The sequence below is a fragment of the uncultured Rothia sp. genome (genome assembly GCF_963555405.1).
Taxonomy (GTDB): Bacteria; Actinomycetota; Actinomycetes; order Actinomycetales; family Micrococcaceae; genus Rothia.
Genome location: NZ_CAUVVO010000011.1, coordinates 1 through 57,671 on the forward strand (window position 1 = coordinate 1; position 57,671 = coordinate 57,671).

The 57,671-nt window shown below is 60.1% G+C and carries 46 protein-coding genes and 1 pseudogene (1 of these 47 running past the window's edge); 26 read left to right on the forward strand and 21 right to left on the reverse strand.

Annotated features, from left to right (window positions below; genetic code table 11):
- A pseudogene (locus tag RWL87_RS07465) lies at nt 1-602 on the reverse strand (bifunctional 3'-5' exonuclease/DNA polymerase); the annotation flags it as partial.
- 398 nt (nt 603-1,000) lie between these two features.
- On the opposite strand from RWL87_RS07465, the gene RWL87_RS07470 reads away from it, so the two are divergent.
- The 5 genes from RWL87_RS07470 to RWL87_RS07490 all read left to right on the forward strand — a co-directional run bounded on the left by RWL87_RS07470 (nt 1,001) and on the right by RWL87_RS07490 (nt 5,705).
- Nucleotides 1,001-2,548, forward strand: a complete 1,548-nt coding sequence (locus RWL87_RS07470) for an ATPase, T2SS/T4P/T4SS family (protein WP_313969431.1) — start codon at nt 1,001-1,003, stop codon at nt 2,546-2,548.
- A gap of 43 nt (nt 2,549-2,591) precedes the next feature.
- Nucleotides 2,592-3,815 carry a type II secretion system F family protein gene (locus RWL87_RS07475; protein WP_313969432.1) on the forward strand — a complete coding sequence of 408 codons (1,224 nt, stop codon included), beginning with the start codon at nt 2,592-2,594 and terminating at the stop codon, nt 3,813-3,815.
- A 128-nt stretch (nt 3,816-3,943) separates the two neighbouring features.
- A complete protein-coding gene (locus RWL87_RS07480) occupies nt 3,944-4,573 on the forward strand; it encodes a DUF4244 domain-containing protein (RefSeq protein ID WP_070691115.1) in 630 nt (209 codons plus the stop codon).
- Between the two features lie 81 nt (nt 4,574-4,654).
- Nucleotides 4,655-5,146 (forward strand): TadE family type IV pilus minor pilin, encoded by a 492-nt coding sequence (locus RWL87_RS07485; RefSeq protein WP_313969433.1) that lies wholly within the window; start codon nt 4,655-4,657, stop codon nt 5,144-5,146.
- On the forward strand, nt 5,115-5,705 hold the full coding sequence (locus RWL87_RS07490; protein ID WP_313969434.1) for an Rv3654c family TadE-like protein: 591 nt from the start codon (nt 5,115-5,117) through the stop codon (nt 5,703-5,705). The genes RWL87_RS07485 and RWL87_RS07490 overlap by 32 nt, the downstream gene beginning before the upstream one ends.
- Nucleotides 5,706-5,745: 40 nt before the next feature.
- Here the strand turns inward: RWL87_RS07490 and RWL87_RS07495 are convergent, their stop codons facing one another.
- On the reverse strand, nt 5,746-8,523 hold the full coding sequence (locus tag RWL87_RS07495; protein WP_313969435.1) for a DEAD/DEAH box helicase: 2,778 nt from the start codon (nt 8,521-8,523) through the stop codon (nt 5,746-5,748).
- Nucleotides 8,524-8,711: 188 nt separating this feature from the next.
- On the opposite strand from RWL87_RS07495, the gene RWL87_RS07500 reads away from it, so the two are divergent.
- From RWL87_RS07500 to RWL87_RS07510, 3 genes are all read left to right on the forward strand, one after another.
- Complete coding sequence (locus RWL87_RS07500; protein ID WP_313969436.1) at nt 8,712-9,623, forward strand: rhodanese-related sulfurtransferase; 912 nt, start codon at nt 8,712-8,714, stop codon at nt 9,621-9,623.
- Nucleotides 9,623-10,120: a GyrI-like domain-containing protein gene (locus RWL87_RS07505; protein ID WP_049338580.1), complete on the forward strand. Its 498-nt coding sequence runs from the start codon at nt 9,623-9,625 to the stop codon at nt 10,118-10,120. The genes RWL87_RS07500 and RWL87_RS07505 overlap by 1 nt, the downstream gene beginning before the upstream one ends.
- A 334-nt stretch (nt 10,121-10,454) precedes the next feature.
- Nucleotides 10,455-11,543, forward strand: coding sequence for an LLM class flavin-dependent oxidoreductase (locus RWL87_RS07510; RefSeq protein ID WP_313969437.1), 1,089 nt, complete (start codon nt 10,455-10,457; stop codon nt 11,541-11,543).
- A gap of 178 nt (nt 11,544-11,721) precedes the next feature.
- Here the strand turns inward: RWL87_RS07510 and RWL87_RS07515 are convergent, their stop codons facing one another.
- Nucleotides 11,722-12,240, reverse strand: coding sequence for a pyrimidine dimer DNA glycosylase/endonuclease V (locus RWL87_RS07515; protein WP_313969438.1), 519 nt, complete (start codon nt 12,238-12,240; stop codon nt 11,722-11,724).
- A gap of 2 nt (nt 12,241-12,242) precedes the next feature.
- Nucleotides 12,243-13,988: a methyltransferase gene (locus RWL87_RS07520; protein ID WP_313969439.1), complete on the reverse strand. Its 1,746-nt coding sequence runs from the start codon at nt 13,986-13,988 to the stop codon at nt 12,243-12,245.
- Nucleotides 13,989-14,134: 146 nt separating this feature from the next.
- Here RWL87_RS07520 and RWL87_RS07525 point away from each other — a divergent pair, with 146 nt between their 5' ends.
- The 6 genes from RWL87_RS07525 to RWL87_RS07550 all read left to right on the forward strand — a co-directional run bounded on the left by RWL87_RS07525 (nt 14,135) and on the right by RWL87_RS07550 (nt 22,933).
- A complete protein-coding gene (locus RWL87_RS07525; protein ID WP_313969440.1) occupies nt 14,135-14,593 on the forward strand; it encodes a pyridoxamine 5'-phosphate oxidase family protein in 459 nt (152 codons plus the stop codon).
- Between the two features lie 233 nt (nt 14,594-14,826).
- Nucleotides 14,827-17,661, forward strand: a complete 2,835-nt coding sequence (gene topA, locus RWL87_RS07530) for a type I DNA topoisomerase (RefSeq protein WP_313969441.1) — start codon at nt 14,827-14,829, stop codon at nt 17,659-17,661.
- 260 nt (nt 17,662-17,921) lie between these two features.
- On the forward strand, nt 17,922-18,893 hold the full coding sequence (locus RWL87_RS07535) for a Ppx/GppA family phosphatase (protein WP_313969442.1): 972 nt from the start codon (nt 17,922-17,924) through the stop codon (nt 18,891-18,893).
- A 114-nt stretch (nt 18,894-19,007) separates the two neighbouring features.
- Nucleotides 19,008-20,549 (forward strand): hypothetical protein, encoded by a 1,542-nt coding sequence (locus tag RWL87_RS07540; protein WP_313969443.1) that lies wholly within the window; start codon nt 19,008-19,010, stop codon nt 20,547-20,549.
- Nucleotides 20,550-21,190: 641 nt separating this feature from the next.
- Entirely contained in the window at nt 21,191-21,739 is a 549-nt protein-coding gene (locus RWL87_RS07545) for a DUF6609 family protein (RefSeq protein ID WP_313969444.1), read from the forward strand.
- Between the two features lie 81 nt (nt 21,740-21,820).
- A complete protein-coding gene (locus RWL87_RS07550; RefSeq protein WP_313969445.1) occupies nt 21,821-22,933 on the forward strand; it encodes a hypothetical protein in 1,113 nt (370 codons plus the stop codon).
- 274 nt (nt 22,934-23,207) lie between these two features.
- Here the strand turns inward: RWL87_RS07550 and RWL87_RS07555 are convergent, their stop codons facing one another.
- The 3 genes from RWL87_RS07555 to RWL87_RS07565 form a co-directional block, all read right to left on the reverse strand.
- Nucleotides 23,208-23,870 carry a hypothetical protein gene (locus tag RWL87_RS07555; protein WP_313969446.1) on the reverse strand — a complete coding sequence of 221 codons (663 nt, stop codon included), beginning with the start codon at nt 23,868-23,870 and terminating at the stop codon, nt 23,208-23,210.
- A gap of 544 nt (nt 23,871-24,414) precedes the next feature.
- Nucleotides 24,415-25,125 (reverse strand): DUF6318 family protein, encoded by a 711-nt coding sequence (locus RWL87_RS07560; RefSeq protein ID WP_313969447.1) that lies wholly within the window; start codon nt 25,123-25,125, stop codon nt 24,415-24,417.
- Nucleotides 25,126-25,594: 469 nt separating this feature from the next.
- Entirely contained in the window at nt 25,595-27,004 is a 1,410-nt protein-coding gene (locus RWL87_RS07565; RefSeq protein WP_313969448.1) for a chloride channel protein, read from the reverse strand.
- 334 nt (nt 27,005-27,338) lie between these two features.
- Between RWL87_RS07565 and proC the strand changes: the two genes are divergently transcribed.
- A complete protein-coding gene (proC, locus tag RWL87_RS07570) occupies nt 27,339-28,184 on the forward strand; it encodes a pyrroline-5-carboxylate reductase (RefSeq protein WP_313969449.1) in 846 nt (281 codons plus the stop codon).
- A 156-nt stretch (nt 28,185-28,340) separates the two neighbouring features.
- Here the strand turns inward: proC and RWL87_RS07575 are convergent, their stop codons facing one another.
- Nucleotides 28,341-29,003: a TrkA family potassium uptake protein gene (locus RWL87_RS07575; protein ID WP_005504725.1), complete on the reverse strand. Its 663-nt coding sequence runs from the start codon at nt 29,001-29,003 to the stop codon at nt 28,341-28,343.
- Complete coding sequence (locus tag RWL87_RS07580; RefSeq protein WP_313969450.1) at nt 28,996-30,621, reverse strand: potassium transporter TrkG; 1,626 nt, start codon at nt 30,619-30,621, stop codon at nt 28,996-28,998. The genes RWL87_RS07575 and RWL87_RS07580 overlap by 8 nt, the downstream gene beginning before the upstream one ends.
- A gap of 434 nt (nt 30,622-31,055) precedes the next feature.
- On the opposite strand from RWL87_RS07580, the gene RWL87_RS07585 reads away from it, so the two are divergent.
- The 4 genes from RWL87_RS07585 (at nt 31,056) to RWL87_RS07600 (ending at nt 35,577) form a co-directional block, all read left to right on the forward strand.
- Nucleotides 31,056-32,234: a metalloregulator ArsR/SmtB family transcription factor gene (locus RWL87_RS07585; protein ID WP_313969451.1), complete on the forward strand. Its 1,179-nt coding sequence runs from the start codon at nt 31,056-31,058 to the stop codon at nt 32,232-32,234.
- A 90-nt stretch (nt 32,235-32,324) separates the two neighbouring features.
- On the forward strand, nt 32,325-34,397 hold the full coding sequence (locus RWL87_RS07590; RefSeq protein WP_313969452.1) for an FCD domain-containing protein: 2,073 nt from the start codon (nt 32,325-32,327) through the stop codon (nt 34,395-34,397).
- A 262-nt stretch (nt 34,398-34,659) separates the two neighbouring features.
- Entirely contained in the window at nt 34,660-34,758 is a 99-nt protein-coding gene (locus tag RWL87_RS07595) for a 30S ribosomal protein bS22 (protein ID WP_005504750.1), read from the forward strand.
- Between the two features lie 129 nt (nt 34,759-34,887).
- A complete protein-coding gene (locus tag RWL87_RS07600) occupies nt 34,888-35,577 on the forward strand; it encodes a histidine phosphatase family protein (RefSeq protein ID WP_303987776.1) in 690 nt (229 codons plus the stop codon).
- Nucleotides 35,578-35,701: 124 nt separating this feature from the next.
- Here RWL87_RS07600 and RWL87_RS07605 read toward each other — a convergent pair whose 3' ends face one another.
- The 6 genes from RWL87_RS07605 to gluQRS all read right to left on the reverse strand — a co-directional run bounded on the left by RWL87_RS07605 (nt 35,702) and on the right by gluQRS (nt 42,765).
- On the reverse strand, nt 35,702-36,112 hold the full coding sequence (locus RWL87_RS07605) for a PLD nuclease N-terminal domain-containing protein (protein ID WP_313969453.1): 411 nt from the start codon (nt 36,110-36,112) through the stop codon (nt 35,702-35,704).
- A 128-nt stretch (nt 36,113-36,240) separates the two neighbouring features.
- A complete protein-coding gene (locus RWL87_RS07610) occupies nt 36,241-37,155 on the reverse strand; it encodes a 1,4-dihydroxy-2-naphthoate polyprenyltransferase (protein WP_313969454.1) in 915 nt (304 codons plus the stop codon).
- A 90-nt stretch (nt 37,156-37,245) separates the two neighbouring features.
- Complete coding sequence (locus tag RWL87_RS07615; protein WP_313969455.1) at nt 37,246-38,571, reverse strand: AMP-binding protein; 1,326 nt, start codon at nt 38,569-38,571, stop codon at nt 37,246-37,248.
- 165 nt (nt 38,572-38,736) lie between these two features.
- A complete protein-coding gene (locus tag RWL87_RS07620; RefSeq protein WP_313969456.1) occupies nt 38,737-39,690 on the reverse strand; it encodes a 1,4-dihydroxy-2-naphthoyl-CoA synthase in 954 nt (317 codons plus the stop codon).
- A 165-nt stretch (nt 39,691-39,855) separates the two neighbouring features.
- Nucleotides 39,856-41,343, reverse strand: a complete 1,488-nt coding sequence (gene putP, locus RWL87_RS07625) for a sodium/proline symporter PutP (protein WP_313969457.1) — start codon at nt 41,341-41,343, stop codon at nt 39,856-39,858.
- Between the two features lie 381 nt (nt 41,344-41,724).
- The gene (gene gluQRS / locus RWL87_RS07630) at nt 41,725-42,765 is read right to left on the reverse strand and encodes a tRNA glutamyl-Q(34) synthetase GluQRS (RefSeq protein WP_313969458.1); all 1,041 of its coding nucleotides are present in this window, start codon (nt 42,763-42,765) and stop codon (nt 41,725-41,727) included.
- A gap of 288 nt (nt 42,766-43,053) precedes the next feature.
- On the opposite strand from gluQRS, the gene RWL87_RS07635 reads away from it, so the two are divergent.
- On the forward strand, nt 43,054-43,962 hold the full coding sequence (locus tag RWL87_RS07635) for an MBL fold metallo-hydrolase (RefSeq protein ID WP_049341038.1): 909 nt from the start codon (nt 43,054-43,056) through the stop codon (nt 43,960-43,962).
- Nucleotides 43,963-44,081: 119 nt separating this feature from the next.
- Here the strand turns inward: RWL87_RS07635 and RWL87_RS07640 are convergent, their stop codons facing one another.
- The 3 genes from RWL87_RS07640 to RWL87_RS07650 form a co-directional block, all read right to left on the reverse strand.
- Nucleotides 44,082-45,101: a glycosyltransferase gene (locus RWL87_RS07640; protein ID WP_313969459.1), complete on the reverse strand. Its 1,020-nt coding sequence runs from the start codon at nt 45,099-45,101 to the stop codon at nt 44,082-44,084.
- 279 nt (nt 45,102-45,380) lie between these two features.
- Nucleotides 45,381-47,207, reverse strand: coding sequence for a 2-succinyl-5-enolpyruvyl-6-hydroxy-3-cyclohexene-1-carboxylic-acid synthase (menD, locus tag RWL87_RS07645; RefSeq protein WP_313969460.1), 1,827 nt, complete (start codon nt 47,205-47,207; stop codon nt 45,381-45,383).
- A gap of 77 nt (nt 47,208-47,284) precedes the next feature.
- A complete protein-coding gene (locus tag RWL87_RS07650; protein WP_313969461.1) occupies nt 47,285-48,328 on the reverse strand; it encodes an o-succinylbenzoate synthase in 1,044 nt (347 codons plus the stop codon).
- 292 nt (nt 48,329-48,620) lie between these two features.
- On the opposite strand from RWL87_RS07650, the gene RWL87_RS07655 reads away from it, so the two are divergent.
- The 3 genes from RWL87_RS07655 to RWL87_RS07665 all read left to right on the forward strand — a co-directional run bounded on the left by RWL87_RS07655 (nt 48,621) and on the right by RWL87_RS07665 (nt 51,780).
- Entirely contained in the window at nt 48,621-50,162 is a 1,542-nt protein-coding gene (locus RWL87_RS07655; RefSeq protein WP_313969462.1) for a phosphatase PAP2 family protein, read from the forward strand.
- Nucleotides 50,163-50,330: 168 nt separating this feature from the next.
- On the forward strand, nt 50,331-50,708 hold the full coding sequence (locus tag RWL87_RS07660) for a cupin domain-containing protein (protein WP_313969463.1): 378 nt from the start codon (nt 50,331-50,333) through the stop codon (nt 50,706-50,708).
- Between the two features lie 238 nt (nt 50,709-50,946).
- Nucleotides 50,947-51,780 (forward strand): oxidoreductase, encoded by an 834-nt coding sequence (locus RWL87_RS07665; RefSeq protein ID WP_313969464.1) that lies wholly within the window; start codon nt 50,947-50,949, stop codon nt 51,778-51,780.
- Nucleotides 51,781-51,881: 101 nt separating this feature from the next.
- On the opposite strand, the gene RWL87_RS07670 is transcribed toward RWL87_RS07665, so the two are convergent.
- The 3 genes from RWL87_RS07670 to RWL87_RS07680 all read right to left on the reverse strand — a co-directional run bounded on the left by RWL87_RS07670 (nt 51,882) and on the right by RWL87_RS07680 (nt 54,463).
- Complete coding sequence (locus RWL87_RS07670; RefSeq protein WP_012902969.1) at nt 51,882-52,661, reverse strand: amino acid ABC transporter ATP-binding protein; 780 nt, start codon at nt 52,659-52,661, stop codon at nt 51,882-51,884.
- A gap of 33 nt (nt 52,662-52,694) precedes the next feature.
- Nucleotides 52,695-53,498, reverse strand: coding sequence for an amino acid ABC transporter permease (locus RWL87_RS07675; RefSeq protein WP_070680093.1), 804 nt, complete (start codon nt 53,496-53,498; stop codon nt 52,695-52,697).
- Nucleotides 53,499-53,629: 131 nt separating this feature from the next.
- The gene (locus RWL87_RS07680) at nt 53,630-54,463 is read right to left on the reverse strand and encodes an ABC transporter substrate-binding protein (RefSeq protein WP_313969465.1); all 834 of its coding nucleotides are present in this window, start codon (nt 54,461-54,463) and stop codon (nt 53,630-53,632) included.
- Nucleotides 54,464-54,716: 253 nt separating this feature from the next.
- On the opposite strand from RWL87_RS07680, the gene RWL87_RS07685 reads away from it, so the two are divergent.
- From RWL87_RS07685 to RWL87_RS07695, 3 genes are all read left to right on the forward strand, one after another.
- Nucleotides 54,717-55,448, forward strand: coding sequence for a demethylmenaquinone methyltransferase (locus RWL87_RS07685; protein WP_313969466.1), 732 nt, complete (start codon nt 54,717-54,719; stop codon nt 55,446-55,448).
- 54 nt (nt 55,449-55,502) lie between these two features.
- Entirely contained in the window at nt 55,503-56,564 is a 1,062-nt protein-coding gene (locus RWL87_RS07690) for a polyprenyl synthetase family protein (protein WP_313969467.1), read from the forward strand.
- Between the two features lie 380 nt (nt 56,565-56,944).
- Nucleotides 56,945-57,671 carry the beginning of a sodium-dependent transporter gene (locus tag RWL87_RS07695; RefSeq protein ID WP_313969468.1) on the forward strand. It continues 857 nt past the right edge of the window, so 727 of the gene's 1,584 nt are visible here — the first part of the coding sequence; the start codon lies at nt 56,945-56,947; its stop codon lies beyond the right edge, outside the window.

Consider the following 57,671-nt stretch of genomic DNA (forward strand, 5'->3'; position numbering starts at 1 on the left):
GTGGGGGACTGCGAGGTGCTTGCGGGGGTAGCGGTCGCGGAGGAAGAGGTCGCGGGCGCGCTCAAAAAATCGGCACCGAACAGCTCCTCCTGCCCCTGAATCTGCCGCGCCACCGGCAGATACCCCTGAGGCTCCACCGCCTCACGCACATCAGAAAGATCCAGCACCGGGCTGTACTCCACAAAACCGCTCGGATGCGTAGCGGCAGTTACCAAAATCCGTTGCACCAGACGCAAATCATGACACAGATGCACCCGCACCCCGCGGCGCAGAAGCAGCGGGTCAACGTGGCGGGTATCAGCCCAAATCCAGCGGGGAAAACGCACCTCCGCCGACTCGGCAGCCTGACGCTCCACCTCACGCACATACGCCGGAAGATTCGCCGCACTCACCCGATCCGCACGCGTAATTCGCGGAATAAAGGTCGGGTCCTGCAACTGCTCAGCAGTCGGCGCCGAAAAATGAAAAGCACCCCACGACGTCACCGGCTGGGCGCCGCGCGGCGACGCACCCGCGGCAATAGCCGAGGTGACCGGGTGCGCGGGGGTACCGGTCTGGGCGGTAATACTCGCACCGGTGGCAGGACTGAGCAGAACGTACATTCTTCCATTATCGGTGACCGGGTGCGAAGGCGCGCGGTTTGTGGTCGCGGGCGGGTGTTTGCGGGTGGGGACGGGCGGTTTGCGAAAGGGACGGGCTCGGAATACGTGCGAAAAGCACGGCGGGAGCGAGAGAGCGGAAAACGCCGCGGTTTGTCATAAAAGCGCCGGATGCGTGCGTTTTGTTCGTTTGAGGTGCGTGCATCGTGGATATTTCGGGGTGAGGACGGGGTTATCCACAGAACGCTCATTCTCTTAAAAATTTAGGGCGGGCGCAATGCTCTCCTAGAGCCATGAACCCCACCAGCAATTCCGCCAGCAACACTGGTAGCCCCAGCAGCTACCCGACCCGCACCGCGCAGAGTCTAAACACGCAGAGCCCAAGCACGCAGGCGCAGGGAGTGAACCAGCCGAGTATGAGCCAGCCGGGCACACAGAATGCGTGCGCCCAGAACACCGGCGCGCACTCGCTGCCCGCCCTGCTCATTCCCGAGGATTATCGCGCCCGCGCCGTAGCCCTGCACGCCCGCGAGCTGATTCTGCGCTCGCCGCACATGAGCGCTATCGCTCTGGGTGGTTTTAGCGGCGGATTCAGTGTTGGAATCAGCGGCGGGTTCAGTGCCGGGGTGGAGGCGGTAGAGGAGCGCGCGCCTGCAGAGAGCGTAGTTGTTGCTGACAGTGCGGCCCCCGCGGGCAGCGTAAACGCAACGAGTGGTGCGAGCGGTGGGCTGCTCCAGGACTCCCAGCCCCTCCGCGAGATTCTCGAAAATGCCGTGGACGAGGCAATCTGCGCCATTGACGGCGGATACATGGAGGGTGCTCGGGGGAACGCGAGCGCTGAAGGGGTGAGCACAGTCGGAACCAATGTAGCGAAGCCCCGAAAATTCCGTGCTAAAACGGCGCCGCCCACCCCCGCCTCCTGGAGCTACCCCAGCGTGGAATACGTGCCCGTCAACCGGCAGACCGCGCTGCGCTACCTCGCCGCGGAACTCTACGGCCTCGGCGCCCTCGACCTGCTCCTTGACGAGGGGCAACGCGCCGGAACCATCACCGATATTTACGTGAATTCGCCCTGCGATATCTGGGTGGGCATCAACGGAACCACTCGCCCCGTAGCGCTGAGCCTCGGCAATGAGCGGCGCGTGCGCGACCTTGCCGAGCGGCTCATCCGCAGGCACGGCGGGCAGCTGGACGCCGCGCATCCTGCGGCTGACATTAGCGACGAGCACGGTCGGCGAATCCACGCGATTATCCCGCCGCTGAGTGAACGCACCCGGCTCTCCGTTCGCCTGCCCGCCCGCGAGTGCCCCACCCTGACGCAGTTGCAGGCGACTGGGCTGTGCGATGAGGCGACCGCCGCCTACCTGCGCCGCATGATTGCCGAACGCCGCGGGTTCCTCATTAGCGGCGGCACCGGCACTGGCAAAACCACCCTGCTCAACGCCCTGCTGGGGCTGTGTGCACCGCAGGAGCGTCTCATTCTGCTCGAAGACACCCCGGAACTCGCGCCGCAGCATGAGCAGATAATCGCCCTCAAAACCCGCGCCGCCAACTCCGAAGGCGCCGGCGAAATCGGGCTGGGCGAGCTCATCGTGCAGGCGCTGCGTATGGGCCCGGATCGGCTTGTGGTCGGTGAGTGTCGCGGCGCGGAGGTGGTGCACCTGCTGACCGCCATGAATACTGGCCACCGCGGCGCCGGAACGACCCTGCACGCCAATAGCGCGCAGGCGGTTCCCCTGCGTTTGTGCGCCCTGGGAGCGCTCGCCGGACTGGATAGTAGAACGGTCGCTCTACATACGGCGACGGCTTTTGAACGCATTATCCACCTGGAACACCGGGATGGTCGCCGCCGCATCGAGGGCATCTACAGCCTGCACCCCGCCACGCAGGGTAGCGAAGAGTATCTGCAGGTCAGGCGTATTTCTGTCGAATCCAATGTTGGGTACTAGACCTCCGAAATGGGGGAAACGGAAAACGTGAAAGGAGGAAGCAATGAAGCAGAAAGGGAAGAGCAGCGGAAGCCTTCGCGAACGCTGGGCTGAGCGCCTAGCCGGGCCCGCCAGCGCCGAGGAAATGCGCATGTGGCCGCTCATGCTGCGCACCCTCGCGCTGAACCTGCGCGCCGGTATTCCCCTGCAGGAGGCAGTGCACGCCAACCCGGGCTCCGGGCAGCTCGGGGAGAACGAACCGGTGCCGGACACTGGGAAAATGCTCGCGAAGAAAAGTGCCCGGAAAGGCACCCGACCTCGACGAGCGCGAGGCTCCTCGCCGCTCTCCGAAGACTACGGGCAGAAGCGATGCGCCGAAGATATTCGCCGCTTCACGCAGGCGCTCGCCACGGTCACCTCCTGGGGTGCCCCCGCGCACCTCGCCTGCGCACAGCTCCTCGAAAGCAACACCCGGATGCGCCCGCATAGCCGCGAGCGCCTGCACGACCTGCAGCTGAGCCTGCGCATGAGCGAGAGCGCCGGTGCGCCGCTCGCCACGAGCCTGGAACGCGCCGCCGAACACGCCGAAGAACGCATCGACGCGCTCCTGGGCAGGCAGAGCGCCCTCGCCGCACCGCGCGCCACCGGCAGGATTCTCTCCTGGCTACCGCTGCTCGGCCTGGGGTTGGGAGTGCTCATGGGAAGCGACCCCGTAGGCGTGCTGACCGGTTCCATCCTCGGGGTGCTCACCGGCTTGCTCGGGCTGGGGCTTGCCTTCGCCGGGCGCCGCTGGACCGCCTCGCTCGTGCATCGGGCGGAGGTCGAAAGCGCGGCAGGTAGCGGGGGCGACCAAACCTCGAACGTGCCGCCCGTTGATACCGCCCTCGTGCTGGAACTGCTCGCCGCGCAACTACGCGCCGGGCTCGCACCCCTCGCCGCCCTGGGCACCCTCGCCGAGGCGCTCAACAGCCGACCGCTACGCACGGTCTGCCAACGCCTGCAGATGGGTAGCGGCTGGGGGAGCGCCTGGTCGGGATCCGCGGCGGGAACCTTCGGTGAGCTGCGGGATGCGCTCGCCCCCGCCTACACGGGCGGCGCACCCAGCACTGCGCTACTGCTCTCCCTCGCCGATGCGCACCGCCTCAGCGAGCGCCGCGCGGCAGAACGTGCCGCAGGAAGGCTCTCCGTGGCGCTCGTGGTGCCCCTCGGGCTGTGTTCGCTACCCGCCTTTATCTGCCTGGGTATTGTGCCCATCCTCATTTCGCTGCTACCCACGCTGACTGGCTAAAGAACCAAGCCCATAAGCGCTGTTGACTAGCTGAAATGCCGAAAAGTTTAGACCCTCGCTCTGCGCCTCGAAGGCAGAAGAGCACCCACCCCGCCCCGAATGACCGGGGCGCAACGAAAGGAAAACCAATGACGAACACCCTCTGCGAAGCAATCCGCCACGACCTGCACCCGGGCGATGCCCCGATTACTGCCCCGGTCGGCGCACCGCGTGAAATTCAGGCTCACGCACCCGGTGCTGAAGCGCAGACCATTCTGGGTCCCGTACCGCTGTCCGTTGCCATTGCAACCACCATGAAGCAGCTGCGCGAAGAATGCCCCGAGCTTTTTACCGATGTTGAACTTTTCACCGGCGCTGAGCAGAAGCATGCCGGCCCTAGGATTGACCCCGCCGAAATGGAGATGGATATGAACACTGACCGCCTGAGCCCCGAGCAGGCGCTGACCATTGCCCGAGCGCTCGCCGAGGGCTGCACCCTGGACGAATGCGGCGCCACCTGCCGCAGCCTGGGTGAGCACGCGCCCGGCTGTGCCGAATACGTGCCTGCTGAAGGCGATGAAAAGACGCCCGCTGAGTATGCCCCGGCGGGTGATCCGGAGGAGGGCGCCTCCACCGCGGAGTACGGCATTGTGATGCTTGCGGCGGTCGGCTTTGCTGGTCTGCTGGTGCTGATTCTCAAGTCCGATGAGGTGCGTTCCATGCTCCTGGATATTGTGCGTAATGCGCTGTCTATTGCGGGCAATACGGGACTGCTCTAGCGCTTTTGAAAATTCCATCGTGGAGTTTTGCTCTAGGTGCTATGCACCCCGAAAAATGAGGCAAGAAAGGAGGAATAAAGAATGAACGCTCATATGAATTTGGGTGCTTGTCGGTGTGCTCGACCCGCAGGGAAAACCGGGACGGAACCGGCACCCTCGACCCCGTACAAGAGCCCCGCAGAAGAGGGCGTGATTACCGCCGAATTTGCGGTCGCCCTACCCGCCGTGACGGTGGTACTCGCCCTCTGCCTGGGCGCTGCCTCCACGGGCGTTGCGCAGCTCAAGGTAGAGGAGTCCGCGCGAACGGCTGCCCGCGCCGCCGCCCGCGGAGACTCCGAGGCGCAGATTCGCTCCGCCGTCAGCCGCATCGACCCGGCACAGAGCGTGCAGATTTCCGTTTCTCCTGATAGCGCAGTTGATGCAGGGGAGGGGCGCGCCCGGCAGGTGCACGTGCGGGTGAGCCGCCCCGCCCCCGGGGTGATTGGCTCGGCGACCGGCTGGGTTTTGCGGGCGGACGCCCACGCCCGCATTGAAGGCGGCAGTGAAGAAAGCATCGGCAATGTTGGTGAATAAAAGCTCGGTTCTCGCCCGGTCCGCGGAGGAAAAGCCGGAAGAGGGTAGCGGCACCGTCCTTGCCCTCGCCATTATTGCCGCGCTGCTGGTGCTGACCGTGGTAATTGCCGGGCTCATCGGGGTGGTGTCTGCGAATCGCAGGGCGTCCGCCGCCGCCGATTTGAGTGCGCTCGCGGCGGCGGATGCCTACCGCGGGCTCACAGAGGGCGACCCGTGCGCGGTCGCGGCGGACCTTGCCGAACGCCACGGCGCGCACCTGGAATCCTGCACTTTTCCGGATCGCCCGGAAACGGTGGAGGTGACGGTCGCCGTCCCGGTCGCAGGGCCCATGGGTGTGCTGGGCCCGGCGAGGGTGCGTGCCCGCGCCGGGGCCGAACACCCCGAAGAAGAGCAGGCATTTGCGGGGAGCGCGGAGGAGCTGAGCCCCGATGAGGTCGCCGAGCTGGAAGAAGAGTTGGGAGCCGCGCGGGACTCGGAACCCGAACCTGAAAACCCCGCCGACCCAGAAAGCCCAGCTGAGCCAGAAAGTCCAGCAGAACCGGAAAACCCCGTCGACTAGGCTATTTGCGCTCACCGGGAGCTGTCATCCCAGCCCCGCCCTACGCCTCCGCCATGCTCCTCAGCATCGCCTTCAACAGTGCCCGCGCGCCGTGCTTGCTGAGCGGCTCGTTGCGGTTGCCGCACTTGGGCGAGTGCACGCAGGAGGGGCAGCCGTTGTCGCATCCGCAGCTTTCGATGGCTTCTAGGGTGGCGCTTAGCCACTGCTGAACCGCGTTGAAGCCGCGCTCGCTGATGCCCGCGCCACCGGGGGCTGCGTCGTAGACGAAAATGGTGGGCCTGCCGGTGTCCACGTGAAGCAGTGTGGAGAGTCCGCCCAAGTCCCAGCGGTCGCTGGTGGCGATGAGCGGCAGCAGCCCGATGGCGGCGTGCTCGGCGGCGTGCAGGGTGCCGGGACCGTCCTCTTCGGTCACGCCCGCGCCGAACAGGTAGCTGGGCTCGAAGGTGAACCAGACCGCCTCGGTCATGAGCACTTCCGGCGGCATGGATTGCGCCTCTTCGCCCAGGTATTCGCCGCCGTAGACGGAAAAACGCCGGTAGCCGGTGACCTGGTCGGTGACCTGAACTTGCCCGCGGTGCATGGTGAGCGGGGCGAGCTGCTGCGCGTCGGTTTCGGGTGCAGGCTCAGGAACAGTATTCGCAACGTCCTGTCCGCCAAAACCAGCCGGCACACCGTAGCTGACCCGCGCACGCTCCGCCAGAATACGCACCTCCGTGCTCTCAACGGCGCGCGTGTAGTAGTCCGGGTAGACGCGGCTGAGCAGAATCACGCGCTCGCCCTCGCTGAGAGATTCGACCACGTACTGCGCGCTCTGGTGAATGTAGATTGCGCCGGGGTGCCCCTGGCTCATGGCGTGCGCGGCGTCCATGGTGCCAACCAGGGTGCCGTCTTCGGCGTCGATGAGCTGGTAGGGTCCGCCGCCGGTGCCGCGAATATCGACCAGGTCGGCGGCTGATTCGGCGTGCGTCCAGTACCAGCCGTCCGGGCGGCGACGCAGGTATCCCTGCTGTACAAGGCGGTCCAGCAGCGCGGCGGTGTGCGGCCCGAACAGGCTCAGCTCTTCGGCGCGGATGGGCGCCTCCTGGGCGGCGGCGCACAGCTGTGGGGAGAGCACGTACGGGTTGGTCGGGTCGAATACGGTCGCCTCAACCTCCTGCCCGAAAATCGCCTCCGGGTGGTGCACCAGGTAGGTGTCGAGCGGGTTGTCATCGGCAATGAGCACGGCGAGCGCATCCTGACCGCTACGGCCTGCGCGGCCCACTCGCTGCATGAAGGAGGCACGGGTACCCGGCCAGCCCGCCACGATGACCGCGTCCAGTCCGGAGATGTCGATGCCCAGTTCCAGTGCGGAGGTGCTCGCCAGGCCGAGCAGTTCGCCGTTGCGGAGTTTGCGTTCGAGTTCGCGGCGCTCTTCGGGGGTGTATCCGGCGCGGTATGCGGCGACGCGGTGGGAGAGCCCCGCCTCTACTTCGTCGAGGTAGCGTTGGGTTTTCTGGGAGAGGATTTCGACGCTGCGGCGTGACCCGGCGAAAACCAGGGAGCGGGTGCGGGAAAGCACCAGGTCGGTGAGCATTTGCGCGCCCTGCTCCACGGGTGAGACGCGGCGCGGCGCCTCCTGCTCAGCCTTCGACTGAACCGCCTGCTGCTGGGTGCTGCGGGCACCCTTGGCGAGCTGATCCTGCGCCTTGGGCGGCATGAACTCGGGCTCCCAGAGCGCGACGGTGGTTTCACCGCGCGCGGAGGTGGACTCGGTAACGGCGGTGACCGCCTGCTGCGGCACACCAATGAGCCTGGAGAAGGACTCGACCGGGTTGGAGCTGGTCGCGGAGGCGCCGTAGAACACGGGCACGGTGCGGTAGAGCGCGCAGATGCGGCGCAGGCGGCGCAGCAGGTTGGCGATGTGCGCGCCGAAGACCCCTCGATAGCTGTGGGCCTCGTCGAGTACCACGTAGCGCAGCCCGCGCAGGAAGGAGGCCCACTGCCGGTGGTTGCTCAGAATCGAGTAGTTGAGCATGTCCGGGGTGGTGAGGATGAAGTTGGCGTGCTCGCGAATCCAGCGGCGTTCGCCGGTTGGGGTGTCACCGTCGTAGCTTGCCGCGTGGAGTCCGGGCAGGTTGTAGGAGGTGAGGGCGGTGAGCTGGTCGGCGGAGAGTGCCTTTGCAGGGGAAATGTAGAGAACGTTCGCTCTATTATTGAGGTTTTCCGAACCAGAATACGCGGAAGTTGAGCTCACAGGTTCACCACAGGATGCGCGGTATATAGCGTCCAGGGTAGGCATGAGGTAGCTCAGGGTCTTGCCCGAGGCGGTACCCGTCGCCACAATCACGTGCCCGCCGGTGCTCTTCGTATCTTCGGCGTGTGCGGGAGCCCCCGCCTTAGTATGCTCAGCCTCGATGCGCCCCGCCTGCCAGCCGTAGCGCGCCGCGCTCGCCGCCAGCGCCGCATCAAGACCCGCGTGGGCGGCGTTCGCTGCCTGCACCTGGTGGGCGTAGGGTTCGGCAATGCCGAGTGATTCAAAGGCCTCCACCACACGCGGATGCAACCACTGCGGCCACGGCGCGTAGTTCGCCTCCCTAGCGGCAATGGTGTGAATATGGGTCACATGCTCGGGCAGGGTTCCGGTACGTTCCGCCTCCGGCAACAGTGACGCCAGCACCTGCTGTGCGCTCGCGGGCAGCTCGCGGTAGCGTAGCGTTTTGAGGTGCGCCGCAGACTGCCCCTGTGCCTGGTCAGGTTGGTGTACAGACTGGTGCACGGGCTGCTGTTCGGGGCGCTGGCTGGGATTCTGTGGAGGGGTGCTGTGCGGCATGGGTTCCATTGTAGAGTGGCGGGCTAAAACCCGACCTGCCGCCGGTCATATGCCGCGCTCAATCCGCGCCCCGAGCCTTCACAAGCGCACGCTCCGAACCCGCCCCAATGCCGTCCCAGCCCCGCCGCCTCCGTAGTCAGCGCGCACATATCAAAAAATCTGCATGCTTTAGGCGTATATGACGATAAAATAGTTTCGTGGCTCAAAATAAGATTATTCTGTATTACCAGTTCGCCCCCATCGCCGACCCGCAGGCGGTCATGCTCTGGCAGCGTGCCCTCTGTGAGAAGCTCGGCCTGCGCGGGCGCATCCTCATTTCCAAGCACGGCATTAACGGCACCCTCGGCGGCGAGATTAACGCGGTCAAGGCGTACACCAAGGAAACCCGCAAGTACCCCGGCTTCAAGAACATGGAGTTCAAGTGGTCCGAGGGTGGCGCGGAGGACTTCCCCCGCCTGTCCGTGAAGGCTCGCGACGAGATTGTGGCTTTCGGTGCTCCCGACGAGCTGCAGGTGGACGAGAATGGCGTCGTTGGCGGCGGCGTACACCTGAAGCCCGAAGAGGTAAATAAGCTCGTCGAAGAACGCGGTGACGAGGTGGTCTTCTTTGATGGCCGTAACGCTTTCGAAGCTAAGATTGGCAAGTTCAAGAACGCTATCGTTCCCGACGTGCGCACCACCCATGACTTCATCCGCGAGATTGAATCCGGCAAGTACGATCACATTAAGGACAAGCCGGTCGTCACCTACTGCACCGGCGGTATCCGCTGCGAGATTCTCTCCGCGCTGATGAAGAACCGCGGCTTCAAGGAAATCTACCAGATCGACGGCGGCATCGTGCGTTACGGCGAGAAGTACGGCGACAAGGAACTCTGGGAAGGCTCGCTCTACGTCTTCGACAAGCGCATGCACATGGAGTTTACGCCGGACACCGTCACCATTGGCAAGTGCGAACAGTGCGGCGCGCCCTCGAACAAGTTCGAGAACTGCTCCAACGATTCTTGCCGCGAGCTGGTTCTGCTCTGCCCCGAGTGCGCAGCTGATGATGCGAAGCGCCACTGCGTGCCCGAGTGCTTGGTGGACCGCGAAGCAGCTAAGGCGAACGCCTAATGGCAGCCGCTAAGGGCGGTGCGGTTCAGATTTCTGAACCCCGCATCGAGGAGCACCCGGCGATGGTTGTCGCCGGCGTTTCGCAGGTGTTCCCCCTGGACGGCGACTTTTCTTCGCTGTGGGATGAGCTGAATCAGAAGGCGTCCCCGGCGATGCTGGATGTTCTGAACGTGACCCAGTACCTGGGCGTGTGTACTCAGCCGAACCCGAAGGGTCAGGTCCGCTACACCGCGGGCTTCCTGGTGTCGGAGCCGGCGAGCGCGGCAAAGCTCGGTCTGGGCGTGCTGGAACTGCCTGCGAGCACCTACGCGGTGGTTGAGGTGACCGGCCCGATTTCGGAGTCCATTCCGGCTGGTTTTGCGAGCTTTGAGGAGGCGTTCTTCGCGAAGAATCCGCAGTACCGCCCGGTCGGTGGCCTTGAGGTGTATGGTCGCGGCGATATGCAGGCGGCTGATTACCGCATGGAGCTGTGGGTTCCGTTGGCGAAGCGTTCCTAATGTAGTTCGTCTCGGCAGTTTGTTTCTGTCGTTATGGCTTGCAGTTTTAGCTGTTGATTAGAAGAGCCCGGTGGCGCGATGTGTTCGTGCCGCCGGGCTTTTGCGTGCGCTTGTGCTTGGTAGTAATTCGGGGGCCGTGTTGGGTATTAGTGTGGATTCTAGCCGGGGGAAGAAGACAGTATTTTGTTATATAAAACCCTCTGACATGCTTTGATCTTAGTGTGGAACGTCTCCACTTCAAATTACTTGACATGTAAAGTATTTGAGGTCTAGGATTATATCAACAGCTCGGGGATAAACGAGAACCGAGCACAATCCGCAAAGGAAAAAAACAATGAACACCCCCACCAACAACACCGTACAGTTCGACGAGTCCATCGACATCAGCCACCTCGAACCCAAGGCTGGCACCGAAAAGAAGCTCGGCTTCCTCTCCTTCGGTCACTGGGCTGAGGTTCCCGGTTCCCGCGTACCCAGCGCGGCAGAATCCCTGCACCAGGCAATTGACCTTGCCGTAGGTGCCGAGGATATCGGCCTGGACGGCGCGTTCTTCCGCGTGCACCACTTCGACCAGCAGCAGGCAACCCCCTACCCGCTGCTCTCCGCCATCGCCGCAAAGACCGAGCGTATTGAGCTGGGCACCGGCGTGATTGATCTGCGCTACGAAAACCCGCTCTACATGGCTGAACTTGCCGCCATGGCTGACCTCATCGCGGCGGGTCGACTGCAGCTCGGCGTCTCCCGCGGCTCGCCCGAATCTGTCATCCGCGGCTTTGAGAGCTTCGGCTACTACCCGGCAGAAGGCGAAAATGAGGGCGATATGGCGCGCCGTCACCTCGACATTTTCCTCAAGGCAATTGAGGGTGAGGGTATGGCTCCCAGTGCTCGCGTGGCGGGCAAGTACGCCCCCATCCAGCCGCAGTCGCCGGGTCTGCGCGACCGCATTTGGTGGGGCGCGGGCACCGATAGCACCGCCGTGTGGACCGCGCAGAAGGGCCTGAACCTCATGTCCTCGACCCTGATGCTGGAAGATAAGGGCATTCCCTTCGATCAGCAGCAGGCTCAGCAGATTCGCCTCTTCCGTTCCGAGTGGGTGAAGGCGGGCAACTCGGGTGTTCCGCGTGTTTCGGTCTCCCGTTCGGTGCTGCCCATTATCGATGAAACCTCGGCACGCTATTTTGGTCGCCGCGCCGTGGAGGATTCGCAGGATTACACCGGCATTATCGACAATGCCTTCTCGCGCTTTGGTCGTAGCTACATTGGCGACCCGGCGGATATTGCGGAAGAGCTCGCACGTGACGAGGCAGTTCAGGCGGCAGATACCGTGTTGCTGACCATTCCGAACCAGCTGGGCGTGGACTTCAATCTGAAGATGCTGGATGCCATCGTCAAGGAAATCAAGCCCGCACTGACCACCAAGTAAAGGCCCTGTGGTAAAGACCCTGAAGTAAAAGACCCGGTGCCAAGCTGTTCCCGGCGCTCTGTAACGCGCTGAGATGCTTGTTCCTATACAGCTTGAGCCTACAGTAATGCCCCGGCAGGCACCCGCAAGGGTTACCGCCGGGGCATTACTATGCTCAAACTCTTGGAAATCCTTCTGCTTAGAAGTCCTTCGTCTTTTCCCAGGGCTCAATAGCGCCCGGAACCACCTCAAACAACGGATGCGCACACGCCGCCAACTCGCCGCGCGCCGCCAGGCGCTCTCGTAGCTGGTGCTCCCACTCGGGGTCACGCCCCGCCACCTTGTGTTGCAGGAAAGCGAGCTCGTACTCCAGCTGACCGAGAGGAACGGGAATACGCGCGACCGAAGCGTACGGGTATTCCGCCTTGCCGGCGCCGTTTTCACCTGTGCTGTTATTGCTCGTGCTCTCTTCGCCCGAACCAATCAGCGCACGGTTGAAAGAGTAGCCGCGGGCATCCGCCTCATCCGCCAGCCCGGACAGGTAAGCGGCAACCGCCTCCAGCGGCTGCGGATGCGCGCGAAAACGAATCAGCTGCGGATGGTTCGTGTACCCACGGGTCAGACCCCGCAGAACCTTCTGCGCCAGCAGGGTTTCACGCCAGCAGGCGACCAGGGCGCGGCGATCGAGCAGGGAAGGGTGCAGGGACCAAATGCGCACGCTTAGCCCTGCTCTTCTGCCGTGTTTGCGGCAGTCGATTCTGTGCCCGCGTGCTCGTCGCTAAAGTGCAGGAAGCTCTTAAGTACCAGCTCGCGCACCGCGTGCAGCAGGGTATCTCGCGGATGCTGCTCCTGCGTACCGCGTGCCGCGGCTGCCGCCTCGTCGTATTCGGGCCAGGACAGCAGCATGGCAAGAGCCGCCACAATCTGACCCACGGCAAGCTCACCATCGCTCGCCGACGCAAAGCCAGCCGTCTCGGTGGAAAGTAGCTGGGTACGGCACAGACCCGAACCGGCACGCAGCAAAATGACGCTGGGGTGCTCGGCACCGGGGCGGCCGTGGCGTTCCTCGGTGACGTCCTCGGCGACCTCCAGGTGTGCGGCGAGCAGCGCCTCATCGTCCATGGCGGCGAGGCGGTCGTAGCGGCGCACGGACTCGGTGAGGGCACGGGCGATGGGCTGCTGAATCGGGTAGGTGATTTCCTCGAAACGCTGCAGGGGCTCGGTTACGCCTGCCGCGGTGGATTCGCTCGGGCGGCGCAGCCAAATCATGCCGAAACCAATAGAATGAACGTTCCGGGAAGCGAAGTCGTTCAGGTACGCCACGTAGGTCTGCTCGTAGTGGCTGCGGTCGCGGTTCTCGCTCGCATCCTTCAGCCAGGTCTCCGCGTAGGAGGCGGGGGTCAGCGCCTCACGCTGAATGAACCACGCCTCCGCGCCACCGTCGGCAACCCAGGCACGCGGGCGCTCATCCCACGGGCGGGGTGCTTCCGGGTCCTCGGAGTCGCGAATAATCTCCCAGTTGCCCAGCATCTGCGCGCGGCCACCGGGCACCAGCACCGACGGCAGCTGACGCACCATCGTGCTCACAATCTCATCACCGGGCAGGCCGCCGTCACGGTAGGTGAACTGCTCCTCGGCGCTCTCACCGGCAACACGCGGGGTAATCACGAACGGCGGGTTCGACACCACCAGGTCAAAAAGCTCACCGGCGACCGGCTCCAGCAGGGAACCCATGCGCAAGCTCACGCGCGCCTGCGGGTTCTGCGGGTCAATATTGAGCGCCTGCGCGTTCAGCAGCAGGTTAAAACGGGTGAACGCCAGGGCACGCTCCGAAATATCGGTAGCGGTCACGTGCTCAGCGTGGGCGAGCAGGTGGAAGGTCTGAATACCGCAGCCGGTGCCCACATCCAGAGCACGCTTGACGGGGGTGCGCTCGGTAATCTGCGCCAGAGTCAGGGAGGCGTGACCAATGCCGAGCACGTGATCCTTGCGGAGCACGCCGGGACGCTGATGCGCACCCAGGTCAGCGGCAACAAAGATTTCGGTGCCGTCATCGGCGGCGTGGGGGCGCAGGTCAACGCTGGCGGTCCAGCGATTCGCCGCGTCGCGCTCAATCAGCGCGGCGTCCTCAAAATCAACCAGGGTATCTGCGAAAACCTCAGCTGCCTCAGCCTCAGTGAGCGGGCGAGCCAGCAAGAAAAACGCCAGCAGGCGCGCCAGGTTCTTCTCCTCTGCGCTGTAATCGCCGTGCAGAATGTGCTCCACACGCCACAGGCCCGGAACCACCTGGTCGCGAGCCATCGCCTCAGCCGCCTCAACACCCAGCAGCTCCTGCACAGCGTCATAGCTGTAATTCAACGCCAGCAGGCGTTCACGGATGCGGGTCAGGCGGGCGTAATCATCGCTGCGGGGAGCATCCGCAACAGCGGCGTACTCGGGGGCGAAAGTGGCGGCAGAAATAGTCATGCACACCATTCTACGCACCCGCTGCACCCTGCCGCCCTGCCTAACCGCGCGGCTACGCTGAACCGACTGATGCTTCTCCGACCCACCCACTGACCAAAACCGTCACATACAGCAAGAGTGCCCACCCCATCGCATACACTGAAACCATGAGTAACCTGTACCCCGATGAAAGCATCAGCGTCGACAAGTGCTGGGAGCGCCTGCACGCTAACACTCTCGGCCGCCTCATCCTCACTGACGGACAGCACGTTGATGTGCTACCCGTGCTCTACGCCGTCGCCCACCAGGGTGACACCCAGGAAATCTACATCCGCACCACCCGCGGCAATAAGTTCTCCTCCGTGGTGGTCAGCCGCCGCGTCGCCTTCGAAATCGATGAGACCCTCGAAGACGGTATCCGCTCCGTCATCGTGGTCGGTATTGCGCACTGGCTGCCGCCGGAAATGACCCCGCAGATCGTGCGCACCTTCGACCTGCCCGACTCCGAAACCCACGAAATGCAGTGGGTGCGCATCGTGCCGCAGACCGTGTACGGCCGCGAATATCCGCTGCTGCCCACCTACCTGGACGGCACCCACCCCGACTCGGACACCCTCACCAGCTAGAAGCATCGGTTCGCGGGTACCGCACACACGCCCCGCACACACCTCGTGCACACACCACCTCCTCGGTACCGTATGATGTACCGAGTACCCTGCGCACTCGTGCAGACTCAACAAAAATACTCACCCCCACCGACCGTCGCACCCGCGTACACCACAACCAGTCGGCGCCCACAAGCGCCAGCGTAGGTTATGGTTGAATACGTAGCTTTTCAACACACAGATAGAGGAGTGCCGTGCCCGCTCAGGCAAAGAACGGAAAAGCCCTGCTGATTGTGGAGTCTCCCTCCAAGGTCAAAACCATCAGCAGCTACCTCGGCGAGGACTACCTTGTCGACTCGTCCATGGGCCATATCCGCGACCTTCCGCAGCCCTCCGAACTGCCCGAAAACCTCAAGAAGAGCCCCGTCGGCAAGTTCGCTGTCAACGTTGAAGAGAACTTCGAACCCTACTACGTGGTCAACCCCGACAAGAAGAAAAAGGTCGCCGAACTCAAGCGCAAGCTCAAAGAAGTAGACGCGCTCTACCTGGCAACCGATGGTGACCGCGAAGGTGAAGCCATCGCATGGCACCTGAAGGAAGTCCTCAAGCCCAAGGTACCCGTCTACCGCATGACCTTCCCCGAAATCACCCGGGAAGCCATTCAACGTGCCTTCGGCGAACTGCGCGACATCGACCTGCACCTGGTCGACGCTCAGGAAACCCGCCGCATCCTCGACCGCATCTACGGTTACGAGATTTCCCCCGTGCTCTGGCGCAAGGTCGGCCGCGGCCTCTCCGCAGGTCGCGTGCAGTCCGTCGCAACCCGCCTCGTGGTTGAGCGTGAACGCGAACGCATGGCCTTCGTCGCCGCCAACTACTGGGACCTGTCCGGACGCTTCCTGAACGCGGCCTCCGAGGGCTTCGACGCCAAGCTGGTCGCTGTAGACGGTCAGCGTATCGCCACCGGCAAGGACTTCGCCGACGACGGCACCCTCAACTCCTCCAAGGTCACCCACCTGAACGAGGAAGCCGCCCGCGCGCTCGCCGTAGCCCTGCAGTCCGCCGCGTTCTCGGTGCGCTCCGTTGAGACCAAGCCGTACAAGCGCCGCCCGGCAGCGCCGTTCACCACCTCCACCCTGCAGCAGGAAGCCGCACGTAAGCTGCGTTTCTCCTCCCGCGTGACCATGCAGGTGGCGCAGCGCCTCTACGAAAACGGTTACATCACCTACATGCGTACCGACTCGGTGGCGCTGAGCGAGCAGGCTATCTCCGCCGCACGCCGCCAGGCATCCGGGCTGTACGGCGCCGAGTTCGTGCCCTCTGCACCGCGCGTGTACACCTCCAAGAGCAAGAACGCGCAGGAGGCACACGAAGCAATCCGCCCCGCGGGTGACACTTTCCGCACCCCGGACGCCGTGCGCGGCGCACTGTCCAACGACGAGTTCCGCCTCTACGAGCTGATCTGGAAGCGTACCGTCGCCTCCCAGATGGCTGACGCGACCGGCTCCACCGCCTCCGTGCGCCTGGGCGCTGTGGCATCTAACGGTCAGGACGCTGAGTTCGCTGCATCTGGCACCGTCATCACCTTCCGCGGCTTCCTCGCCGCCTACGAGGAGGGCGTTGACGCATCCCGCGTTGCCGAGCGTGAGGCGAAGGACGCTGAGAAGCGCCTGCCGAACCTGACCACCGGCGAGGCACTGACCGCCGAGGCGATTGAGCCCGCCGGCCACGAGACCCTGCCGCCCCCGCGATACACTGAGGCGTCCCTCGTGAAGACCCTGGACGAGCTGGGCATTGGCCGCCCGTCCACCTACGCGGCGGTTATTTCGACCATCATGGACCGCGGATACGTGAACGTTCGTTCTGGTTCGCTGATTCCGTCCTGGACCGCGTTCTCCGTGGTGCGCCTGCTCGAATCCAGCTTCGGCCCCTACGTGAACTACGAGTTCACCGCACAGATGGAAGAAGACCTCGACCGCATCGCACGCGGCGAAGAGTCCCGCGTCGAGTGGCTGGGCGAGTTCTACTACGGCGGCGGCTCCAAGCGCGGCCTGAAGCCCATCGTCGACAACCTCGGCGAGATTGACGCCCGCAGCATCAACTCCATCCCGATTGCGGACGGAATTGTTCTGCGCGTGGGCAAGTTCGGCCCCTACCTGGAGGCCGAAGGTACCCTCGACACCGAGACCGGCGAGCTGACCGAACCGGTCCGCGCGAACGTACCCGCCGACCTGGCACCGGACGAACTGACCGAAGCGAAGGCACGCGAACTGCTCGAACAGGGCAAGTCCGACGGCCGCGTGCTCGGTGTGGACCCCGCCACCGGCCGCCAGATTGTGGCACGCGACGGCCGCTTCGGCCCCTACGTCACCGAGGTTATCGAAGAGATGACCGAGGAGCAGATTCAGGCGTACCTGGACGCGCAGCCGACCGAATACTACAAGAACGGCAAGCCCAAGCCGAAGAAGAAGCCGAAGCCCGCCAAGCCGCGCACCGCGTCCCTGTTCAAGTCCATGGACCTGGCGACCGTGACCCTGGAACAGGCACTGCAGCTGATGAGCCTGCCGCGCGTGCTCGGTACCGACGCTGAGGGCGTGGAGATCACCGTGCAGAACGGCCGCTTTGGCCCGTACCTGAAGAAGGGCACGGACTCCCGCTCGATTGGCAGTGAGGACGAGATCTTCACGATTACGCTGGAGCAGGCGCTGGAGATTTACTCCCAGCCGAAGCAGCGCGGTCGTGCGGCGGCTAAGCCTCCGTTGGCTGAGCTGGGCGTGGACCCTGTCAGCGAGAAGAAGATTGTGGTGAAGGACGGTCGCTTTGGCCCGTACATCACCGACGGTATTACGAACATTACGGTTCCGCGTGCGGAGTCGGTCGAGTCGCTGACCCACGAGCGTGCGGTGCAGCTGCTTGCCGACAAGCGTGCGAAGGGCCCGGTCAAGCGTAAGACCGCCGCGAAGAAGACCACGACCGCCAAGAAAACTAGCACTGCTAAGAAGACTACGACCCGTAAGACTGCGGCGAAGTCTACTACCGCGAAGAAGACGACCACTCGTAAGACCGCGGCGAAGAAGACCGCAGAGTAATCTGCCGCGTAGCGTTTCTGCTTGAAGGCGCAGGATGCGTCCCGAAACCCCCGTGTGGGGGAGGGACGCCTCCTGCGCCTTTTGCGTGCCCGGAGAATGTGCGCCCGGTGCGCTTTTATACTTGCGCTGTGCTGATGCTGGGCATCTGCCCGGATTGTTTGCGGAGTGAGCCGCGCCTCTGACAGACTGGGAGAGGCGCCGCACCTGCGGTACTGCACACAGATAGTATCCCGCCGCGGGGCGGGGGAGGGGAGCGCACCATGCGCCTGGGAGTTCTGGATGTCGGGTCGAATACGGTCCACCTGCTGCTGATTGACGGTAGCCCTGGAGCGCGCCCCGAACCGTACGCATCGCATAAGATTCCGCTGCAGCTCGTGCAGTACCTCGACGCTGAGGGCAATATCTCGCAGGAGGGCGCGGACGCGCTGACCCGCTTCGTGACCAGCGCCCGCGACTTCGCTATTGAGAATGAGGCGGAGGACCTGCTGGCGTTCTCCACGAGCGCTATCCGCGAGGCGGGTAATGGCGCATCAGTGCTACAGCAGGTGCGTGAGCAGACCGGCGTGAGCTTGAACGGTATTTCGGGTGATCAGGAAGCGGCGATTACGTACTTTGCGGTGCGCCGCTGGCAGGGCTGGGGTGCGGGCCGCATCCTTGATTTTGATATTGGTGGCGGCTCTTTCGAGTTTTCGATTGGCACGAACGCCATGCCTGATGCGGCGATGAGCGTGCCGTTGGGTGCGGGTCGTTTGACGCGTGAGTTCTTTGATGAGCAGCCGCCGAAGCCGAAGCAGGTGAAGCGTCTGCGTAAGTATGTGCGTGAGCAGATTGCCCCGGTGGCGGAGAACCTGTTGCGGTACGGCACGCCGGATATGACGGTGGGTACGTCGAAGACGTTCCGTTCGTTGGCGCGTATTTGCGGTGCGGCGCCGTATTCGGCGGGCCCGCATGTGAAGCGTGAGATGCATCTGCAGGATTTGCGTCTGTGGACTCGTCGCATGGAGGCGATGACGGTGTCTGAGCGCGCTGACCTGCCGGGTGTTTCGAACGCGCGTGCGGAGCAGATGCTGGCGGGCGCTATTGCGGCGGAGGCGGCGATGGAGGCGTTCGGTATTGAGACGATGCGCGTGTGCCCGTGGGCGCTGCGTGAGGGCCTGATCCTGAAGCGTATTGAGCACCTGGCGGAGGGTACGGGTACTCCGGTCAACCCGAAGACCCTCCTGGGTGCTTAACCCCATGATGATGAACCCCGCAGGCTGGTGTGTAATGGGCACCGGCCTACGGGGTCACCGCTTTTCTTTTGTATATAACCCGCCGACAAAGATGTAGGAAAGGAACAATCACCGATGAAAATTCAAGAAGTTATTGACGAGGTTAATGAAGCCTGGGGTGAAGAGCACGAAGAAAAGAAGAAACAAATATATTGGGAGAATATTGTTCGAAAGCCCCTTAAATTATTTAGAAATATTTCTTTTTGCTATATAGTTTTAGGTATTGTATTTTTGGTTATGTATAATACTACGCCTAATGAGGTTAGGCAATTTTTTCTAGATTTTATAAGCTCAATGTTTAATATCCCATATTATCTACTTGATGTGCGCAGTTCAATCATTGCTTCGTTGGCCAGTCTGCTTTTAAGCTTATACATTAGTGTTGGAAAATTTGCTGATAATATTGAAGGTGTTATTGGTGAGGCTCGCCGTGCTGTCTATCGACAATTTGCAAAAATTGTCAGTGGTATTGTCTTTATAATATTTATAATTAACTTTTGGTATGGGTTGCTTGCTGGGTATTTTCAAGGCTCATCTAATGCACCTTCGATATTGGGGGCTTGGAGTGTGGGGCCAGGGTGGGGTAGGCTTATCGTCCCAGAGTACATTAACCTTTCCAGGTATGGTGAAATTCCTCAATGGGTATTGTTGTTTTTTGCATGGTTTACATTATCCTCATCTCTAATGCTTACATATAACGAGAAAAGTATATTAATTAAAAATTCACTTTTTCTCAATAGGTTGAAGAGTGTCGATACGACAGGAAAATCGACATATGGGGATGAGTATGAAATAGCAAGATATGAATTTGAATATGGAGACCCGAAAAAGAGTTGTGAAACAACTGATGAATTGAAACCGTCCGATGGCTTGAAATGTGGTAAAGATGAAGTGGTTTATTACTCCAGTATCTTAAAGTTTGGGGAGCGGTATTCCAATTTTTCCGTCAATGTAAGTATTCTATCATACATTTTAAATATACATTTTTTGAAGGTTTTCGTTCCCTGGGCTATAGTATGTATTTTGTCCTTGATATTTTTGGGGCAGGATGGAATTGAGTTTAGTATTACTTTGACTGTGTTCTACTCTCTATATTGGTTTATGGTTGTGGGGAATAGTTATAGCCTTATATCAGAAATATATAAATTAAATGTTCTATACCTGAAGCGAGGGTACCGTAGGGCCTTTGAATATATCTCATTTTATTCGGCAGTATGGGCGAATAGGGTGATTGCATTTATGGCCGCCTTTGCTTCCCTTATGGTATTGGTTGATAGGTATGTTAGGGAAATATCAGATTTAATTAATGGACTCAATTTGTCAGATGAGATTTCTATGGCGGTGTTTATCGTTGGGATTCTAATTGTTACTTTGATTGTGACCTGCGTTTCCGTTATTATTGTGGAAAAATCTGTACGTGGGTCTCTGAGGGATATTATTAAAAGAAAGTCTGGACCAATCCTGGCAAACAACTTTAAGTTTTCTACCTTGGTATGTAGGGAAAGGGAGAAAATTGACTTTATAATGGTTGCCTACATTTATTATTTGATGTGGGTTGCAAGCGATATATATTCCAAATATAAGTCTGAGTTGGGAGAGGAGAAATCCGAGATTTAATCAAAATGTGTTGTATAATTTTAGAAGTTGCAGGCGATTGAGTTTTAATTTTATAAACCTTTGTGTTGAAAGTAAGTCTATTTTTTTTAGATATCCTTCAACGCCTCAAATGTTGAATCTGAGAAGCCACATGTGTTTCGAACAGCCACCATTATCGTAGCTTCTGGAAACACATGTGGCTTCTCGCTATGGGGCAGCTGTAACCCTCGCAGAATTTGTGTCATGGTTTAGTGTCTTCTGCCATGGTTTTTAACTACGACCAAAGACGCTAACCTATGGCAGAAATCCGCAACTCATGACCGAATCCCCTCCGTGCCAGGTAGGTGAGAGCCGGTTACGGGTTATGCCTTAGCCTTTTCATCGATAGGTTAGTATCTTCACTGCGGGGTAAAGACCCACGGTGAAGACACTAACCTATCGAAAACCTCGACCTAAAAAACAGAGCGGCCCCGGATGCACACGCATCCGGGGCTGACCCCTCGTTTCTTAGGGGGATTTTATCGCCATCTTGATACAATTTCAGAGGGTGTAATTAGCGCACAGAAGGGTTGGAGTATATTAATATATGGCAGAATTTTTCATAATAAAACGTAGTGGCGCAACAAGGGAATTAATTTTACGAGAGACTATTGGAGGAATCGATGGCTTTTCTGGGCTACAACAAAGACGAAAAGTTAGAATTTAACTATAAGAGGGCCTGCGGGTTGTGGCTAATTGCGGTGGCGGTAGTTATAGCAATAGCCACCTTGGCTGGAGGAAAGCAAATAATAAACATGCAAGTATTCAGTATTGGGTACGTCGTCAGCTTTTTCTCAATCAACATGAATAAAAAGGTACTGAATAGACTAGCCGATGGCCCTTCGAGTGAATTTCAAAATAAAGTATCCTCGTATGCTGTTATTCTACTATTTGTCTTAATGGTTTTACTGGGTGGACCCTTCTTTGCAACTGAAAATTGGAGATTGATTTGGCTAGGGGCACTGATGGCAACCGCACTGCATTTCTTTCCCTATTATTTTGTGCATGGAAAGTTAATGATATACCTGGGTCTTATCTGTGTCATTAACGTTTTCGTAGGATATGTTTGTGCCGACGTTCCACTAGAGGTAATTGCATATATTGATGCGGCAATTAAGCTCATGTTTGGAATTTATCTACTATTTCTTTCAAAGCCATCAAAGCAAATATAAGGCGCAGTTTGTCGATATGCTAAAAGCGGCCCCGAACACTTCCGTATCCGGGGCCGCCTGCTAGGAAAGGAACAATCACCGATGACGAATCAACTACTGTTAGCGCAGATGCTAGCTGAGGGGGCCGAATCTGCGCAGAGTCTTACCGCTATACCCTGGACAACAATAATATCTTCTGCAATTGCTCTTCTGGGATCAATTATTGTTGCGTGGTGGAGCGGCAGAAAGATTGACAAGCAGATGGAGTTGTCGAAACAGGCTACTCCGCCGGAGCTAACTCGTTATAAGACATGGGTTGAAGTATCTGAAAAGTATAAAGAGCTCATGGAATTTGAGAGAGCTAATAGTTTTGAAGACACTGAAAAGGAATATCAAGAAATTAGAGCATCTCGAAAAGCTGCCCTTGAACGTGCTGTTTGGGAACGGAGAGTACTTTCTTCATGCTCGGATATAGTTGCTCAGAGGAGACTCTTGGAACTTTCGGAAGGGTATATTTTTACTGAAAATGTAAACTCTATCCAAGTAGTTCCCTCCTTTGAGTCTAAAATATCTATCATCTTCCATTTTATCTCGTATATTATTTCGATTATTTTTTCAATCGTGTTCATTGTTTTCCTTGCGAAATATTTTGTAATATTTTCGGGACATGCTTTAAATGCAGAAATCGATTATCTGCAAGGGTTTCTTTTTATTGTTTTTGGCTTTCTACTCCTTTTCGTAAGTATGATGGCTGTCCGTCTTTTGTATGTTGTATTGGATGGTTTTATTGATGCCTTGTGGGGTGTAAAAATCGCAGAACATGAGTATATTAAAATCGTTCAGATATATGCAACAGGGGAAGTTTTTGCAGAAGTAATTAAGATGGTGTCAAAAGCGCATAAAAACGCTTCAAGGGTGAGGTATTCATTCCTCGATGAAGAGTATTCGGATATGATTAATTTGCCTGCTGTGTGGCGCTCTGGCGTTTGGTATTCAGATATCTCAAAGTTTTTAGGATTTATGGCACCTTATTTTGTTCTAGAAAAGTTTAATAAGAGTGGTAAGCCCTACGGTTCTTATTTGGATGGAGCATTTGAAATTGATGCTAAGAATCTTGAATGTAAAGAATTGTCGGCTCAAGGTAAAGGTGTTTCAGATAAGGAAGATAAGGAATCTGCGAGACTAAAGTTGAAAGCAAAAGCTGACCCGCTCTAGACATCTTCAGCTTTCGCAAGGGTAAACGTTGAGAAGCCACATGTGTTTCGAGCAGCCACGTCATAAGTGGCTTCTCGAAACACATATGGCTTCTCGCTATTGGGGTAACCCCTCCAAGATTTGTGCCATGGTTTAGCGTCTTCACTGCGGGTTAAAGACCCACGGTGAAGACACTAATCTATCGAAAACCTTGGTCTAAAAAGCAGGCGGCCTCGAATGTTCAAACATTCGAGGCCGCCTGCTGCGGTGATATACATGTTGGGTTAGAACTGGTTTACATATCGGGCCAGTCGCGATGCAACGAATACTCAGTATCCCCGTCGCCATTGTCATTCAGGTGCCAACGCTGACCGGTACGAATATCAGCCTTACGCAGACGCGGGTTCGGGTTATCCTTCTTACCCATCGTGGGATCATTCTTGCAGCCCCAACGAGTATCATCTTCGGCGCAGGTGCCGCCGACGCGACCCACATCAACCCACCAGACACGAATCAGCAACGGATCGACAGTTTCCTTTGTCAACACGACATCCAGAGCCTGCCAATCGCCACCGTCAACACGGAAACGGCCAGAATAAGAAACGGTCGCGTACGCATGGAAATTACCTGAACGTTTGTAGGTATAACTGGTCGCGGTCTTGCGTGACTCTTCGCCACGTGCCCTGCTGACCGGCTTGCCCATGGTGTAGAAGCTGCCCTCGTCACCGTTGCCATACTGGATGGTCATCTGAGTGGGGTAGGACTCCATCTCCACATGGCCGATCATGAGGTCGCCTTCCCATCGTGCGGCGGGGGCGTCGACGTAGAAGTTGACGGCCTGGTTCTTATAGACGTTGGGGTTGTCTTCGCTCAGACCGGTGCCAAGATTGTAGGACTGCTTCAAAACAGGAGCCTGGATATTGGTGTTAGCGAATTGGTCCTCAATCTCTTGGAGCATTTCTTCAGGAGAAGGACCCTTAGGCTGCGCGGGGTCATTCGAGGTGAAGGTTTTGGTGTCGTCGGGTACGCAGTAGCGGCCTCCAACATGGTTGGGGATTTTATTAGCGTTATCTCCCAGAGGTAGAGGCCCTATGGTGTAATGCCCCGGACGTCGGTCTACTTTCGTGTAACATTCTGCATCTCCGGCTTTTCGGGCTTCGGGTACAGTTCCGTAGACTGTTTGATTAGTGCCATCACGCATTGGGATGTGGTTATCCTCCCAACTCTTGCGTGCTGCTTCTACCGAGGCAGCAGAAGACGGGTCATCTCCCGAAATTTGTGTCGTTTTCGATTGATTGACAGTGTGTGATCTTTTTGCAGAATCATCGTCCTGGGGGATACGCTTATTTCCCGGAATTTTTACACAATGACCGTTAGAATTTTGGTTTGTGCATTCAACGGCGATAGAACTAGGAAAATATGAGATAGGAATTACCATAAGAATAGAAGCACATACGGTGGAGAAGATTTTTCTATTATTATGCATTGATAGCTTCTTAGTGTTAGACATTAAAATCAGATCCAGAAATTTTCCAGTATCCATCAGAATATGTATACAAGAAATAGAAGGAATCATCATTCGTGTCTGTATTAGCATCCATTTTTAAGCGACCATCAGGATTTACATATGTGACAGTTGACCAGATGATTCGGAATTTCATCCGATAACTCTTATTCTGATCATCGTAGATTAGGGGGCCTTCAGATTGATAAGATTCCAATCCTCCAATAATCCATCCTCCACGTTCGTAAAGAGATTCCGTGTAGCTATATGAATTATATTCATCGGTATCTTTCGTGACATATTTGAACGCATATGAGCAGTCGCCAGTCTGGGTGCCATAGTTGTGTGCAACCAGCCAGTCCTGCATCATCTTCATTAGACCCTCTTCGGTCTCGGGGTACTGTGCAGGCTCATTACGAGGCTTGGGGACATTCTGCGCAGGGCCGTAGCCATCGGCTTTGCGGTATTCACCGTCAGGCGCTTTAGACTGCCCTGAGTAGCCGCGGGTAATGACCGGGCTCGGAGTGGCTGATGCAGAAGCCGTGTCAGATGCCGTTGCAGAGACCGAAGCCGTTTCGCTCGGCGCCGCAGTTGCGGTGGCTGCCGCCTCGTTATTTGCCTGCTGGCCGCACGCCGCAAGCAGGGCACCAAGGCCCACAAGCGCGCCGCTACCCAACAGGGTGCGGCGGTTGAAAATGGTCGAATCCATAGAAGATACGCTCCTATCGTCGGTGACAGTGTGATATATGTGCATGTCGGGCCGTTATTCACAGGTCACATTGACCACCGGAAGAAAAACAACCCTATAGTGCATCCAGCAATCGCATCAATGCGCTATGGAACACTACAGTTACCACCCTACCGCATGTTTGCCGTCGTTTGCGTTCTTTTGAGGATAGTGACGGTGGTTGGTCATTATTCGGGCTTCTCAATGTTTTATGCATCAAATAAATCTGCACCCGCAGAGGCGCCATGCCTGCGGAAATTCGGTCATGAGTTACGTACTTCGACCATGGGTTAGTGACTTTAGGCTGGGGTTTTAGCCATCGCCAAAGACGCTAAATCATGACTGAAATTGCTAAGTCATTACCAAATTTCCGCCCCGCACCGAGCAACCCAAACAAAACAGGGCGGCCCCGGACGCACACGCATCCGGGGCCGCCCCCTATTTCTGCAATCTACTTCTTAGCACCGAACACTCGCGTCCACGCCCATCGGGTCAGCACCGCCGTACCCACCGCAACCGCCATCGGCAGCCACGCACTCGCACCCTGACCCGTAAAACCAATCAACAACGTCAACGCAGACAACGGTGCATTCATCGACACACCCAAAAACGCCGCCGTACCCGTTAACGCCGCCGCATACAACACCATCGACGCGCCACCCGGCACCCCGCCCAAACCCGGGAACGCCCACAGCACCAGCGCCGCCACACAAAACGCAGCCGCCGCACCCAACGCCAAACCCGGCGTCAACGTACCGCCATACGAACCCGAACGCAGGCTCAACAGCACCACGGCAGCCTTCGCCACGCACAGAGCCACCACATACCAGGCCGCGGCCGCGGTCAGACCGCCCGCCGCCGCATCCAGAGACACATTAAACGTGTGCTGAGTCAGCAGACGACCATTACCCAGAATCTCCGGAAGCCACAGCGAAACCACCGCGACCAGCACAAACGCCACCGGAATACGCCACAACAGAGAACGGTCCTTCGCCTTAATCTTCTCTGCACGCTGCGACAACGCCCTAAAACCCAACGCCAACGGAGTCAACACCACACCCGTCAACGCCGCCACCGTCAACGTCGTCGCATCCAATGGAAGCTGCGGCACCGGGTAGGTCGGCGCATTCGAAATCACCATATTCGCCGTGACCGTAGCCGTCCACACCGTCACCGCACCCACATACAGTGACCACAAGCTCAGACCCGCAGCCATCGCCTCCACGAGGTACACCAGGCCACCAATCGGCACCTGATACACCGCCGCCAGACCGGACGCCGCACCCGCCGCCACCAGCAGGCGACGCTCACGATCGCCCAGCAGTAGCGAACCATCCGGGCGGGTACCACCAATGCGCTCCAGCAGGCGCGCGCACCGACCCGCGGCCAGCGCACCCAGCTCACGAGGCGCGACCTCCTTACCCACCGGGGAGCCCGCACCCACCGCAACAATCTGAATCACCGAATGGGAAATCTGCCGCCACAGCGGGGGCTTAAGGTCCTCCTCGGTAGCACCCGCAATCTGCGCCTTCACGCTCACCACGCGCCGACCGCCCGACTGCAGGTAGTACCACACCAGCGCCACGAACGGGCCCAGAGCTACCAGCACCAGCGCACGGCGCGCCGGATCGGCGCCGTCAGTCACCATCGGGTGATGACCCTCAGCCTGACCGAAAGTTAGTTCCTGCATAAAGTCCAGAACATAATGCAGAGCAATCGCGCCCAAGCCGCTGAACACGCCCGTGACCAGCGCGGCAAGGGTCAGCCCCAGCAGGAGGCGAAACGAAAAAGAACGGGAACCCGCAGAATTCTGCGGGCTATTCGGGGAAGAATTCGGGGAAGAACCAGTATGAGAAGACATAGAACTGAGTCCGTAGTGTGTGTTGCTTGCTGTGTGTTGCTTAGAAGCTTCATAACCGGCAAAACCGCCGCATGTGAAGCCGATTTTATTCTACTCCCGCACCTTTTACAGCTCAGCGGTGTGCCAAAGATTGAGAGGCGGAACGGCACAGCGAGGGAAGGCGCCCCAGAGAACACACCCCACCGAACGCACCCCAGAAATGCACATGAAACACGAGCCAGGTCACACGCCCACCGCCGCACCCGCTATGCTGGAAGGGTACGCCTCCACGCGCCCGCCGCACACCGTGCAAAGTAGCCGCCGGGCGCAGGCACCCCACTCGGAAGGATCAACGATGACCGCAACTATTGCTTTTCTCGGCACCGGCTCCATGAACGGCTCCATCGCCGCAGGTCTGCTCGCCGCAGGCCACGACCCCGCCCACATCCGCGCCACCGTGCGTAGCGAAGAATCCCGCGCCGCCCTCGCCCAGCGCCTCGGCGACAAAGTAGAAATCATCACCACCGGCGGCGATGCTGACGGCAACCACAAGGCAACCGCTCACGCAGACGTTGTGCTGCTCGGCGTGAAGCCCTACGGCATCGTGGAGCTTGCCCGTGATATTGCGCCCGCCCTCGCACCGAATGCTGTCGTGGTGTCCGTTGCCGCTGGCGTGACCCTCGAAACCCTCGCCGCGTGCCTTCCTGCAGGTCAGCCCATTGTTCGCTGCATGCCGAACACCCCCTCCTCCGTGGGCAAGGGCGTGCTCGCTATCTCCACCACCGACACCGTGAAGGATGAGCAGAAGAAGCTCGTCGAAGAGGTCCTGGGCACCGTCGGTCTGGTCGTTGAGGTTCGCGAGGACCAGATGGATGCGGTCACCGCCGTCTCCGGTTCTGGCCCGGCATACGCGTTCCTGCTTGCGGAGGCGATGGCCGCCGCCGGCGCGGAGCTCGGCCTGGATCATGAGACCGCCCTCAAGCTCGCCAGCGCAACCGTTGCTGGTGCGGGCTTCCTGCTGGATTCCAACCCGGATGCGCCCGCCCTGCGCCGCGCCGTGACCAGCCCGAACGGCACCACCGAGCGTGCACTGAACACCTTCGTGGATGGTGGCCTCTTCCAGCTGACCGAGGACGCGATGCGCGCCTGCGCCGCTCGTTCGGCGGAAATGAGCCAGCTGTACACCGCTGACGAGGACTAATCAGCGGGGACTAATACCGTCCGGTAGCATCCCTCTGATTGGGTAAAACTACAGAAAAACAGCCTCCTCCCGGCAGAACGGGAAGAGGCTGTTTTTCTATGTCTATTTGCGGGCTGCTCAATCGCGGGCTCCTCAAGGCAGCGAGGAAAAATACTCTTAGGGGCGCGCCGCAAAACGCTCAATCAGGTCCACCTGACCGGACACAATCAGAATGTCGCGCGAGTGAATGCGGGTGGTCGCGTCCGCGTAGGTGAAGTCCTCGCCGGGAGACTTAATACCGACCACGGACACGCCGTACTTAGAGCGGATATCCGACTCCGCCAGGGTGAAACCGTGGGTTTCCTTCGGCGGGCGCATCTTCGCAATCGCGAAGTCGTCATCAAACTCAATGTAATCCAGCAGTCGACCCGAGACCAGGTGCGCGGCGCGGCGGCCGGCGTCCGCCTCCGGGTAGACCACGTGGTGCGCGCCAATACGCTCCAGAATCTTGCCGTGCGCGGGGGTGATGGCCTTCGCCCAAATACGTTCCACACCAATGTCTACGAGGTTCGCGGTAATCAGCACGGACGCCTCAACGGAGGTGCCCACACCCACCACAGCGGACCCGAAATCGTCCGCACCCAACTGGTGTAGGGTGTCGATATCGGTCGCATCCGCAGAGACCACGTGGGTCAGCACGCCGGACCACTTCTGCACCAGCTCGGGGTCCTTCTCAATGGCGAGAACCTCCTTATTCTGCAGGCGCAGCTGGGCTGCCACCGCGGAGCCGAAGCGGCCCAAACCAATCACGAGGACGGGGGCGTTATGTGCACTAGCCAATGGTGGGCCTTTCTTCGGGGAACTTGTAGAGGCGGCGGCGTGAACGCAGCGCCAGGCCGGTTGCGGCGGTTGTGGTGCCCACACGGCCAATGAGCATCAGGCCGCTGAGCACGTAGATACCCGCCGGTGGCAGGCTTGCGGAGAGACCATTCGAGAGGCCGCAGGTCGCGAAGGCGGAGATGACCTCGAAAATCACTTCTTTGAGGTCCGCGCCGCTAATGATGAGAATCGACGCGGCACCAACACCTACCACGGTAGCACCCATAACAATCACAGAGATAGCAATGCGCAGAGAGGATTCGGGGATGGTGCGGTTGAACGCGACGACCTTCTGATCGCCTCGCGCCTCAGCAAGAATGGACAGAGCAATCACGGCGATGGTCGTGACCTTCACGCCACCCGCGGTCGAGCCGGAGCCGCCGCCAATGAACATGAGCATGTCCGTCAGTAGCGTGGAGACGGGGGTAATGCTGCTCATGTCGACCAGGTTGAAGCCGCCCGAACGCATCATGACGGACGCAAAAATAGCGTTCAGAACCTTGTCACCTGCGGAGTAATCACCGATGGTGGCGGGGTTGTTCCACTCGAAGAGACCCCAGAAGAACGCGCCAAAAGCAAAGAAAAACAGGGTCGTCACGGTGGTCAGCTTCGCGGTGAGCGACCAGTGGCGGGGGCGGAAAGGATGATGCTGAATCGCAATGAAAACAGGGAAACCGAGCGAGCCCAAGAACACGGCAATGCAGATGGGCACGAGCAGGAAGAGATCATGGCCGTAGGGCACGATGCCGTCGGAATGCGGGGTGAAGCCTGCATTGTTGAAGGCTGAGATGGAGTAGAAAATGCTGTGCCAGATGGCTTGGAATGGGTCTTCGCCGAGGGTCAGGAAACGAGGAATCAGCACAAGCGCAATGATTGCCTCGATGGAGAATGAAGCATAGGAGACGCTCTTGATGATGCCACCGACCTCGCCAAGACGGCTGATGTTCAGGTCTTCCTGTGCGATGAGCTTGGTGCGCAGACCCATCTTACGGCCGATAGCCAGCGCCAGCAGGGAGGTAATGGTCAGAGTACCCAAACCACCGACCTGACAAGCCACAAGAATCATTGCCTGACCGAAGGTGGACCACTGCTCGGCGGTGGAGACGGTAGTCAGGCCGGTCACGGTCACCGCACTCGTAGAGGTAAAGAACGCGTGGTGGAAGGGCGCGGGCTGCCCATCGTTAGAAGAGATGGGCAGTAGCAGCGTAAGCGTGAAGAAGATAATGACCAGGAAGAATGCCGTGATTGCAGTACGCGAAGGGGACGCAAGCACGGTCACGTCAATGAAGTCACGGAACCGTTCTAGGGTCTGCAGGTTGAAGCCAATGGGTGCACGCTTGCGCTGAGCCTCGGAGTCCTCGCTGGCGTGGTCGCGCAGGGCAGGCAGGCGGTCAAGATCAATGCCGGGCACACTCGTGAGGATGCTCAGGTTCTCTGCTTCGAGGCGGTCGCGTCGGCTACGGCGGACCTGCTGCTTCTGCGGCATGGAGGTGGTGCCGCTGAGGGTGTCCCAGCGGCGGTTGAGCTGCCCGTGGGGGTGGTGATGTCGGCGCCGGGTGCGGCGGATTATGCGTCCCATGCGCCTCCTTCATGTTGTGCCTGGGTGTTGGGCGTGGGGTGCCCGAGGAATGGTGGTTTGTGTGCGGCGGTTTTTGCCTGTTTTAACGCCTTCTAGTGTATCGCGCCGGGTGCCTTGAGAGGGGGTAGGGTGTTGATCGCTGGACGCTCAATGTGTGAGCTGGGTAAGGACGCGTGGGCGGTTTTTCGTGTGAGCCACAGAAAAGCATATATTCTCTTTATGGTATATATTCGGTGGCGGGTTGAAAAGCTGGCGTATGCTCATCGTGTGATACAGCTATATACCGTCTAATGTGATGGACACTTCATGCTTTTATCCCCTTCAATGCTTCATTTTGAGCTAGCGTTCAGGAGTCTTTCAGAATTTTTGAAGGTAATTTCTGTATCAGCCTCATTCTAAGCTTGAGGCGCCTCTTTATATGTCATAATCGCTATATGCATTCTGATGTTTTTTCTGTCATCGCGGATCCGACTCGCCGCCGAATTGTGCGTATTCTCGCTGAGCAAACCCACACGGTGGGTGCTGTGGTCGAAAAGCTGGGCATGAGCCAGCCGACCATTTCGAAGCATCTGAAAGTTCTTCGCGAAGCAGATGTGGTCTCTGTGACCGTGGAGGGGCAGCGTCGCCTCTACTCCCTGAACCCGGATGTATTCGCCACCGTCACCGAGTGGATTAACGAGACCGTTCAGATTGCACGCCAGTCCAGCGAGGCGCATGTGCCCGTGGCACTGCCCGGTGGTGCTACCGCACCTGCTGAGAATAAGGCTGAGGAAAAGGCCGCTGAGAAGGCTCCCGAGAAGGCGGCTGAGGCTACCCCCGTTTCGGCTGGCAAGCCCGCTGACACTGCCGAGAAGCCCGTTACTGAGGCAGGGAAGAAGGCTCCGGAAGCTTCCTCCGCTGAGGCATCTGAATCCCTCGCGGTTGAGGCTCCTTCCGCTGAGGAAATTGAGCAGGCGCGTATTCAGCGTGCCCGCGCCCAGTACCTGACCCCGAGCGCACGCATCTACTCGCGTCCGGCGGAGCATGCTTCTGAAACTGCCACCTCCGAGGCGGCTACTTCTGCATCCGCTGAGAAGGCTGAACCCGTCGCACCCGCTGCAACCGAAGAGGTTGTGGAGCGTACCCCGATGCGCCCCTTTACTCCCGCATCCTATGGCTACGACGTGGGGGCTACCCCCGCGGCATCCGCAACCCCCGCTCAGCCTGCCGCTGTGTCTTACGGTATTGACCCGGCTGCGGTTGTGGGCGGTTCGATCCAACCTATCGCTGTGACCCCCGAAGCTCCTGCTGCCGAGGAGCCCGCGGTGGCTGAGAAGGCGGTCGAAGAAAAGCCTGAAGAAAAGCCCGCGGAAAAGGCTGAGGAGAAGACCTCGGTTGAAGAAAGCGTAGCTACCGAGAAGCCTGCAGCTGAAGAATCTGCACCTGAGAAGGTTGCTGAAGAAGAATCTGACAAGGCCGAAAGCAAGTCTGATACTTCCTCTGAGGAGACCGAGTACCAGACCATGCCCGCCTACGATTCGGTGTACCGCCCCAGCGTTGAGACGACCAACGCTGAGGCGAAGGACACCCACCGCGGTGGTCTCTTCGGCTTCCTGCGTGGTCGCCGCCGCTAAGGCGCGCCCTGAGCCGCAACCTCCGGCATAACCCATCGATAAAGCACACACACTCTCACTCACCTTTATCTAACCGAAAGACGCATTCACGTGGCTATTCATCGTAAAATTCTGCGCTGGCTCGAGAACGAACTGTTCGAGGGCAATATTCAGCTGGGTCAGGACCTGCCTAGCGATAGCGAGATTGCGCGCGCTATTGGTGTGGGTCGTTCCCGCACCCGCGAGGCTCTGCGCACCCTGGAAGATATGGATCTGGTGCAGCTGTACAACGGCCGCGGCAAGGAAATGCTGGTGCACCTGAGCGATGAGCCTGCCGCCGCCGCGAGTGCCGCTCTGCGCCTGCACATGTCCAGTTCGCGTTACCCGACTCGTGACCTGGTGCAGACCCGTATTCTGCTGGAGAGCTGGGCGATTGCGCGTATTGACCCGAAGACGGCATCTTTCGCGGAGATGGACGAGGTCCTGGCGCAGATGGAAGACTTCGACCTGTCGATTCGTGACTTCTTGGAGCTTCTGCTGACCTTCCACCACCAGGTGATGCGTTGCGCCGGCAATGAGCTGCTGGTGGGTCTGCTCGCGTCGGTGCGTCAGCCGAGCTTTGAGTCGATGCTGTCGCTGGTGGGTCGTATGCCGCTGTGGAGTAGCGCTGTGGAGCGTCTGCGTGCTGAGAGCCGCGCTATTGCGGAGGCTTTGAAAGCTGGTGACGCTGCGACTGCTCGCGCCATGGTGATTGGTCAGTTGCGCGGCATGTATGCCGATGCCGGCATTGACCTGGAGCAGGAGGCGACCTCGGCGAATGGTCTGCCGGGTGAGCCGATTGCGTCTGAGTTTGCTCCGGTGGATGTGGATGAGTTTGCCGCAGATGACTTTGACGACCTGTTGCAGGATGACCCCTCTTTCGCTGATGCGGAGGCTTTGCCCGCCGCGGATGCACCTGTTGCTGCACCTGCTTCTGTGGAGCCTGCTGCTGAGCCTGTTCAGGCTTCTGCGCAGTCTTCTGCCGTGGAGTACACGGTACCTGAGGGCGATATCGTCTACATTGAGGAGACCGTTTCTGAGGTACCCGCTGAGCGTGTTTCGGCTGATGAGCCTGCTGAGGCTCCTTCCGCTTCTGATGTTTCTGACAAGGCAGGACATGCCGTTCCCGCACCCTCTCAGACCGCGCCTGCTGTGGCTTCCGTAGCTCCCGCTCAGCCTGCCGCTCATTCGGTGAGCGCGGATGTTCCGCTGAGCTTCGGCACCCCGCGCGGCTTCAACCTGTCTGCTCAGGCTGCCCCGGTTGCTTCTGCGGCTCCGGCATCTGGCGCTCAGGCTCCCGCCTCGCAGACTTTCAGCTCGCAGACTCCCAGCGGTCAGCTGCCGAGCCTCCCTGCCGCGTACGCGCAGGAAGAGGCTGAGGGCCCCGCGAAGGTTCTGCGCGCCTCCACGGCGGCTCCGCGTCGCCGTAGCGGTCAGATCGTTTCTCCGGTGCGCGCGACCATCATTAAGCCGGTGGATCGTAGCAAGGTGCTGACTGCGCCTGCCCGTACCGCGCGTCCTGCGGCTGTTGCGGCTACCTCTGCGCCTGCTGAGTCTGCGTCTTCTGAGAAGGTTCTGCGCGCTCCGGCGCGCCAGGAGGAGCCCGCTACTCAGGCACCTGAGCCTACCCGTCTTGAGGCGGCTGCGACCATCCACGACACTTACGAGAAGCTTCCTCATGAGGAGCCGGTGCAGGAACGCCGCGGCATCTTCTCGAAGATGAAGCGTTTCTTCGGCGTGGACGTGTACGAGCCTGAGCACGATGATGCCCAGGAGAGCGCTGAGAAGGACCAGACTGTGAAGGAGCAGACTGTGAAGGATGAACCGAAGCCTGAGTCCCAGTCTGACCCTCAGCCCGTCCTTGACGAGAAGGCGCTGGCTCGTGCCGAGGCTGAGCGTGCTGAGCGTCTGAAGGCGCTGCACGCGGCGGCTGAGGAGAGCACCGCTGAAGAGGTCTCTGTAGAAGAGCCGGTTGAAGAACCCGCTGAGTCTTCTGAGCCCGCGCAGGAATCGGCTGAGGAATCGGCAGAGGTTGCCTCCGAGGTTGATGAGAACACTGCTGAGGGTGCTGTAGCTTCTTCCGGTTCGGTGCTGTCTCATGGCCGCGGTAAGGGCTCGAAGAAGTCGAAGAAGAAGCGCCGCTAGGGTTACCGAATCCCCATTTTCGCCCCGATATACCCCGGATATACCGCGGGAAAAGCGGAATTTCAGGGAAAAACTCCTGAAAAGCCGCTCTCGAATGGTGAAAATGGGGGTAAACCTAGTACTCTAGGTAGGTAGCGCTCTAAAACGCAAGGGTATTTCTGTGCCTAAAATGCGTTTTGGAGCGGTTATACCGGTATAAATATCCCCGGGTAGCTACCGAGTCGAATGGCTCGGCCGGGTACGAGTAAAGTGAGGAAATCCTATGGGTTCCGTTATCAAGAAGCGCCGCAAGCGTATGTCCAAGAAGAAGCACCGCAAGCTGCTTCGTAAGACCCGCCACCAGCGCCGCAACAAGAAGTAAATAGACTTCTTTCGCCCCGCCCTCCGTTTGGAGAGGCGGGGTTTTTGCGTACCTGCTGCCCTACGTTTCTATAGAGCTTGTGCGGGTTGCCTGTTTGGGGTGCGGCGCGCTATCTGAGAGACTGGGATTATGACTGAAACTTCCACCATTAAAGTTCACCTGATGCGTCACGGCGAGGTGCACAACCCCGAGCGTATCGTGTACGGCCGTCTGCCCGGTTACCGCCTGTCGGATAAGGGCCAGCAGATGGTGCGCCTGAGCGCCGAGGAGTTCGCCGCTCGTGCTGAGCGCGGCTCCCGCTTCGTGCACCTGGTCTGCTCGCCGCTGCAGCGCACCCGCGAGTCTGCCGCCCCGGTTGAGGAGCTGCTGGGTCTGACTGCGCAGCCGGATGAGCGCGTCATCGAGGCGGATAACTACTTTGAGGGTCTGCACGTGAACGCGCAGGAGCTGTTGCAGAACCCGCGTCACTGGACGAAGCTGTACAACCCGGCGCGCCCCTCCTGGGGTGAGTCGTACCTGGATCAGGTTCGCCGTATGGCGGCGGCTGTTCAGGATGCGGCGCGTACCGCCTACGAGCGCGGCGGCGAGGGTGCGGAGGCAATCATCGTCTCGCACCAGCTGCCGATTTGGATTACTCGCCTGGGCGTTGAGGGCCGCATGCTGCAGCATGACCCGCGCGCCCGTGAGTGCAACCTGGCGTCGATTACGACCTTGGCGTTTAGCACCACTGATTTTGAGCATGAGATGCCGCATTTTGTGGAGTATTCGGAGCCCGCTGCGCCGCTGTACGGTGGCGTGATTCAGCTACCCGGTAGCTAAAACATCCGGTAGCTAGTTCCTGAAGCTGTTTTTGAGCATAGTAAGAGGCTGTGAGCCCATCCGTCGCGGATGTGCCCACAGCCTCTTGCTGTAAATCTTAGGTGCGCGAGCCTAGCCACCCTGACTAGTTCTGCCCGTTGCTTTGGCCAGGAGTGCCATCCTCGGGGTTCTTGTGCTCGGGGTCTTGCTTGTTGTTTGATTCTGCCTCGCGGCTGCGGCGTTCGCGTTCTGCTTTTGCTTTGAGCCAGCGCAGGTACTCTTCATCGTCATCGGGGGAAGAGACCGAGGGGGCGGGGGCGCTGCGTCGCTGACCGAATCCGGGGCGAGTGCCTGCTACGGGCTGCGCCTTGGGGCGGCCCAGGATGAGCCACATGATGGGGCCTACCACGGGGAAGAGCAGGGTGACGAGAACCCACAGCCACTTGGGCAGGGTTCGCGCCTCGTGTGCGGGGGTGCGGACGGCGTCCAAGAGGGTGTAGAGGGTCAGCCCCACGATGAGGGCGGCGCCGCCAATAATCAGCATGGCTCGAATCATAAGCACTACTATGACATACCGCCGCGTTATCGCGGAACTATGAACCGGGTACCCGCTAGCGGCTTAACGGCGCAGCGAAAGAGCTCGATGCGAACTTGCGCAGAACTGGCGCAGATTCGTACATCGGCTTAGTAGCCGGTGAATACCTGAACTTCGTGGCTAATAATATCCAGCGAACCCAGCCACACGGCGAGGGCAAGAATCACCGAGTACGCGAGCGCCACAATACCCGCCTGTTTGAGCACGGGGATTAGGTCGCGGCCGCCGCGCGTCCACACGGTCACGCAGGAGTGGATGGTCGGGCCGACCAGCAGGAAGATCAGCAGGAACCAGGGGTTCTCATCGAGCAGGAGTACGCCCAGGCCCAGTGCCAGCGCCATCTCCACAATGTAGGTGATGCGCGACCAGCGTTCGCCCAGGCGCACCGCCATGGTGAGCTTGCCCGCCTCGATGTCGGTGGGGATGTCACGCACGTTATTCGCCATGAGAAGCGCGCAGGAAATCAGACCAATGCCGACAGCACCCACCCAGCCGAGCAGGGTCAGGGTGTGGGCCTGCGTGTAGAGGGTACCCAGGGTGGCGACCAGACCAAAGTAGACGAAGACGAACACGTCACCCAGGCCCATGTAGCCGTAGGGGTGCTTGCCGCCGGTGTAGCCCCAGGCCGCGAAGACGCTCGAGGCGCCAATCGCCAGGAACCACCACTGGTTTGCCAGGGCCACCAGTACCAGGCCCGCCAGCATTGCCGCGCCGAAGCACGCAAACGCGGCGTACTTGACCGAACGGGGGCTGGCCACGCCCGAACCGACCAGGCGCAGGGGCCCCACGCGGTCTTCGTCGGTGCCCTTAATACCGTCGGAGTAGTCGTTGGCGTAGTTCACACCCACCTGCAGGAAAAACGCGACCAGGAAGGCCAGAAAGGCGTACAGCGGCTTGAACTCGCCAATCTCGTAGGCAGCAGCCGAGCCGGCAATAATGGGGGCGACGGCAAGCGGCAGGGTGCGCAGGCGCGCGCCTTCAATCCATTGAGCGGCAGTGGCCACGGGGATTCCTTCCAGGGTTGATGCGTTTGCGGTGAGGGGGACAGCGGGAGGCGTGAGACGGTGCCGTGAGGCAGAGCCGCGGCGCGAATACTAGCCGCGCGGGGCCTCCCGATAGTCCCTGTCCAGGATACTGTATATTTCGCGGCGGTCCGGCTTGCCGGTGCTGGTGAGCGGGAAGTCGGGCAGGATGCTCAACAGCTTGGGTGCCGCCGCCACGCCCAGGCGTTCGACGCAGAGGGCCCGCAGGGCCTCGCACAGCTCCGCGTTCTCGGCGGGAGCCCCAGCCGCGCCCTCGGCCGGGGGTACGAGCGTGAGGGCAGCCGCCACAGCGGAGCCCCAGCGCGCATCCGGCAGGCCGCACACGTGGGCCTCGCGCACGGCGGGGTGGCTCTCGAGAACCTCGGCTACCGCGCGAGCCGAAATTTTGACACCGCCGGTAATGATGATGTCGTCGCTACGCCCCAGCACACGCAGCAGGCACGGCTCGCCGGGAGTGTGAGCGCTCAGCAGGCCGTAGTCGTCGGTGCGGTACCAGCGGGTGCCGTCGGGGGCGGCGAAGAAATGCTCGGCGGTGCGGCCGGGGTCGTCCAGGTAACCCTGCGCCAGGTGTGCGCCGCTGATCCAGATGCGACCAACCCGCGCAGGCTCTTCATACGCCAGCTCCCCCTCGATATCCGGCACGCTCGGCATGCCTTCTTCGGGCACGAGCTCCACCCGCACGCCGGGTAGCACGGAGCCGGAGTAGACGCATCCGCCGGCGGTCTCGGCGCTACCGTAGGTGGTCACGACGTTGAGGCCCAGCTCGCCGGCGGCGGCGAGCAGGTCGGCGCTGGCGGGTGCGCCTCCGAGCAGAATCCCGGTAAATGAACGGAGCGCGGCGTGGATTTCTTCGCCCGTGCGCGGCTCGTTCCGTGCCGTCTCGAGAAGCTTATGCAGCTGGGTGGGCACGAGCGAAACAAAGCGACGGGTGGAGCTCAGCCGCTCGACCGCCCGCAGGAATACATCGGGGCTAAAGTGCACCGGCTCGGTCACGGAGCGTGCGATGACGGGCTCCGTCCCGGCGAGCACCGAGCGGGCCAGAACCTGGGCGCCCGCAACGTAGTGCGCGGGTAGGGCCAGAAGCCACTGGGAGGCTTCGTCTCCCGCGCTGCTGAAGAAGTTCTCGGTCGCCTCCGCGCTCGCCCGCAGGGCTCGGGCGCTCAGCGCGGTGTGTTTGGGGGTTCCGGTGGAGCCGGAGGTGCCCACGATCAGGGCGATGGATTCCTGATCGTCCCCCGCGAAGATTCGCCCGAAGGAGTCCAGGAGGGCCCGTGGGTCGGCGGGGCGATCGGCCCGCAAGCGTACCGCGTGAGGGTGCAGAGCGTCCTCCCCGGGTGCGGGTAGGGGGACGAGCCCGGGTACGGGGGTGTTAATCATGGAAAGTCCTTAGCGGCTGTTCGTAGCGGCTGTGTATCGGGGGTGGGAGAGGAAAGCGTCATGCGCTGGGGCGGCAACAACGCGCCAAACAACGCGCTGGAGCCGGATTCTTAGCTGAGGGTGTCAGGGTTGAATCCGGCTCCGAGCCTGTGCATCTGAAACTACTTAGAAGTAGTAGGGGTAGTTGGACCAGTCGGGGTCACGCTTCTGCAGGAACGCATCGCGGCCCTCCACGGCCTCGTCGGTCATGTAGGCCATGCGGGTGGCCTCACCGGCGAAGACCTGCTGGCCGAGCATGCCGTCGTCGGGCAGGTTGAAGGCGTACTTGAGCATACGGATTGCCTGCGGGGACTGGCGGGCGATGTGCGCCGCGTACTCCAGGCCCTTGTTCTCCAGCTCGGCGTGGGGAACCACGTCGTTGACCGCGCCCATTTCGTACATGCGCTGGGCGTCGTACTCCTTGGCGAGGAAGAAGATTTCGCGGGCGAACTTCTGGCCCACCTGGCGGGCGAGCAGCGCCGAACCGTAGCCGGCGTCGAAGGAGCCGACGGTTGCGTCGGTCTGCTTGAACTTGCCGTATTCTTCGGAGGCGATGGTCAGGTCGGCTACCACGTGCAGGGAGTGGCCGCCGCCGGCTGCCCAGCCGGAGACGAGAGCGATAACGACCTTGGGCATGGTGCGGATGAGGCGCTGCACTTCCAGGATGTGCAGTCGACCCGCGCGTGCCGGGTCGATGCTTTCGGCGGTCTCGCCGCTGGCGTAGTGGTAGCCGTCGCGGCCGCGGATGCGCTGGTCGCCGCCGGAGCAGAATGCCCAGCCGCCGTCCTTGGCGGAGGGGCCGTTGCCGGTAAGCAGCACGGTGCCTACGTTGGAGGTCATGCGGGCGTGGTCGAGGGCGCGGTAGAGTTCGTCCACGGTGTGCGGGCGGAATGCGTTGCGCACCTCGGGGCGGTCGAATGCGATGCGCACGGTGGGCAGATCGCGTACGATTTCGCCGTTTTCGTCGCGCTCAACCTGGCGGTGGTAGGTGATGTCGGTGAAGTCTTCGAAGCCTTCGACGACGCGCCAGTCGGCGGGGTTGAAGATGTCCGAGACCTTTTCGGGAAGTTGTGCAGTCATAGACCCTATTCTACGTTGCCCGGGCGTTGTCTGAGGCTGCGGCATGGGTTGCCGGGCATAGCGAATCAGGTTTGCCGAGCATAGAAGAAGACCCGGACCGCGTGTGTGCGGCCCGGGCCTTAGACGCTGGGCAAGAATCCTTACCCTGCTTTCGTTATGTGTAGGTTACTTGACCTTTGCGAGCTCCACCGCGCGGTCGAACTCTTCGTCAATGGCCTGGTTCTTCTTGTAGGTGACCAGGGAGACGATGATTGCGATCAGCAGCGCCGAAGCGAAGCCGGGAACCATTTCGTAGAGCACGGACTTCAGCGGGCTCTGACCCCACGCGAATGCCACAACGGCACCGGTAATCATGGAGGCGAGTGCACCCTGGGTGGTCAGCTTACGCCAGTAGAGGGAGAGCAGAACGGTCGGGCCGAATGCCGAACCGAAGCCCGCCCACGCGAATGCGACCAGCTGCAGAATGGAGCTGTTCGGGTTCCACGCCAGGGCACCTGCGACCAGCGCCACGATTGCCACGCCTGCACGGCCGAGCCACAGGGACTTGGAAGCGCTGAGCTTCTTCGAGGAGAAGATGCCGTAGAGGTCCTCTACCAGAGCGGAGGAGCACACGATCAGCTGCGAGGAGAGGGTGGACATAATTGCCGCCAAAACCGCTGCCAGAATCAGACCGGCGATGAAGGGGTGGAACAGAATCTGTGCGAGGTCCAGGAAGACCGACTCAGCGGTTTCCGGGTTGGTGAGGGACGCCTCGGGGTGGCGTGCAAAGTATGCGATACCCATGAACGCGCCGCTCAGTGCACCGAACACGGTCAGGACCATCCAGCTGATACCGATGCGGCGACCGGACTTAGCGTCTGCGGGGGTGCGCATTGCCATGAATCGCACGATAATGTGCGGCTGGCCGAAGTAGCCCAGACCCCATGCGAGGGACGAAACAATACCGGCGAAGGTGGTGCCCGCGAAGATGCTCAGCGCGTCGGGGCGTACCTGGCTGATGGACTCAACCACGGGGCCTACACCGCCGAGGTCAATGATGGTGATGACCGGAACGGCAATCAGCGCTGCGAGCATGAGCAGACCCTGAACCATGTCGGTGTAGGATGCGCCCATGAAGCCGCCGAAGAGCGTGTAGAACACGGTGATGCCTGCCAGCAGGAGCATACCGGTGTGGTATTCCTGACCGAAGGAGGACTTGAAGAACAGGCCGCCGGACACCATGCCGGAGGAGACGTAGAAGGTGAAGAACACCAGAATCACGACACCGGAGACGATGCGCAGCACGCGCTTGGTGTCCTTGAGGCGGTTGCTCAGGAAGACGGGGACGGTCACTGCGTCGCCGGCAACTTCGGTGTAGCTACGCAGTCGCGGTGCCACGAACTTCCAGTTGCACCATGCGCCGATGGTCAGGCCGACGGCGAGCCACGCCTGGGAGAGGCCGCTGAGGTAGACGGCGCCGGGCAGACCCATGAGGAGCCAACCGGACATATCGGAGGCGCCTGCTGAGAGGGCGGCGACGGTGGGGGAGAGCTGTCGCCCGCCCAGCACGTAGTCGTCGAGGCTGTTGTTTTTGCTATTTGCCCATAGGCCGATTGCGATCATGGCAACAAAATAAATCGCCAGCGCGATGACCTGGTATGTACTCGCGGCCATAATGTTCCTTCTCTCCTGGTGATAGTGTGCGCCTGTGTGTATTTATACGCTACCCCATAACTTTATGAGTGGCATAGGATACAGTCTAGGCTCTGAAGGGCTGAAAATAAAGTCTATTTGACGTTAAAGAGTTTGAGTCTATGGAATAAATATGTATTTATTGTTTAAATTCCATGGTCGTACACGTGGGGTGCTGTGGGAGCATGTGCGAAAAAGTGCCCGAAAAACCCCTGAAATTCAGGGTTTCGGGCACTTCGGTGCAAGAGATGCTACTGAAAAGCAACGCAAACGTTCAGAGCCGTATGCATCTGAAACGAATTAAACGAAAAATTTAAAAGCCGTTCGGAGTGTTGAACTGTTACACGACAATGTCACAGAGGCTTAGAGATCCCTCACGACCCACGGTTCAGTAGCCATACGAGCCGGGTCAAAACGCTCCAAAATCGCTGCCGCATTGGGCACCGGAACATCCGCCGAATGGGTGGAGCCATCGGCGTTATACACCGGAATAGACGCGGCAATCCACCCCAAAATCGTGGGGATTTCAACACCCGCCTCACGCAGCTGCGGCAGAGTCACCGCGCCGTCACGCTTCGCCAGACGCTTACCCTCCTCGTTCAGCGCCAGCGGCACATGCGCGTAACGCGGCTGCGCCAAACCCAAAAGCCGCGCCAAATACGACTGGCGGGGCGCAGAAGGCAACAGGTCATCGCCGCGCACAATCTGCTCAACGCCCACAAACGCATCATCCACCACGGAGGTCAGGTTGTAGGCGTAGGTGCCGTCATTACGCACCAGCACAAAATCATCCACCAGACCGGTGTAGGTACCGTAAAAATCATCCTGCACCGTGTAGCTTGTGCACTCGGCGCGCAGACGCAGAGCCGGCGGACGCTGGGCGCGGCGCTCCTCCCGCTGCTCCTTCGTCAGCTCGCGGCAAGTACCCGGGTATGCGCCCGGGGCACCGTGCGGGGCGCTTGACGCCTCCTGAATTTCGCGGCGGGTGCAGTAACACTCGTACACGAGGCCCGCCTCTCGTAGGTGCTGAACCGCCTGCTCGTAGGCGGCAAGGCGCGTGCTCTGATACAGCACGTCCGCTTCCTTGCTCTCGGTGCCTTCGCCGCCCTTGATGCGCTCTGCTGAAGCGCCGGGGCTGGCATCCCAATCCAGGCCCAGGGCCGCCAAATCAGCAATCTGGCGTTCCGCCGCGCCCGGGCGCACACGGTCCAGATCCTCCACGCGCAGGTAGAAGGGCTTGCCGCCGCGGCGCGCCATAGCCCACGCCAAAATAGCGGTACGCAAATTACCCAGGTGCAAATCACCCGAAGGGGAGGGGGCGTAGCGTCCGGTGCCGCTGGGGAACGGCTGTGCCGAAGTATGAGCGGCTGAGACGCTAGAAGAAGAGCTGGAGGAAGAAGTCATACTCCTATCCTATAGGGCGCGAATTTCTGGTTCCTGCTCAGATTCCCACGGGCTCCTCACTGACTGCTCACTGGCTCCTAACCGGCGCTGGATTAGTCGGGAGAATACGCTATCCGGCTAATCAATCTGTGGAGGTTGTCAAGCATCACGTATCAGTTGTCCGTAGAGGTGGAATTGTGCAGAATGATGCACTTTTATTGCCTTAGTCGTGTGCGATAGTGCAAAAATATGTTCCCCAGAAGGCGGAATAACCCCGCAAGCACCAAAAATTACAGTAGGGTTGTATTTATGGCTCGTACTATTGAACTCGCAGACGGCGTGTACCGTATTGCGACCGATAACTACCGACTGAACACCGGACTGGTCCTCGGACTGGAACGGGCACTTGTCGTGGATACCGGCGCAGGTCCCCGTCAGGCAACCGAAATTTATGATGAGGTTCGCCGTCTCACGCGCCTTCCTATCACCGTCGTAAACACTCATGGACACTATGAGCGTTTCTTCGGTAACGATGTTTTCGCGGCAATGGGTGCCGAAGAATTCTGGGCGCATCCTCGCGCCGCGCGTGCTATTCGTAAATACGGTGAGGCGCAGCGTCCCTACGTCGAGACGCTCGAACCGGAAATGGCGCACCACCAGGGTGCAGCCACCGATATTATTGTCCCCAACCGCCTGGTCGCCAACAGCGGTGACGGCATTACCTTTACCCCCATTGACCTGGGTGAGCGTAGCGCAACCCTCATGTACATGGGTCCCGGCCACACCGACGGCGACATTCTGGTCGGTATTGAAGATGTGCTCTTCATGGGCGGTCTGATTGAAGAGGGTACCGACCCCTACTTTGAGGATTCTTTCCCCGACCGTTGGATCGATACTCTCGGTGCGGTGCTCGAATTTGATCGCTACCGTGTGTTTGTGCCCGGTAACGGTGAGCCGGTGGACCGCACCTTCGTGGAGCGTGAACGTAACACCATGGTGACCGCTATTGAGTCGATTCGTTCCTCCACTCTGGACCGTGAGGATGAAGCAACTACCGCAGCAATGTATAAGCTGCCGTATGCGCCGGGTGCTACTCGCTTCCTGCTGGATCGTTTGGCTCAGCTGGAGAACGCACCGGTGGCGGCGTACCTCGATTCGGAGCACCCGGATACCAGTGGTTTCACGGGTCCGATTACTCTGGGTCAGGCATCGTACTAAACCCCGTATGCAATATGCCTCATGGGGCATAAATACAGGTGAGGGCTGGTTTCTGTGATAGAAACCAGCCCTCACCTTTTATATGCCCTCAGCTGTTTACCTTCAGCGAGGTGACGTTTTTAGCCCTGAACGTACTGGGCGCGCATTGCCTCGCAATCAGCCTTCAGGGAGGCGGGAACCTCGCCCATTGCCTCGCACAGCTGAACGAAACGGTGGCGCCAATCCAGGTGCTGCAGAGCCTGACGAATCTGTTGCTCACCCTGCGCCGGGGTCCAGCGGGAGGCGGCCTCGGCAACCTGCGCGAGGCCCGCACGAGCATCCGCGTGATCAATGTCGATGGTCGCGCCGTCCCAGAGAATCTCGCGTACGGTGGTCGTGTTCGGAACCTTGCCGACCACGGTCACACCCGAAGCCAGCGCATCGGTCCAACGACCGGTAATGTACTCCTTGGTCGGGTGGGTGTAGGGTGCCGGGCTCACCGAGGTGGAGAATGCCAGCAGGAACTTCGCGCGGTTCAGCGAATCCTGCAGGTGCTGAGCCGACTCGCGATCGTTCGCGCCGAAGAGCGGACGGCCCTCAAAGCTCAGACCCAGCTCACCGGCAAGGGCGGCGGTCGCCTCGTCATCCTCGTAGGCGGCGGGCTGACGACCCACACGCAGCAGGTCGGTGCTCTTCGACTCCAGCGCCGCCAGACGGTCGCTGAACTTGCTCCACACATCCGCACCCCAGGGCAGAACGCCGGGGGCCTTCACGCCCGCGGCAGTCCAGGGCTGAACATCGTCAACGTCCGCAACAAAAATGCGGTCGTAAGTGGAGGACTTCGCCACAGCGGGAATACGGTCATCCCAGAAGCTATCAATCACCCAGCCGTAAATCGCACCGTAGCGGCGGAACGCGAAGGAACGCTGTGAAATGGCGTACAGCTGACCGGGATCAGAAGCAATGACCAGGCAACGCTTGGAGCCGCCCTTAATGCGGGGCAGGCGTGCCAGAAGCTTGGTTTCCTTGCTGAGGGATGCGCCCACATCCACGGTGTGGACGGTGCCTCCGGTGTAACGGGCGAAAAGCTCCGCCATGGCGTGGACGGGAACCCAACCGGCTCCGGAGGGGACGGCAACAATAATATCGAGTGAGCTCATGAGAATCCTTGCGGCTACGCCCGCCGCATGCACCGGACTCACCGGGGTAAAACCCCTGGTCGAGCGCGGTATGCGTTAGCGGTGAGAGCGTGAATGTTGATCAATGATAGATAGGGTGCCTTGAGTCAGCAGGTGCGCAGGAAAACGCGAAGGTAACGGCGAGTGAAACCGCTACGACCGGCTAACTTTTAGAGCCACGGAAGGCTACGGCACGGATAGTTTTCAGTATATCGGTCAACCCCGCGCGCGGGGCATAGCCTGCAGCCTTTAGAAACGGCTTTAGGGTGTGTGAATGCGCACCTCAATACCCGACTCGGTGCCGAAACCGGCGGCCATGCGTGCCAGGTCAGTGTTCGGTGCGGCGGCGACCGTGAAGAAACGGTCCACGGCGGCACTGAACTGCGCCTGACGAGCCATATCGCCGTGTTCAAGGGTCGTGAAAATACCGCCGCCGGCATCGTCGAAGACCTCAACGCGCAGTTCGGGCAGAAGCTCCGTGCTCGGCAGGTTCAGTGACGAAACATCGTGCTGGAAGGTCAGATCACCGCACAGCAGGGTCACCGGCAGAGCGGCACCACCAACGACCGGGCGGGAGTTCTCATCCACACCGGCGGGGTAGTAGCCCGACAGGGACACGCCAATAGCGGTCGCAATCGTGCCGTCAATACCCGCCAGACCGCGGTTCGCAAACACGCGTGCGGGGGCGGGCTCACCCAGGGCGGGGGCTGCCGCATCCAGGTCGCGCACCAGGTTCGAGGAACCCAGCACCATGAGGCGACGCTGAGCCACCGCGTCCTTCCAGACACGGCGTGCGTAGGAGCGGCCAGCGGTGCGGTTGCGGTAATCGGTGTAGTCTACGGAACCTGCAGAATCAGAGTGCTCGTAGGCGGCAATGGCGCGCAGGCACTCATCCTGCAGTTCGCGGGCGGGCTCAACCCACTGCTGTAGCCAGCTCAGCTCGTCAGCCGGTTCAGCAGCAACAGCGGAGGCGCACGCAAACTCGGCAAGCTCATGCGGGGTAGACAGTTCCACGAAGGAGCGAGCGCCCGGCTCGTACCAGCTGGCGCGGCGCGGCGCGTAGAACGCACACTGAATATCTGTGCGTTCGAGCAGCGCCGTAATCGGGCGTGAGAGCGTCGGGTGTCCGAAGAGCACTACACGCTCAATCTGTGCGGCGGGTGCGAACGAACCATCGCCGAGCAGCTGCGGATAGTGGGGGATAGAGGTCACGCCGTGGCGCGCCTCGGAGGAAGGCTCCGCGAACAGCGGCAGGTTCAGCACGCGCGCGAACTCAGCCGCGAACTCGCCGGCACCGTCGGCGGCAACCACCACGGTGCGGTGCGCCGGGGTGAACTCCGCCAGGTCCGCCTGCGCCTCCAGGGAATCCAGGAGCCAACGCTGCTCGGCACTGGAGAGCCCCGAACCCTCGGCACGGGCGGCGCGGGCGCGGCCCTCAGCTTGCGGGTCGTAATCCTCCAGCAGGCTCTGCGCCCACTGCGGCAGCATCTGCGCAAAACGGCCAGAGGGGGTCAGCGGCGTATCAAAACAAATATTCAGGTGCACCGGGCCAATCGGCTCAGCCGACTGCTTGCGCCAATGCTCGGCGCTACGACCGGTCAGCGCGTTCAGGCACGCCGCAAAAGCCTGAGTCTGCTCGCCCTCAACCTGCTCCGGGTAGGAGGTCAGATCGGCTTCAGCACGCACAAAAGGATGGAAGAAACTCGCCTGGCGGGTCGTCTGATTAACGCCGCTACCGCGCAGACGCTCCGGGCGGTCAGCGCTCAGCACCGCCAGAGGCACGCCGGCGTGGTACGCCTCCATGACGGCTGGCATGTACTCGCCCAGCGCCGTACCGGAGGTGCACACCAGGCCCACCGGCTGACCGGATGCCTTCGCAATGCCCAGGGCGGTAAAGGCTGCACTTCGCTCGTCCACGCGCACGTGCGCAATGAGTGCGCCAGCTTCAGCGGCGGCGGCAATTGCGTAGGCAAGAGGCGCACTGCGGGACCCCGGAGACACGACAACATGCCGCATACCGGCACGAATCAGCGAGTCGAGCACGGATACTGCGGTGAGCATGGCGGGGGTTGAGCGGTTTTCAGTCACCGTACCATTCTAATGCCGCGGGCTTTTTCCTTCAGTTTTGGTTACCCTTCACGACCTCATCGTTGCAGTGCTAACCGTTACAGATCAGCGGTGCGTTCCAGAACGCGGTAGCAGGCAGTGACGCGTTCCACCCACCACTGGCGGGTCTGCTCATCGGTGGCGAGACGCTCCAGGCGCTGCGGACTGGGGGTGATGGCGCGCAGATCCATGAACCCATCGCGGGCAATGAGCGGCTCGTCGGTCACATCCTCAGCCATGAGGGAGACCGTGCCCAGGCCGCACCCGTACCTCAGGGTCGGCAGGGAAGCCGCCAGGGATGCACCGGTGGCGATACCCACCGAAGACTCCAGTGCAGAAGAAACCACCGCCGGCAACTGTGCCTGCTCCACTAGTGCGAGGGCACGACGCACACCGCCCAGCGGCGCCGCCTTAATAACCATCAGGTCGGCGGCGTTCGCGCGAGCCACCTTCAGCGGGTCTTCCGCCTTGCGGATCGACTCGTCCGCGGCAATGCGGGCGGGTAGCCCCTCCTTGGCGATAGCAAAGCGGAGCGCCGCCATATCCTCAATGGTTGCTACCGGCTGCTCAGCATAAATAATGCCGTACTCGCAGAGCTTACGCAGCGCCTCGAGGGCACCGGCGAGGGTGTAGCCCATGTTCGCATCCACCTTCAGGCGTGCATTCGGGAGTGCATCTCGTGCCGCCGCCACGCGCGCAACGTCATCGGCGAGGCTCTGACCCTTCTCCGCCACCTTGATTTTGAGTTCCTGAATCTCACCCTCGTACTTGGCGAGCACCTCCGGCACACGCTCGGCGGGTACCGCAGGCAGGGTCGCATTCAACGGGATGCGCGTACGCACCGGCTCCGGTGTTGGCAGCCACGCCGCCTCCAACGCGCAGGCGAGCCACGCGGCAGACTCCTGCGCACCGTACTCGAGGAAGGGCGCGAACTCACCCCAACCGTGCGGGCCGCGAATCAGCGCGCTCTGGCGGCTATTGACCCCGCGGAAGGTCACGGTCATCGGAATTTCGACCATGAAAAGGTTCTCCAGAACCTCCTGCAGAGGCGGCAGGGGAGTGTTCGTGAGGCGAAAACCGTAGCCGAGAGGCGGCACGCTCATGCTGGTATCCAAGGTATCTACCCTTCTTCGATGCGCTATGAGCTCACCATAGCATTCCACTCTGACGCGGGTGCGCTCGCAACCCGTTTCGCATTCTCTGGAAACTCTCAGGTTGTGGTCGAAAAAACTTTAGTTTTTCATAGCTTAACCTGGGATAGTAGGTAGTTATTCGCCCGATGGCTCGAACGATGTTGCGCGCGATGCGGCAGCTTGGGGGCTGTCGCTTTGACAGCGGACATCGGCGGGCTCGGGGATATCTAACAGACATGAGGGCAAGAAGGTACGAAGGGTTATGAAGAAGAAAACACCGGCAAATACATCGGGTTCGGAAAACTCCGGTTGGGAGAGCTCCGAAAAGCTTGATGCTACCAGTGTGCTTCGCCCCGCTGATGTGCATGCAGCCGCCGCTGATAACGCGCCGACTACGGTATTTTCCTCTGACGAGACGCAGGTGCTCTCCGATTATCAGGACGCTACCAAGGTTCTCAACGCCCACGAGACTGTTGCGCCCGCTGATTCTGAAGACTCTACGGAAGTTATTGGCGCGACCCGCCCTCTGCCGTGCGCCTACCGCGCCCCCATTCAGATACCTGAGACGATTCCCTCGCCGCAGGAGCGTGCCTCCCAGGGGCACTACAGTGCGGATGAGCCGATGCAGGCTACGCGTCGCCTTGACCCGCCGAGGCCTCCCGTAAGCGGTTACCCGCTGAACGCCAATATGGGTGCGGGACACATGGGTGCTGCTCAGATGGGAGCCGCGCAGATGGGGGCTGAACAGATAAGCGCCCAGAAGCCGCTTCCCCAGCGTGTGCCGCCGCAGGCACCTCAGCAGGTACCTCAGCAACCGGTGGCGTACCCTCCTGAGGCGTATCCTGCCGCGGCTTATCCGAACGGTGCGTATGTTCAGACCGGTCAGGTTCCCGTGGATGCTTCGGGCCGCCCAGTGAATCGTCCAGGTGAGGGAGAAATCATGCATCTTCCGAGTACCGGCGTTCTGATGCGCCACATTATGGCGCTGCTGTTCCTGGGGCTGTCTCTGTACGGTGCGTTCGCGTTCTTTATTTATACGGCGACCGGTCAGCAGGTTGATGAGCAGGCGTACACCGAGTACGCGCACCAGTTCAAGAGTTACCGCGGCCCGACCCTGACTGCCCTGGATTCTTTGCCCACGATTGTTGGCGTAATCGCGGTGCTGGGTCTGATTGCGGTGCTGATTTGGAAGCACCGTTTCCTACCGTCACTGATTGGTGTGCTGGTGGGTGCGGCTGCGGTGACGAGCACGTACCTGCTCAAGCACTACCTGATTGTGAAGCCCGACCTGGGCGTTCAGGAGGCACTGAGTAACTCGGCACCCAGTGGCCACACGACCTTCGCGGCGGCGGCGGGTGCAGCGCTCTTCCTAGCGGCGCCTCGCTTCTTGCGACCCACGGTGGCGCTGTGTGCGGCGTTGGCAACCTGCCTGACGGGTGCCTCCACGATTATTAACGGTTGGCACCGCCCGGCGGATGTTGTGACTGCTATTCTGGTCACCGCAATCTGGACCGTTGTGGGTATGGGCGTGCTGCGTTATGTGCGTCCGGCAGATTTTGCGGTGCCTGCGCGTGGCGGTTTGGTGCTGGTGCCGTTGATGACGATTGCGACGCTGTTCCTGTCGTTCTGCGCGGTGATCCTGTATCTGATTGCGATTTTTGCGCCGATTCCCGGTGGTGCGTTTACCGCGGCGACCTGCATGATTATTGCGGTGAGCTTTGGTACGACGGCGCTGATGGTGAATCTGCTGCGTTCGCGTAATAGTAATCGCTCCGCCTATTCGAAGGTGTGGAGCTACCAGTAAATGTTGTTCCCCTCCCTGCACGGGGTGTTCCAGCTCGGTGTGAGCTGAGGCATTGTCCCGGCGCGGGGAGGGGAATACAATATAAGAAATTTAGTATTTTTAATACCAATATTAGGGAGGGGGTTGCGCACCCCCTTTCACTCACCCCTGAAGAGAAAGGTGCGTACCATGGCAGGTACCCATAAAGGCCGAGTCCTCGTATTCCCCCAGCTCACCGAAGCGCTGACCCCCTTTGAAGATAAGCCCCAGGCTCGCAAGATTGTTGATGCCGACGGCGGCAACCTGACCCTCATGGAACTGGCGGCAGGCCAGTCCTGGCACGAGCACCACAGCGTGCACCCCATCTTCGTTCAGGTCCTCAAGGGTGAGGTGATTTTCCACGTGAAGGACCGCGACATCACCCTGGTTCCGGGCAAGCCGATTCACGTGACCGCCAAGCTGCTGCACTCCCTGCGTGCCGTGAAGGACTCCACCCTGCTGGTGACCATGCTGACCGGTGAATCGCACCCCGAACCCAAGGTCAACATTGACGTCGAAGAGGTCTAAACCCCAGCCTCAAAACCCCTGACCCCAAAACCCCTGACCCCAAAACATTAGCTCGCCGCCGCATCTGCACCGGATGCGGCGGCGAGCTTTTTATCTGCTTTTCGGCGCTCACATATGCCGGCAAGAATACCCTCACGCTACGCCCTGAGCTTTCTGCACGCCGGTTCACCCCGCGCGGGCGTACCCTGAGAAGTACACTCCCGCTAACACTTCAGGGAGCAACCCGAAAGGATGCGCAATGCCCAAGTCTCTGCAACGCCCCGTTGTTCTTCTCACCGGCGCCAGCTCCGGTATCGGCTACGATGTGGCGCCGCTACTGGTGCGCTACGGTTACACCGTCTACGGTGCCGCCCGCCGCGTTGAGAAGATTGAAGAGCTTGCCTCCGAGGGCGTGAAGGCGCTGAGCATGGACGTTACCGATGAGGCATCCATGGAAGCCGCTGTGCAACAGATCATTGATGCAGAAGGCCGCATTGACGTGCTCATCAACAACGCGGGCTACGGCTCCTACGGCGCCATTGAAGATGTGTCTATCGACGAGGCACGCCGCCAGTTCGAGGTGAATCTCTTCGGCCTGGCGCGCCTCACCCAGCTTGTGCTGCCGCATATGCGCGCACAGGGTAACGGGCGCATCCTGAATATCTCCTCGATGGCGGGGCGTATTACCATGCCCCTCGGGTCCTGGTACCACGCCACCAAGTACGCCCTCGAGGCGTTCAGCGATGCACTGCGTATGGAAGTTGCAGAGTTCGGTATTGACGTGGTCATTATCGAGCCCGGCGGCATCAAGACCCCCTGGGGGCTTATCGCGGCAGACCACCTGGAGGAGTCCTCCCGAAATGGCGTCTACGCGGCTCAGGCGCAGCGGGTTGCGGCAAATATGCGTAAGCTCTACTCGCCCTCCTCCAACCTCTCGGAGCCGAAGGTTATCTCTAAAACTATTCTGCGAGCCCTGGAGGCGCGCCGCCCCAAGACCCGCTACCTCGTGGGTTTCGGAGCCAAACCCTCCGTGTTCCTGCATACCGTGCTGCCCGATCGTCTCTTCGACAAGGTGGCGCGCCGCATCTTCTAGGGCCGGAACAGCCGCGAACTAGAGCATTAAAATGCGGGCGGTGCTGCGCGAAACAGAATGTTTCGTACAGCACCGCCCGCTACGTTTTTCAAGAGCTAGTACTAGTCTACTACGGCGTGGGTCGGATCGAGCACGCGCGCCAAGAAAGCCTGAGTACGTTCGTGCTGGGGGTTGCCAATCACCTGATCGGCGGGGCCCTCCTCCACGACCACACCATCTGCCATGAAGACGACCTTATCGGCGACCTCGCGGGCGAACGCCATCTCGTGGGTCACCACGATCATGGTCATGCCCTCGTCAGCCAGGTTACGCATAATGCTCAGAACCTCGCCGACCATCTCCGGGTCGAGCGCACTGGTCGGCTCGTCGAAGAGCATCAGGTCCGGGTGCATGGACAGCGCACGCGCAATAGCCACACGCTGCTGCTGACCACCGGACAGCTGAGCCGGGAAGCGGTCTTCCTTGCCCTCCAGACCAACCTTCGCGAGCTGCTCGCGGGCAACCGCCTCCGCCTCAGCCTTGGAACGGCCCAGAACCTTAATCTGAGCGATCGTGCAGTTATCCAGAATGTTCAGGTGACCGAACAGGTTGAACTGCTGGAACACCATACCCATGTGGGTACGCACGCGGTTAATGTCTACGTCCGGGTCGGTGACCTCGGTATCGCCCACCATGATGGTGCCGTCGTTCGGCTCCTCTAACAGGTTCACGCAACGCAGCAGGGTGGACTTACCGGAACCCGAAGGGCCGATGAGGCACACGACCTCGCCCGGCTCGACCTGCATGTCGATGCCCTTGAGAACCTGAACCTTGCCGTAAGACTTGTGCAGGTTAGAAATGCGCACCGAGGAGGCGGCCATGGATGAAGTTGAAGCAGTCATAGTATCTTCCGTAATCCGTATCTGTCGTTGCGCTTACTTGCGGCCGGTCAGCTGGGTGCGGCGCTCAAAGTATGCGGAGAGCTGGCCCAGCGGAACAGTGATGATCAGGTAGCACAGGCCCGCAACCACCAGGGGAGTCAGGCCCGCGTTAGCGGCGGTCAGGCCTTCACGACCGAACTTCGCCAGCTCGTACTGCGAGACGGTCACGCCCAGCAGGTACACGAGGGAGGAGTCCTTGGTCAGCAGGATAACCTCGTTGGTCAGCGGGGGCAGAACCACGCGGAACGCCTGAGGAATAATGATCGAAATCATCGCGCGGGTGTGGGACATACCCAGCGAACGTGCCGCCTCCATCTGGCCCTTCGGGATTGCCTGCAGGCCTGCGCGCAGCACCTCGCTGATGTAGGCTGCCGAAACCATACCCAGCGACAGGGTCACCGGAATCAGGTTATCCACGAAGCGGATCTTGAACGCCAGCGGAATACCGTAACCGAACGCGAAGAAGACCAGCAGCGCCGGGATACCTCGGAAAAGCTCCACGTACAGGGTCGCAATCCAACGGTAAGGCGCGATGGAGGAAATACGCATAAGTGCCAGTAGCAGGCCACCGGAGAGGCCCACAGCGAAGCCCAGGGCGGTGTACAGCAGGGTGTTCTTCAACGCCACGGTAATGACGTCGGGGAACTGCTGAGCCGCAACGTCCAGGTTGAATACCTGCTGGCTGAGGGTCTTCCAGTCAGCCAGAAGAATGGCTGCCAGGGCGATAACTGCCAGAAGGGCGTACTGTGCGTAGCGGAAGAGCTTCTGCTTCTGACGGGGTGAGAGTTTAGAGGACATGCGCTTTCTTATCCATGTGCTGTTCGGTCAAGAGCGTTCTATGCGCTCACAAGGGTGAAGGCTGGAGGTTCCCCCAACCCAAAAGTATTAGGGTACTCCTGAATTGGGGGAGGGGCTAGCCGGCTAGATGCTTAGGAAGCGGAGGAAGAGGCGCTCGCGGAGGAAGTGGCACCAACCCACTTCGTCTTCATCTTGTCGAGCTCGCCGTTCTTCTTGAGCTTGTCGATGGTGGCGTTAGCCTTGGCCAGCAGCGCCTTGTTGTTGGAGGAGACTGCTGCCGCAATCTGCTCGGTGTTCTCGGAATCCTGGTAGGCAATCTTGAAGGAGTCCGGGTCGTTGGTCAGTGCCTCAGAGACCACGGAGAGGTTCGCTGCGACTGCCTTGACCTGACCAGTCTTCAGAGCGGAGAACATGAGGGAGGTGTCTTCGTACTGGATGACCTCTGCGCCGTTTTCCTTGGCGTAGGTTTCACCGCTGGTTGCCTGCTGTGCACCAACAGCCACGCCCTTCAGATCTGCTGCGGAGGTGATGGAGGAACCCTTGGGAACCAGGATTGCCAGGTTGTCGTCGAAGTAGACGGTGGTGAACTCCATCTTGCTCTTACGTTCATCGGTCACGCCGATACCTGCCAGGGCGATGTCGCACTGACTGGTGGCCAGGCCGGTGCCGGAGTCCAGGCCCTCGAAGCTGATGGAGGTCAGCTGTGCCTTCACGCCCAGGTCGGAGGCGATAGCGTTGGCGATGTCTGCATCCAGGCCGACGATGGTGCCGTTCTCTTCGTATTCGAAGGGCTTGTAGGGGGTGTTGGTGCAGACGCTGAGGGTGCCGGACTTGACGAGGGTGACCTCGCCGTTAGCGTCGGAGTTCTCGTTCGCGGTGGAGACGCAGCCGGTCAGCGCCAGGGGCAGTACTGCCAGCAGTGCGAGGGGCTTGAGGGACGCCTTCTTGAGGATTGCGGTGTTCATGATGTTCTCCTGTGTGAGGTGTGTTCTATGAAATCTAGGGTCTATTGTGCACCCCCATGTTAAAAAATGCAAGCATATACATAAATATTCATAAATTTTTGCTGAACATGCATAAATTAATCCTCAAAGAGTGAATAAAACCCCGAATAAGCGACCCAAAAACCACCCCGACACGCCCCTTAGCGCGCCACATGACGCAACTACGGTTCACCCAACTATCGAATCCGCTAACCTCCATGCCACAATTGAGAGCGTGAACGCAGAGAAGAACACCCGCGCAACTCGCGCAACCCTGGACAAGAAAACCGGCGACATCGCCGCCATGTTTGATACCGTCGCCGAACGCTACGACCTCATGAACGGCATCCTCTCCCTCGGCCAGCACATCTACTGGCGCAAGCAGGCAGTCGCCGCCGTCGACGCACACCCCGGCCAGAAAGTACTGGACGTAGCCGCAGGTACCGGCGTCTCCTCCGAACCCTTCGCCGACGCAGGCGTAGACGTCATCGCGGCAGACCTCTCCGAAGGCATGCTCGACGTGGGCCGCCGTCGCCGCCCTGACATGACCTTCGTGCAGGCAGATGTCACCGCCCTGCCCTTCGAGGACGAAACCTTCGACGCAGTCACCATGTCCTACGGCCTGCGCAACGTCGCCAACTACCCCAAGGCACTGAGCGAAATCTACCGCGTGCTCAAGCCCGGCGGACGCATCGTCGTCCTGGAGTTCTCCACCCCGACCTTCGCCCCCTTCGGCGCGGTCTACAAGAACTACATCATGAAGGCAATTCCGCCGATTGCCCGCGCGATCTCTTCAAACCCCGAATCCTACGAATACCTCGCCGAGTCCATCATCGCCTGGCCCAACCAGCAGGAACTGGCACAGAAGTTCAAGGAGGCGGGCTTCACCACCGTGCAGTACCGCAACCTCACTGGCGGCATCGTCGCCATTCACCGCGGTTTCAAGCCCGAAGCACACAACGCATAGACACCGCGTTCACACACCACCGAAGACACCAACACCAAGAAGATAGAAGACACCGTGAGCAACGCAGAGCAGCCCATTGCCGCAACCGACCTGCTGGGAGACCTCGACCTGAAGCTTCCCGCGGGCTTTGAACTCATCGCCGCAGACCCCAAGCTGGGTCCGCAGATCCTCTCCTCCCTGGCGCGTATTGAGGAGCGCCTGGCTGAGGCCATCTCCCAGACCGATCACCTGGCGGATGTCGCATCCCGCCATCTGCTCTCCGCGGGCGGCAAGCGCGTGCGCCCCCTGCTGGCGCTGCTCTCGGCAGCTGTCGACGGCGAAATCAACGATGAGGTCATCGAAGCCGCCGTGGTCGTTGAGCTGACCCACCTGGCAACCCTCTACCACGACGACGTCATGGACGATGCCCCCAAGCGCCGCGGCGTGGACAGCGCCCAGATGATTTGGGGTAACTCCGTCGCAATTCTGACCGGCGACCTGATCTTCTCCCGTGCGTCCCTGTTGGTGTCCGAACTGGGTACCCGCCCCATGAAGATTCAGTCTCAGACCTTCGAACGTCTGGTGCTCGGCCAGCTCTTCGAGACCACCGGCCCCCGCGAGGGCCAGGACCTGCTCGACCACTACATCGCCGTCATTGAGGGCAAGACCGGCTCCCTGATTGCTGCAGCCGGCGAGTACGGCTCCCTGCTTTCGGGTGCTTCCGAAGACGTCATCTCCATGGTCAAGGCGTACGGCGAACTGGTTGGCGTGGCATTCCAGCTGGCTGACGACGTCATCGACATTGTCAGCGACGGCAAGACCAGCGGTAAGACCCGCGGCACCGACCTGCGCGAGGGCGTGCCGACCCTGCCGACCATCCTGCTGGACCGTGCGGTAGCCGCCGGTGACGAGTCCGCTGTAGCGGTTCGCGCCCTGCTGGATGCAGACCTCAGCTCCGACGAGGCGCTGGAGACCGCAGTGGAGGCGCTCGCCGCTCACCCGGTCACCCAGGAAGCATGGCAGATTGCTTACGATTGGGCGGACCGCGCAATCGCTGCGATTGCTCCGCTGCCCGAGTCGACCGCGAAGGCTGCGCTGGAGTCCTTCGCTCACGCTGTGGTTCACCGCGAGGGCTAAAAGCCTCGTTGCGCGGCGCGTGCTTGAAAACTTTCACGTTCAAGCGTCTCATACTTCAAACCCCCGCTGAATCTGTCTAGATTTGGCGGGGGTTTTCTGTCTTTAGGCTAGTCAGGACTGATTTTCAGGGTAGATAAGAGCGAGTACCCTGGCCCGAATAGTTCCGCATGCTGGGGTCTCCTTGACCGCCATATGCCTTTAAGGTAAACCTTATAGGCATGCCTGAGGCGCACATCCACCCCTCAAGCCTTCGACGGCTCCCACGCCCAACCCGTGTTGGAGAGCCGTTTACTATTTCTGGACGCGAGCAGAGCCCAGCCATCCGACGGGTTATTCTCGCACCAACCATCCGCGTCCCCACACATTCGAGGTTTACAACTATGGGAGCATCTACCCCTAAGGCGCCCGCAAAGCGCGAAGGCTTCTCGAGCCGCCGCGTCTTTATCTTTGCCGCCATCGGTTCTGCTGTTGGTCTGGGCAATATTTGGCGTTTCCCCTACATCGCATTCGACAACGGCGGCGGCGCCTTCATGATCCCCTACATTGTCGCCCTGCTGACCGCCGGCCTGACTTTCCTGTTCTTTGACTACGCCATTGGTCACCGTGCGCGTGCTTCGTCGCCGCTGGCCTTCCGCCGCCTGAACCGCAAGACCGAGTTCATCGGTTGGTGGCACATGGGTATTAACTTCGTGATCGCTATCTACTACGCCGCTATTGTGGCGTGGTCGTTGCGTTACATGGTTTTCTCCTTCACCAATGCGTGGGGCGATAACCCGAAGGCGTTCTTCCAGGGTGAGTTCTTGAAGGTTGCGGACACCCCCGGTGTCTCCCTGGACTTCAACATGAACGTCCTGATTCCCATGATTCTCGTTTGGGGCGTGCTGCTTGCCGTGATGGCTCTGGGCGTGCAGAAGGGTGTTGGCGCGGCCAACATCGTCTTTATCCCGCTGCTGCTGGTTATGTTCGTGGGCCTGGTGATTTACTCCCTGACCCTGCCCGGCGCAGTTGACGGTCTGAACGCGCTGTTCACCCCCAGCTGGGATTCGCTGGCTAACCCGGATGTGTGGGTTGCGGCGTACGGCCAGATTTTCTACTCGCTGTCCATTG

What these genes read in the sequence shown, in the direction of transcription:
- RWL87_RS07585 (WP_313969451.1), top strand. Translation starts at nt 31,056, where the DNA reads ATGCATTCTGATGTTTTTTCTGTCATCGCGGATCCGACTCGCCGCCGA.
- RWL87_RS07535 (WP_313969442.1), top strand. Translation starts at nt 17,922, where the DNA reads ATGCGCCTGGGAGTTCTGGATGTCGGGTCGAATACGGTCCACCTGCTG.
- RWL87_RS07510 (WP_313969437.1), top strand. Translation starts at nt 10,455, where the DNA reads ATGAACACCCCCACCAACAACACCGTACAGTTCGACGAGTCCATCGAC.
- RWL87_RS07545 (WP_313969444.1), top strand. Translation starts at nt 21,191, where the DNA reads ATGGCTTTTCTGGGCTACAACAAAGACGAAAAGTTAGAATTTAACTAT.
- RWL87_RS07670 (WP_012902969.1), bottom strand. Translation starts at nt 52,661, where the DNA reads ATGACTGCTTCAACTTCATCCATGGCCGCCTCCTCGGTGCGCATTTCT.
- RWL87_RS07475 (WP_313969432.1), top strand. Translation starts at nt 2,592, where the DNA reads ATGAAGCAGAAAGGGAAGAGCAGCGGAAGCCTTCGCGAACGCTGGGCT.
- proC (WP_313969449.1), top strand. Translation starts at nt 27,339, where the DNA reads ATGACCGCAACTATTGCTTTTCTCGGCACCGGCTCCATGAACGGCTCC.
- putP (WP_313969457.1), bottom strand. Translation starts at nt 41,343, where the DNA reads ATGGCCGCGAGTACATACCAGGTCATCGCGCTGGCGATTTATTTTGTT.
- RWL87_RS07485 (WP_313969433.1), top strand. Translation starts at nt 4,655, where the DNA reads ATGAACGCTCATATGAATTTGGGTGCTTGTCGGTGTGCTCGACCCGCA.
- RWL87_RS07615 (WP_313969455.1), bottom strand. Translation starts at nt 38,571, where the DNA reads ATGATTAACACCCCCGTACCCGGGCTCGTCCCCCTACCCGCACCCGGG.
- RWL87_RS07495 (WP_313969435.1), bottom strand. Translation starts at nt 8,523, where the DNA reads ATGGAACCCATGCCGCACAGCACCCCTCCACAGAATCCCAGCCAGCGC.
- RWL87_RS07680 (WP_313969465.1), bottom strand. Translation starts at nt 54,463, where the DNA reads ATGAACACCGCAATCCTCAAGAAGGCGTCCCTCAAGCCCCTCGCACTG.
- RWL87_RS07600 (WP_303987776.1), top strand. Translation starts at nt 34,888, where the DNA reads ATGACTGAAACTTCCACCATTAAAGTTCACCTGATGCGTCACGGCGAG.
- RWL87_RS07665 (WP_313969464.1), top strand. Translation starts at nt 50,947, where the DNA reads ATGCCCAAGTCTCTGCAACGCCCCGTTGTTCTTCTCACCGGCGCCAGC.
- RWL87_RS07555 (WP_313969446.1), bottom strand. Translation starts at nt 23,870, where the DNA reads ATGCTCCAAGAGATTGAGGACCAATTCGCTAACACCAATATCCAGGCT.
- RWL87_RS07505 (WP_049338580.1), top strand. Translation starts at nt 9,623, where the DNA reads ATGGCAGCCGCTAAGGGCGGTGCGGTTCAGATTTCTGAACCCCGCATC.
- RWL87_RS07650 (WP_313969461.1), bottom strand. Translation starts at nt 48,328, where the DNA reads ATGAGCGTGCCGCCTCTCGGCTACGGTTTTCGCCTCACGAACACTCCC.
- RWL87_RS07595 (WP_005504750.1), top strand. Translation starts at nt 34,660, where the DNA reads ATGGGTTCCGTTATCAAGAAGCGCCGCAAGCGTATGTCCAAGAAGAAG.
- RWL87_RS07580 (WP_313969450.1), bottom strand. Translation starts at nt 30,621, where the DNA reads ATGGGACGCATAATCCGCCGCACCCGGCGCCGACATCACCACCCCCAC.
- RWL87_RS07640 (WP_313969459.1), bottom strand. Translation starts at nt 45,101, where the DNA reads ATGAGCTCACTCGATATTATTGTTGCCGTCCCCTCCGGAGCCGGTTGG.
- gluQRS (WP_313969458.1), bottom strand. Translation starts at nt 42,765, where the DNA reads ATGACTTCTTCCTCCAGCTCTTCTTCTAGCGTCTCAGCCGCTCATACT.
- RWL87_RS07635 (WP_049341038.1), top strand. Translation starts at nt 43,054, where the DNA reads ATGGCTCGTACTATTGAACTCGCAGACGGCGTGTACCGTATTGCGACC.
- RWL87_RS07480 (WP_070691115.1), top strand. Translation starts at nt 3,944, where the DNA reads ATGACGAACACCCTCTGCGAAGCAATCCGCCACGACCTGCACCCGGGC.
- RWL87_RS07620 (WP_313969456.1), bottom strand. Translation starts at nt 39,690, where the DNA reads ATGACTGCACAACTTCCCGAAAAGGTCTCGGACATCTTCAACCCCGCC.
- RWL87_RS07525 (WP_313969440.1), top strand. Translation starts at nt 14,135, where the DNA reads ATGAGTAACCTGTACCCCGATGAAAGCATCAGCGTCGACAAGTGCTGG.
- RWL87_RS07560 (WP_313969447.1), bottom strand. Translation starts at nt 25,125, where the DNA reads ATGGATTCGACCATTTTCAACCGCCGCACCCTGTTGGGTAGCGGCGCG.
- RWL87_RS07675 (WP_070680093.1), bottom strand. Translation starts at nt 53,498, where the DNA reads ATGTCCTCTAAACTCTCACCCCGTCAGAAGCAGAAGCTCTTCCGCTAC.
- RWL87_RS07520 (WP_313969439.1), bottom strand. Translation starts at nt 13,988, where the DNA reads ATGACTATTTCTGCCGCCACTTTCGCCCCCGAGTACGCCGCTGTTGCG.
- RWL87_RS07550 (WP_313969445.1), top strand. Translation starts at nt 21,821, where the DNA reads ATGACGAATCAACTACTGTTAGCGCAGATGCTAGCTGAGGGGGCCGAA.
- RWL87_RS07605 (WP_313969453.1), bottom strand. Translation starts at nt 36,112, where the DNA reads ATGATTCGAGCCATGCTGATTATTGGCGGCGCCGCCCTCATCGTGGGG.
- RWL87_RS07540 (WP_313969443.1), top strand. Translation starts at nt 19,008, where the DNA reads ATGAAAATTCAAGAAGTTATTGACGAGGTTAATGAAGCCTGGGGTGAA.
- RWL87_RS07660 (WP_313969463.1), top strand. Translation starts at nt 50,331, where the DNA reads ATGGCAGGTACCCATAAAGGCCGAGTCCTCGTATTCCCCCAGCTCACC.
- RWL87_RS07655 (WP_313969462.1), top strand. Translation starts at nt 48,621, where the DNA reads ATGAAGAAGAAAACACCGGCAAATACATCGGGTTCGGAAAACTCCGGT.
- RWL87_RS07565 (WP_313969448.1), bottom strand. Translation starts at nt 27,004, where the DNA reads ATGTCTTCTCATACTGGTTCTTCCCCGAATTCTTCCCCGAATAGCCCG.